At 69.6% G+C, this 54,938-nt stretch carries 54 protein-coding genes and 1 pseudogene (2 of these 55 only partly in view); 25 read left to right on the top strand and 30 right to left on the bottom strand.

The features are described from left to right. The 3 genes in view from AC3RCE_RS01805 to gstA are tightly spaced (at most 36 nt apart) and all read right to left on the bottom strand, a layout consistent with a single transcriptional unit that may run on beyond the window. A protein-coding gene (locus tag AC3RCE_RS01805) for a nuclear transport factor 2 family protein (RefSeq protein WP_492254393.1) crosses the window boundary here: on the bottom strand, window positions 1–305 show its 5' portion. It extends 73 nt beyond the left edge of the window; only the first 305 of its 378 coding nucleotides appear in the window; the start codon lies at window positions 303–305; its stop codon lies off the left edge, out of view. Next, window positions 302–529, bottom strand: a complete 228-nt coding sequence (locus AC3RCE_RS01800; RefSeq protein WP_218339123.1) for a tautomerase family protein — start codon at window positions 527–529, stop codon at window positions 302–304. The genes AC3RCE_RS01805 and AC3RCE_RS01800 overlap by 4 nt, the downstream gene beginning before the upstream one ends. Before the next feature lie 36 nt (window positions 530–565). Beyond that, the gene (gstA, locus tag AC3RCE_RS01795; protein WP_492254392.1) at window positions 566–1,174 is read right to left on the bottom strand and encodes a glutathione transferase GstA; all 609 of its coding nucleotides are present in this window, start codon (window positions 1,172–1,174) and stop codon (window positions 566–568) included. A 111-nt stretch (window positions 1,175–1,285) separates the two neighbouring features. Here gstA and AC3RCE_RS01790 point away from each other — a divergent pair, with 111 nt between their 5' ends. Continuing rightward, window positions 1,286–2,203, top strand: coding sequence for a LysR family transcriptional regulator (locus AC3RCE_RS01790; protein ID WP_492254391.1), 918 nt, complete (start codon window positions 1,286–1,288; stop codon window positions 2,201–2,203). Window positions 2,204–2,263: 60 nt separating this feature from the next. Then, window positions 2,264–2,902: an MBL fold metallo-hydrolase gene (locus AC3RCE_RS01785; RefSeq protein ID WP_492254390.1), complete on the top strand. Its 639-nt coding sequence runs from the start codon at window positions 2,264–2,266 to the stop codon at window positions 2,900–2,902. 161 nt (window positions 2,903–3,063) lie between these two features. Here AC3RCE_RS01785 and AC3RCE_RS01780 read toward each other — a convergent pair whose 3' ends face one another. Then, the gene (locus AC3RCE_RS01780) at window positions 3,064–5,757 is read right to left on the bottom strand and encodes an IPTL-CTERM sorting domain-containing protein (RefSeq protein WP_492254389.1); all 2,694 of its coding nucleotides are present in this window, start codon (window positions 5,755–5,757) and stop codon (window positions 3,064–3,066) included. A gap of 535 nt (window positions 5,758–6,292) precedes the next feature. Between AC3RCE_RS01780 and AC3RCE_RS01775 the strand changes: the two are divergent. Next, a pseudogene (locus tag AC3RCE_RS01775) lies at window positions 6,293–6,391 on the top strand (MBL fold metallo-hydrolase); the annotation flags it as partial. A 238-nt stretch (window positions 6,392–6,629) separates the two neighbouring features. Here AC3RCE_RS01775 and AC3RCE_RS01770 read toward each other — a convergent pair. Together AC3RCE_RS01770 and AC3RCE_RS01765 are read right to left on the bottom strand one after the other, a co-directional pair. Beyond that, window positions 6,630–8,759 carry a TonB-dependent receptor gene (locus tag AC3RCE_RS01770; protein ID WP_492254388.1) on the bottom strand — a complete coding sequence of 710 codons (2,130 nt, stop codon included), beginning with the start codon at window positions 8,757–8,759 and terminating at the stop codon, window positions 6,630–6,632. A gap of 353 nt (window positions 8,760–9,112) precedes the next feature. Further along, window positions 9,113–10,108, bottom strand: coding sequence for a helix-turn-helix transcriptional regulator (locus AC3RCE_RS01765; RefSeq protein ID WP_255590919.1), 996 nt, complete (start codon window positions 10,106–10,108; stop codon window positions 9,113–9,115). 229 nt (window positions 10,109–10,337) lie between these two features. Between AC3RCE_RS01765 and AC3RCE_RS01760 the strand changes: the two genes are divergently transcribed. The 6 genes from AC3RCE_RS01760 (at window position 10,338) to AC3RCE_RS01735 (ending at window position 16,112) form a co-directional block, all read left to right on the top strand. Continuing rightward, the gene (locus tag AC3RCE_RS01760) at window positions 10,338–11,492 is read left to right on the top strand and encodes an ABC transporter substrate-binding protein (RefSeq protein WP_218296656.1); all 1,155 of its coding nucleotides are present in this window, start codon (window positions 10,338–10,340) and stop codon (window positions 11,490–11,492) included. Next, on the top strand, window positions 11,492–12,436 hold the full coding sequence (locus AC3RCE_RS01755; protein WP_492254387.1) for an alpha/beta hydrolase: 945 nt from the start codon (window positions 11,492–11,494) through the stop codon (window positions 12,434–12,436). Before AC3RCE_RS01760 ends, AC3RCE_RS01755 begins: the two co-directional genes overlap by 1 nt. Window positions 12,437–12,501: 65 nt before the next feature. Further along, window positions 12,502–13,590: a FecCD family ABC transporter permease gene (locus AC3RCE_RS01750; protein WP_492254386.1), complete on the top strand. Its 1,089-nt coding sequence runs from the start codon at window positions 12,502–12,504 to the stop codon at window positions 13,588–13,590. Between the two features lie 165 nt (window positions 13,591–13,755). Next, entirely contained in the window at window positions 13,756–14,577 is an 822-nt protein-coding gene (locus AC3RCE_RS01745) for an ABC transporter ATP-binding protein (RefSeq protein ID WP_492254385.1), read from the top strand. Next, complete coding sequence (locus AC3RCE_RS01740) at window positions 14,574–14,903, top strand: DUF2218 domain-containing protein (RefSeq protein WP_218296653.1); 330 nt, start codon at window positions 14,574–14,576, stop codon at window positions 14,901–14,903. The genes AC3RCE_RS01745 and AC3RCE_RS01740 overlap by 4 nt, the downstream gene beginning before the upstream one ends. A 123-nt stretch (window positions 14,904–15,026) precedes the next feature. Then, complete coding sequence (locus AC3RCE_RS01735) at window positions 15,027–16,112, top strand: GGDEF domain-containing protein (RefSeq protein WP_492254384.1); 1,086 nt, start codon at window positions 15,027–15,029, stop codon at window positions 16,110–16,112. Between the two features lie 127 nt (window positions 16,113–16,239). Here the strand turns inward: AC3RCE_RS01735 and AC3RCE_RS01730 are convergent, their stop codons facing one another. After that, a complete protein-coding gene (locus AC3RCE_RS01730; protein ID WP_218339131.1) occupies window positions 16,240–17,091 on the bottom strand; it encodes a M48 family metallopeptidase in 852 nt (283 codons plus the stop codon). 126 nt (window positions 17,092–17,217) lie between these two features. On the opposite strand from AC3RCE_RS01730, the gene AC3RCE_RS01725 reads away from it, so the two are divergent. The 3 genes from AC3RCE_RS01725 to AC3RCE_RS01715 all read left to right on the top strand — a co-directional run bounded on the left by AC3RCE_RS01725 (window position 17,218) and on the right by AC3RCE_RS01715 (window position 20,777). After that, a complete protein-coding gene (locus AC3RCE_RS01725; protein WP_369641121.1) occupies window positions 17,218–18,600 on the top strand; it encodes an AmpG family muropeptide MFS transporter in 1,383 nt (460 codons plus the stop codon). 149 nt (window positions 18,601–18,749) lie between these two features. Next, entirely contained in the window at window positions 18,750–19,472 is a 723-nt protein-coding gene (locus tag AC3RCE_RS01720) for a response regulator (RefSeq protein ID WP_218296649.1), read from the top strand. A gap of 45 nt (window positions 19,473–19,517) precedes the next feature. Further along, complete coding sequence (locus tag AC3RCE_RS01715; protein ID WP_218296648.1) at window positions 19,518–20,777, top strand: HAMP domain-containing sensor histidine kinase; 1,260 nt, start codon at window positions 19,518–19,520, stop codon at window positions 20,775–20,777. Here the strand turns inward: AC3RCE_RS01715 and AC3RCE_RS01710 are convergent. Further along, window positions 20,746–22,035, bottom strand: coding sequence for a YbfB/YjiJ family MFS transporter (locus AC3RCE_RS01710; protein ID WP_492254383.1), 1,290 nt, complete (start codon window positions 22,033–22,035; stop codon window positions 20,746–20,748). The two genes, AC3RCE_RS01715 and AC3RCE_RS01710, sit on opposite strands and share 32 nt — an antisense overlap. Before the next feature lie 47 nt (window positions 22,036–22,082). Here AC3RCE_RS01710 and AC3RCE_RS01705 point away from each other — a divergent pair, with 47 nt between their 5' ends. Continuing rightward, window positions 22,083–22,952 carry a LysR substrate-binding domain-containing protein gene (locus AC3RCE_RS01705; RefSeq protein WP_492254382.1) on the top strand — a complete coding sequence of 290 codons (870 nt, stop codon included), beginning with the start codon at window positions 22,083–22,085 and terminating at the stop codon, window positions 22,950–22,952. Window positions 22,953–23,019: 67 nt separating this feature from the next. After that, window positions 23,020–24,180: an NAD(P)H-dependent flavin oxidoreductase gene (locus AC3RCE_RS01700; RefSeq protein ID WP_492244737.1), complete on the top strand. Its 1,161-nt coding sequence runs from the start codon at window positions 23,020–23,022 to the stop codon at window positions 24,178–24,180. A gap of 274 nt (window positions 24,181–24,454) precedes the next feature. On the opposite strand, the gene AC3RCE_RS01695 is transcribed toward AC3RCE_RS01700, so the two are convergent. The 6 genes from AC3RCE_RS01695 to AC3RCE_RS01670 all read right to left on the bottom strand — a co-directional run bounded on the left by AC3RCE_RS01695 (window position 24,455) and on the right by AC3RCE_RS01670 (window position 29,313). Beyond that, window positions 24,455–25,429, bottom strand: coding sequence for a glycosyltransferase (locus tag AC3RCE_RS01695; protein WP_218296644.1), 975 nt, complete (start codon window positions 25,427–25,429; stop codon window positions 24,455–24,457). 187 nt (window positions 25,430–25,616) lie between these two features. After that, the gene (locus AC3RCE_RS01690; RefSeq protein ID WP_218296643.1) at window positions 25,617–26,870 is read right to left on the bottom strand and encodes an O-antigen ligase family protein; all 1,254 of its coding nucleotides are present in this window, start codon (window positions 26,868–26,870) and stop codon (window positions 25,617–25,619) included. After that, window positions 26,867–27,685 (bottom strand): glycosyltransferase family 2 protein, encoded by an 819-nt coding sequence (locus AC3RCE_RS01685; RefSeq protein ID WP_218296642.1) that lies wholly within the window; start codon window positions 27,683–27,685, stop codon window positions 26,867–26,869. The genes AC3RCE_RS01690 and AC3RCE_RS01685 overlap by 4 nt, the downstream gene beginning before the upstream one ends. 3 nt (window positions 27,686–27,688) lie before the next feature. Then, entirely contained in the window at window positions 27,689–27,895 is a 207-nt protein-coding gene (locus tag AC3RCE_RS01680; RefSeq protein ID WP_218339138.1) for a zinc-finger domain-containing protein, read from the bottom strand. A 5-nt stretch (window positions 27,896–27,900) separates the two neighbouring features. Beyond that, window positions 27,901–28,839, bottom strand: coding sequence for a branched-chain amino acid transaminase (locus AC3RCE_RS01675; protein ID WP_218296640.1), 939 nt, complete (start codon window positions 28,837–28,839; stop codon window positions 27,901–27,903). Between the two features lie 39 nt (window positions 28,840–28,878). Beyond that, window positions 28,879–29,313: a glycerate kinase gene (locus tag AC3RCE_RS01670; RefSeq protein ID WP_218296639.1), complete on the bottom strand. Its 435-nt coding sequence runs from the start codon at window positions 29,311–29,313 to the stop codon at window positions 28,879–28,881. A gap of 227 nt (window positions 29,314–29,540) precedes the next feature. Here AC3RCE_RS01670 and AC3RCE_RS01665 point away from each other — a divergent pair, with 227 nt between their 5' ends. Then, window positions 29,541–31,298: a methyl-accepting chemotaxis protein gene (locus AC3RCE_RS01665; protein WP_218296638.1), complete on the top strand. Its 1,758-nt coding sequence runs from the start codon at window positions 29,541–29,543 to the stop codon at window positions 31,296–31,298. 77 nt (window positions 31,299–31,375) lie between these two features. Further along, window positions 31,376–32,062 carry a hypothetical protein gene (locus AC3RCE_RS01660; RefSeq protein WP_492254381.1) on the top strand — a complete coding sequence of 229 codons (687 nt, stop codon included), beginning with the start codon at window positions 31,376–31,378 and terminating at the stop codon, window positions 32,060–32,062. On the opposite strand, the gene radA is transcribed toward AC3RCE_RS01660, so the two are convergent. Then, the gene (gene radA, locus AC3RCE_RS01655; protein WP_218339140.1) at window positions 32,059–33,438 is read right to left on the bottom strand and encodes a DNA repair protein RadA; all 1,380 of its coding nucleotides are present in this window, start codon (window positions 33,436–33,438) and stop codon (window positions 32,059–32,061) included. The genes AC3RCE_RS01660 and radA overlap by 4 nt on opposite strands. Window positions 33,439–33,555: 117 nt before the next feature. On the opposite strand from radA, the gene hpaI reads away from it, so the two are divergent. The 3 genes from hpaI to AC3RCE_RS01640 all read left to right on the top strand — a co-directional run bounded on the left by hpaI (window position 33,556) and on the right by AC3RCE_RS01640 (window position 36,139). Further along, a complete protein-coding gene (gene hpaI / locus AC3RCE_RS01650; protein WP_492254380.1) occupies window positions 33,556–34,386 on the top strand; it encodes a 4-hydroxy-2-oxoheptanedioate aldolase in 831 nt (276 codons plus the stop codon). Between the two features lie 76 nt (window positions 34,387–34,462). Further along, window positions 34,463–35,440, top strand: coding sequence for a 2-dehydropantoate 2-reductase (locus tag AC3RCE_RS01645; RefSeq protein ID WP_492254379.1), 978 nt, complete (start codon window positions 34,463–34,465; stop codon window positions 35,438–35,440). Between the two features lie 75 nt (window positions 35,441–35,515). After that, complete coding sequence (locus AC3RCE_RS01640; protein WP_218296633.1) at window positions 35,516–36,139, top strand: glutathione S-transferase family protein; 624 nt, start codon at window positions 35,516–35,518, stop codon at window positions 36,137–36,139. A gap of 76 nt (window positions 36,140–36,215) precedes the next feature. Here the strand turns inward: AC3RCE_RS01640 and AC3RCE_RS01635 are convergent, their stop codons facing one another. Continuing rightward, window positions 36,216–37,796: an ABC transporter substrate-binding protein gene (locus AC3RCE_RS01635; protein ID WP_492254378.1), complete on the bottom strand. Its 1,581-nt coding sequence runs from the start codon at window positions 37,794–37,796 to the stop codon at window positions 36,216–36,218. A gap of 75 nt (window positions 37,797–37,871) precedes the next feature. Further along, entirely contained in the window at window positions 37,872–38,480 is a 609-nt protein-coding gene (locus AC3RCE_RS01630) for a LysE/ArgO family amino acid transporter (RefSeq protein ID WP_218296631.1), read from the bottom strand. Between the two features lie 77 nt (window positions 38,481–38,557). On the opposite strand from AC3RCE_RS01630, the gene AC3RCE_RS01625 reads away from it, so the two are divergent. Next, window positions 38,558–39,445, top strand: coding sequence for a LysR family transcriptional regulator ArgP (locus AC3RCE_RS01625; RefSeq protein ID WP_492254377.1), 888 nt, complete (start codon window positions 38,558–38,560; stop codon window positions 39,443–39,445). Here AC3RCE_RS01625 and AC3RCE_RS01620 read toward each other — a convergent pair. Then, the gene (locus AC3RCE_RS01620) at window positions 39,429–40,250 is read right to left on the bottom strand and encodes a siderophore-interacting protein (protein ID WP_218296629.1); all 822 of its coding nucleotides are present in this window, start codon (window positions 40,248–40,250) and stop codon (window positions 39,429–39,431) included. The genes AC3RCE_RS01625 and AC3RCE_RS01620 overlap by 17 nt on opposite strands. A gap of 68 nt (window positions 40,251–40,318) precedes the next feature. Between AC3RCE_RS01620 and AC3RCE_RS01615 the strand changes: the two genes are divergently transcribed. Continuing rightward, on the top strand, window positions 40,319–40,792 hold the full coding sequence (locus tag AC3RCE_RS01615) for a MarR family winged helix-turn-helix transcriptional regulator (protein ID WP_369641113.1): 474 nt from the start codon (window positions 40,319–40,321) through the stop codon (window positions 40,790–40,792). A gap of 130 nt (window positions 40,793–40,922) precedes the next feature. Here the strand turns inward: AC3RCE_RS01615 and AC3RCE_RS01610 are convergent, their stop codons facing one another. Then, window positions 40,923–41,798, bottom strand: a complete 876-nt coding sequence (locus tag AC3RCE_RS01610) for a hypothetical protein (protein ID WP_492244742.1) — start codon at window positions 41,796–41,798, stop codon at window positions 40,923–40,925. A gap of 133 nt (window positions 41,799–41,931) precedes the next feature. Further along, complete coding sequence (alr, locus tag AC3RCE_RS01605; RefSeq protein ID WP_492254376.1) at window positions 41,932–43,047, bottom strand: alanine racemase; 1,116 nt, start codon at window positions 43,045–43,047, stop codon at window positions 41,932–41,934. A gap of 155 nt (window positions 43,048–43,202) precedes the next feature. Here alr and lplT point away from each other — a divergent pair, with 155 nt between their 5' ends. After that, window positions 43,203–44,507 (top strand): lysophospholipid transporter LplT, encoded by a 1,305-nt coding sequence (lplT, locus tag AC3RCE_RS01600; protein WP_218296625.1) that lies wholly within the window; start codon window positions 43,203–43,205, stop codon window positions 44,505–44,507. Between the two features lie 63 nt (window positions 44,508–44,570). Here the strand turns inward: lplT and AC3RCE_RS01595 are convergent, their stop codons facing one another. After that, window positions 44,571–45,845, bottom strand: coding sequence for an ankyrin repeat domain-containing protein (locus AC3RCE_RS01595; RefSeq protein WP_492254375.1), 1,275 nt, complete (start codon window positions 45,843–45,845; stop codon window positions 44,571–44,573). Between the two features lie 383 nt (window positions 45,846–46,228). Between AC3RCE_RS01595 and AC3RCE_RS01590 the strand changes: the two genes are divergently transcribed. Continuing rightward, window positions 46,229–47,125 (top strand): DMT family transporter, encoded by an 897-nt coding sequence (locus tag AC3RCE_RS01590; RefSeq protein ID WP_492254374.1) that lies wholly within the window; start codon window positions 46,229–46,231, stop codon window positions 47,123–47,125. A gap of 74 nt (window positions 47,126–47,199) precedes the next feature. Beyond that, window positions 47,200–47,688, top strand: coding sequence for a glutathione peroxidase (locus tag AC3RCE_RS01585; protein WP_218296623.1), 489 nt, complete (start codon window positions 47,200–47,202; stop codon window positions 47,686–47,688). Between the two features lie 8 nt (window positions 47,689–47,696). Here AC3RCE_RS01585 and AC3RCE_RS01580 read toward each other — a convergent pair whose 3' ends face one another. Further along, window positions 47,697–48,194 (bottom strand): GNAT family N-acetyltransferase, encoded by a 498-nt coding sequence (locus AC3RCE_RS01580; protein WP_218296728.1) that lies wholly within the window; start codon window positions 48,192–48,194, stop codon window positions 47,697–47,699. Then, on the bottom strand, window positions 48,155–48,448 hold the full coding sequence (locus tag AC3RCE_RS01575; protein WP_492254373.1) for a hypothetical protein: 294 nt from the start codon (window positions 48,446–48,448) through the stop codon (window positions 48,155–48,157). The genes AC3RCE_RS01580 and AC3RCE_RS01575 overlap by 40 nt, the downstream gene beginning before the upstream one ends. Window positions 48,449–48,852: 404 nt before the next feature. Here AC3RCE_RS01575 and AC3RCE_RS01570 point away from each other — a divergent pair, with 404 nt between their 5' ends. Beyond that, a complete protein-coding gene (locus tag AC3RCE_RS01570; RefSeq protein ID WP_218296622.1) occupies window positions 48,853–49,332 on the top strand; it encodes a VOC family protein in 480 nt (159 codons plus the stop codon). Between the two features lie 38 nt (window positions 49,333–49,370). Here AC3RCE_RS01570 and AC3RCE_RS01565 read toward each other — a convergent pair whose 3' ends face one another. The 7 genes from AC3RCE_RS01565 to AC3RCE_RS01535 form a co-directional block, all read right to left on the bottom strand. Then, window positions 49,371–50,105 carry a helix-turn-helix transcriptional regulator gene (locus tag AC3RCE_RS01565; protein WP_218296621.1) on the bottom strand — a complete coding sequence of 245 codons (735 nt, stop codon included), beginning with the start codon at window positions 50,103–50,105 and terminating at the stop codon, window positions 49,371–49,373. 152 nt (window positions 50,106–50,257) lie between these two features. Next, complete coding sequence (locus AC3RCE_RS01560) at window positions 50,258–50,737, bottom strand: GyrI-like domain-containing protein (RefSeq protein WP_218296620.1); 480 nt, start codon at window positions 50,735–50,737, stop codon at window positions 50,258–50,260. A gap of 179 nt (window positions 50,738–50,916) precedes the next feature. Continuing rightward, window positions 50,917–51,207, bottom strand: a complete 291-nt coding sequence (locus AC3RCE_RS01555) for a DUF2798 domain-containing protein (protein WP_218339154.1) — start codon at window positions 51,205–51,207, stop codon at window positions 50,917–50,919. A gap of 171 nt (window positions 51,208–51,378) precedes the next feature. Beyond that, a complete protein-coding gene (locus tag AC3RCE_RS01550; protein WP_492254372.1) occupies window positions 51,379–52,050 on the bottom strand; it encodes an alpha/beta fold hydrolase in 672 nt (223 codons plus the stop codon). A gap of 16 nt (window positions 52,051–52,066) precedes the next feature. Further along, a complete protein-coding gene (locus AC3RCE_RS01545) occupies window positions 52,067–52,978 on the bottom strand; it encodes a ProQ/FINO family protein (RefSeq protein ID WP_492254371.1) in 912 nt (303 codons plus the stop codon). Window positions 52,979–53,066: 88 nt separating this feature from the next. Next, complete coding sequence (gene glcF, locus AC3RCE_RS01540; RefSeq protein ID WP_492254370.1) at window positions 53,067–54,317, bottom strand: glycolate oxidase subunit GlcF; 1,251 nt, start codon at window positions 54,315–54,317, stop codon at window positions 53,067–53,069. Between the two features lie 44 nt (window positions 54,318–54,361). Then, on the bottom strand, window positions 54,362–54,938 hold the 3' portion of the coding sequence (locus AC3RCE_RS01535; RefSeq protein WP_492254369.1) for a YoaK family protein. 221 nt of this gene lie beyond the right edge of the window; 577 of the gene's 798 nt are visible here — the last part of the coding sequence; the start codon falls outside the window, past its right edge; its stop codon occupies window positions 54,362–54,364.

Below are 54,938 nucleotides of genomic sequence, written 5' to 3'. Positions count from 1 at the left end.
AGGTCGGTGAAGTGCTTGGGCAGGATGGCGCATTCGACCTTGGCCAGGGCCGTCACCGGCCCGGCAAATTCAATCGACAGGATGCGCTCCTGCACCGTCTCGCCCCGGCTGGCGGGCGAGGGGCGCTGGTCCACGATGGGGAAATACGCCTCCATGCGCAGGATCACCGCAGGCTCGGTCGTGGCGCAGGCATAGACCGCCTGCGGGTGGAACACGCGGCGCAGGCGCTGTGTATCGCTGTGGCACAGGCCGTCGAAATATTCCTGCAGCACGGCGGCGACTGCGTCGAAGCGCGGGTCACTCATGGCGCATTCCCTGCGGCGGCCACCCGGGCACGCTGGCGCCGCACGGTCACCGTCTCACCGGCCACACCCCAGTTGTCGGTCTCGACCTCGTCGATCACGACAAAGGTGGTGGCGGGCTCCTTGTTCAGAACGCGCACCAGCAAATCGGTCGCACCCTGGATCAGTGCGGCCTTTTGCGCACTGCTGACCCCTTCGCGCGTCACTTTGATGTTGATGTAAGGCATGGCGTGTTCCTTGTGGATGGATGAATGAACGGCGTCTCAGCCCAGCAACCCTTCGGCCCGCATCGCGGCCTGCACGGCGGGGCGCGCGGCCACGCGGCGCATGAACGCCTGCAGATGGGCCAGGTCGCTGATGTCCAGCTTCACGAACTTGGTCCAGCCCAGCACCACAAAAAGATAAGCGTCGGCCGCCGTGAAGTGCTCGCCCGTCAGGTAGTTGCCGTCCTGCAGTTGCGCGTCCAGCCACTCCATCTTCTTGCGCAGCAGGGCGGCCAGCGCGGCCTTGGCGTTGTCGTCCAGCCCGGCGTGGAACAGGGGCGTGAAGGACTTGTGCAGCTCGGTGCTGACGTAGTTCTGCCACTCCATCACCCGGTAGCGCGCCCGCGTGCCGGCGGCCGGCATCAGTTGCGTGGCCTGGGCCTGGTCGGCGATGTATTGCGCAATGACCGGGCCTTCGGTGAGGCGGGAGCCGTCGTCCAGCTCCAGCACGGGCACCTGGCCTTTGGGGTTGATCCCATGGAAATCCTGTCCGTCGGCCGTCTGGTGGCGCGCGGTATCGACCTTCTCCAGCGCAAACGGCAAGCCACATTCCAGCAGCAGGATGTGGGGCGACAAGGAGCAGGCGGCGGGGGAAAAGTACAGCTTCATGGGGAGGCCTTGGGGGCGTGGTGGAAAGGTGAAGCGATGGTATTGGCGATGTAAACAGCAATAAACTAGGCACCAGTAATTTCACTGATTACATGAAGTAATAAACAAGACATGGCGCGCCAATTCGACGACCTGAAGCTGGGCAGCATCGAGCTGTTCTGCCTGACCGCGCAGTGGCAAAGCTTCACGGCCGCCGCCCAGGCGGCCGGGCTGACGGCGGCGGCGGTGAGCCGATCCGTGGCACGCATGGAGGCGCGCCTGGGCGTGCGCCTGTTCCAGCGCACGACACGCCAGGTGCGGCTGACCGACGCTGGCAAGCGCTACTACGAGCAATGCCGCCAGGCGCTGGGGCAGCTGGCCGAGGCGGAGCGCGAACTGTCAGGCCAGCAGCAAAGCCCGGCAGGCCTGGTCCGCTTCAGCCTGCCCACGTCCTACGGGCACTGCCGCATCCTGCCGCTGCTGCCCGCATTTGCGCAGGCCTACCCCGACGTGGAGCTGGAGCTGCAGTTGAGCAACCGCAACGTGGACTTCACCGAGGAAGGCTTTGACCTGGCCGTGCGCGGTCGCGCGCCCATCGAGTCGGGGCTGGTGGCGCGCAAGCTGGAGGACGCCGCCCTGGTGGTGGTCGCCGCCCCGGCGTATCTGTCGCGTCGCGGCACGCCGCACGAAACGGCCGACCTGGCGGCGCACGAGTGCATCCAGTTCGTGCTGCCCAGCAGCGGCCAGGCGGTGCCATGGATACTGCGCGACGCGGCCGGGCGCAATGTGGAGGTGCCCACCCAAGGCCGCCTGCGCTGCGCCGACGACATCCTGGGCCCCGTGACCCTGGCGCGTGCCGGCGCGGGGCTGCTGCAGACCTACCGGTTCATTGTGGAGGCCGATCTGCACAGCGGCGCCTTGCGGGAGGTGCTGCCCGCACATGCCGGTGCCTCCCGCCCGTTTTCGCTGCTGTACCCCGCCAACCGGCACATGCCGCTGCGCGCGCGGGTGCTGGTGGATTTCCTTGTCGATCGGCTGGCGCGGGCTTGAGCCTCTCCCGACTGCCGTGCGCCACGGCCTGCAAAAATACCCACCACCACCTCACCCACCATGCTCCACTACCTCACCATCCCCGTCACCGCGTTCCAGCAAAACTGCTCCCTCGTCTGGTGCGACGCCACCCACAAAGCCGCCGTGATCGACCCCGGCGGCGACCTGGAGGTGCTGCTCGCTGAAATAAAACGTCTTAACCTCACGCTCGAACAGATCTGGCTCACCCACGCCCACATCGACCACGCCGGCGGCACGGGCGAGCTGGCCCAGCGGCTTTCGCTGCCCATCGTGGGCCCCCACCCGGGCGACCAGTTCTGGATCGACGGCCTGCCGCAGCAGAGCGCGATGTTTGGTTTTCCGCCCGCGCAGCACTTCACACCCACGCGCTGGCTGCACGATGGCGACCAGGTGCAGATCGGCAACGAGACGCTGAACGTGCGCCACTGCCCGGGGCACACGCCGGGGCATGTGGTGTTCCACGCGCCGCAGATCGACCGCGCGTTTGTGGGCGACGTGCTGTTCGCAGGCAGCATCGGCCGCACGGACTTCCCGCAGGGCAACCACCAGCAGCTCATCGACAGCATCACGCAGCGCCTGTGGCCGATGGGAGATCAGACGGTGTTCATTCCCGGCCACGGCCCCGAGAGCACGTTCGGGCGGGAGCGCCAGAGCAATCCGTACGTGGGCAATACCTGACCTGGGCCGTTTCGCTGCCAGCGGACTTCGCCCAGGATGCAGTGGCGCAACGGCTACTACCTGGTGACGCCTGCCATGGCGGCGCCGGCGCGCAGCGAGCATGTCGACAAGGACGTGAAGTTCTCGGGACGTGCCCCGCCACGCAGGTCTACGATTTCGCCCTATGCCCCCCGCCCACAGGCACGGGACCGGAAGGCGCTGCTACGGCGCATCTGGTGCATGCCCAGGCCAGCCGCCATCAGCGACAACAGGATCAGCCCCCACTCGCTCAGGGTGGGAATGGAAGCTGGGCCTGACGTGCCGGGGATCGCAGCCAGCAACACCGGTGCGAACGGGTCTTCAATCACCCCCGCATCGGCTGTATTGCCATCGCCCATGCCGTTGTCGGTGATCGCGTACGCCACAGTCAACCGGTCTGCACTCAGCGTTGCACCGGTCATTGGATACCAGCTGCTGGCGGCCCCCGCGCTGGCAGGCCCATACTTCATCAGCTGCACCCCGGCAGGAAGTGCGTGGGGGTAGGTGATTCGCACCGTCAGCGTGTTGCCCGCGCAGCCTGTGGAGCGGAAGCGAAACATCCCGGCGGGCGTGCTGGCGTTGGCTGGCAGGCCTGAAGGCACCGCGCTGCTGAACCCCGTGGCGGTGGTATCGAGCGCGCAGCCTGGCGCGCCGCCACTGATCGCTACCGACCCCACACCCGTGCCCACGCTCCCCCCTCCGCCCGGCCCGCCACCCACCAGAACGGACACCATGGCGCTGTATGTCTGCACTGCAGGGGCAGAAGTTGCATAAAGCTCGACGCTGGCGTCAGAGCTGCCGCTGCCCCCTGTAGCCAGGACCCTGCCGTCAGCGAGCAGGGTGGCTCGGTGGTTGACGCGCCCGGTGTTCAGGCTGCCCGTGGCGCTCCAAGTGGCGGTGGCCGGGTCGTAGAGCTCAGAGCTGGCGAAATCGCCGCTGCTTCCGCCCGCGAGGAGGACCTTGCCACTGGGCAGCAGGGCGGCCGTGTGACCTGTGCGGGTGCGTACCAGACTGCCCGCGGCGCTCCAGGTATTTGCGCCAGGGTCGTAGAGTTCTGCATCGGCCGGCATGCCACTGACGCCCCGCCCCCCCGCGACGATGACCTTGCCGTCGGGCAGCAGGGTGGCCGTGTGGGAATAGCGCCAGGTGGCCATGCCGCCCGCGGGGCTCCAGGCGTTGGATGCGGGGTCGTAGAGTTCAGTGCTTGAGAGCATGCCGACGCTGGTGTATCCACCTGCGACAAGCACTTTGCCATTGGGCAGAAGGGAGGCCGTGTGATAAATGTGCTCATCGGCCATGTTGCCTGTGACACTCCACTGGTTCGTCTCGGGATCGTAGAGCTCGCCTTTGGTGAAGACGCTGCCAGCGCCCTCACCTCCCACGACAAGCACCTTGCCATTGGCCAGCAGAGTGGCCGTGCGGTTGTAGCGAGCGACGGCGAGGGTGCCGGCAGCACTCCATGTGCCAGCGACGGGATCGTAAAGTTCTGCGCTGGCAAGCGCACCGCCGTTCGCGACCCCTGAAGTGACCAGTACCTTGCCGCTGGGCAGCACGGTGGCGGTGTGAAAAGTGCGCCCGGTGATCATGCTGCCCGTGGGGCTCCAGCTATCTGTGGCGGGGTTGTACCGTTCAGCGCTTGCAAGAAAACCCCCGCCACCGCCGAACCCGCCGGTGACGAGCACCTCACCACTGCGCAGCAAAGTGGAGGTGTGGACACTGCGCCCGCCAATCATGCTGCCGGTAGCCCTCCAGGCGCCAGGGCCTACTTCGTATCGCTCGGCACTTGCGAGGTAGCCGCCAGTATTCCACCCGCCTACAACGAGCACTCTACCGTTGGACAGCAGGGAGGCCGTGTGGCTGACCCGGCCGGTGGCCAGGCTGCTGGTAGTGTCCCAGGTGCCGGTAGCGGGGTCGTAGAGCTCAGCGCTAGCGAGGTAAGTGCTGCCATCTCCTCCGGCAACAAGCACTTTGCCGCTGTGCAGCAACGTGGCGGTTTGAGAACTGCGCTTGTTGGCCAGGTTGCCAGTGGTGCTCCACGTGCCTGTGGCCGGGTCGTACAGCTCGGCACTGGAGCGCGCGCCGTTGCCTCCCCCACCAGCCACCAGCACTTTGCCACTGGGCAGCAGGGTGGCGGTGTGACTGATACGCGGTGTGGTCATAGTGCCTGTGGCGCTCCATGTGCCAGTGACCGGGTCGTAAAGTTCAGCGGTGGCAAGGTAGCCAACGTCCGCGTTGTTCCCCCCCGCGACGAGTACCTTGCCGTTGGGCAACAACGTGGCAGTGTGGGCGTCGCGCGTGGTGACCATGGTGCCCGTGGTGCTCCACTGGCCGGTGGCCGGGTCGTAGACCTCTGCGCCATTCCCCGCGACAAGCACTTTGCCATTGGCCAGCAGGGTGGCGGTGTGGAACAAACGTGCGCCGGACATGCTGCCCGTGGCGCTCCAACTGCCTGTGCCAAGGTCGTAGAGTTCGGCGCCGGCAAGCGCGCCGCGGCTCCCTGCTCCACCGGAAACCAGCACCTTGCCATTGGGCAGCAGGGTGGCGGTGTGGTACGCGCGCCCAGCATTTAGATTTCCTTTGGCGCTCCAGGTGCCTGCGACCGGGTCATACAACTCGGTGCTGGCAAGGTTGCTGCTGCTGTAGGCCCAGCCCCCCGCAATCAGCACGGTGCCATCGGGCAGGACCGTTGCGGTATGGGCTTTGCGTGCGGTAGCCAGGCTGCCGCTGCCAGCCCAGGTGTTGGTCTGCGCCTGCACAACACCTGACAGCAGCACCATGGCCAACGCGACGGTGCAGCGCAAAAGCGCCCCCGGGACGGAGCGGCGGATCATCGCCATGGCCCCGCAACGGGAGCCAGGCGTCTGGTAAATCCGGGACAGCGAACGCCGGATCTGATGAATGCGAAATAAGACCGCTGTGCACTGGGCTTGCAATGGCTTCACTGGAACCGTCTTCCCTGAATGAGTCTTTGGGGGGAGAAGGCGCCGAATGAAAGCCAGTACCTCCTGGCTGGAGTGAGCGCGAGACGAACATCGCTGACCAGCTATCGCATCCTAGGAGGGTCAACCACATCCAGATTGACTGGGAGTTTCAGACAAATTGACTGTGCGTATCAAAATCTGCGTGCGGGCATGCCCGACGTGGCACAACATCCTCCGGCGGCTTGCCTGGGCACGGGCCCATGCGACGCCCCCAAGCATCCACGGCATCCTGATGGTGCTCCAGCGCGGCCCCGCGAGATCGTCAATCCCTGTTTGCAACTGCCTATCTCTGTCAGCAACACCCCACCAGGTCGTCATGATGGACCCCGTGAGCAACCTGGACCTGCTGTTCACGGAGGTTCGGAGCCTGGGCCTCACGTTGTCACAACAGTGGCCGATGGGAGATCAGACGGTGTTCATTCCCGGCCACGGGCCCGGGAGCACGTTCGGGCGGGAGCGCCAGAGCAATCCCTACGTGGGCGGGACCTGAGCCCCGCTGGACAGCCCCGCGGCGGCGCGCGGCCCGTGGCCCGGCTTGCATGCCGTGCCGTGCCGACGGAAGTCTTGGTGTTTTGGATGTTTTTGGCCGCCAGCGCCTATCCATCAAGCGCCAATAGCTACTATATTAATAGCATAACCAGCCCCACCACAGGCGCCTGGCGTGCCCACCAGGACACACGCCAGACCCCGTGGCGGGGTTGCTTCGCTCGCGCCGTGCTTCGCCGGGATCAGAAGTCGAACGAGGCCGACAGGCGCACGGCGCGCGGCGCGCCCACGTTCACCCGGCCCGCGCCCCAGATGCTCTCGAAATACGCGCGGTTGGCGAGGTTGGTCACCGTGGCGCGCAGCACCACCGGTTGCGCGCCAAGACGCGTGGCGTAGCGGGCGCCCACGTCCAGGGTGGTCCAGGACGGCAGCTTCACGCTGTTGTCGCCCGTGAGCCATTGCGAACCGGTGTGGTTCACGCGGCCGTTCACCGACAGGCCCTGCACGCCGGGAACCGCCCAGTCGGCACCCAGGTTCAGGGTGAGCCGGGGCACGCCGAACTGCGCGCGGCCCTGGTTCACGCCCTTGTTCGTCCGGGTCTGGTCGGCCTCGGTGTAGGCCACGCCGCCCAGCAGGGAAAGCGCCGGAGCCCACTGCCCGAACACGTTCCACTCCACGCCCCGGTTGCGCTGCTCGCCGTCGAGCACCTGGCGGTTGTCTTGCTCGATCAGGGCGGGCTTGCTGATCTGGAACAGGCTCACGGTCTGCGTCAGGCTGCCGCTCACCCACTTCACGCCGACCTCCACCTGCTTGCTCTTGTACGGCGCGAAGGTCTGGCCTTCGTTGGCATAGGGCGCCTTCACGGTCGTGCCCGCGCTCAGGCCTTCCACGTAGTTGCCGTACAGCGCAACGGTCTCGCCCCAGGGCTTGGCCACCACACCCACCAGCGGCGTCACGGCGCTCTCCTTGTACTTGTTGAGCTTTTGGTGCACCCGCTGCGCGCGCAGGCCCAGGGTGAGCTGCACCTGGTCGTCGGCGAACGACAGCGTGTCGACCGCGCTCAGCGCCGTCATCGCGTCATCGTTCATCTTGCCGTAGGTCGATGCCGCCGCCCCGGCCGGCATGGTGATGGGCGTGGGGTGGTAGATGTTGCTGTTGATGGGCGCCGTGCCGTTGCCGCGGCTGCCGCCTTCGTAATTCATCACGTTGGCGGCCAGGGTCAGCCTGTGCGCCACGGCGCCGGTGCCGAACTGGCCGCGCAGGCCCAGCTCGGCCGTGGTGGTGCCGTACTCGCCCCAGGAGTTGTAGGCCGTGCCCGTGGCGTTGCCCGAGGCCGCGTTCGCCGCCGTCCACACCGGGCGGGTGCCGAAGATGAAGCCGTCGTAGGAATGCTCGGCCTTGCCCGCCGAGGCAAACGCCGTCCAGCCCGCGTTGATCTTCGCCTGGCCGCGCACGATGAGGCCCTGGGTCTGCGTGTTGCTGTACACGCCCTCGCCGTAGAAGAAGTTGGTGGAGCCGTCGGGCGCCTTGGGCACCGTGGTCCAGCCCGCGATGATGGGCTGCATGGGCGAGCCCTTGCGCACCTTGTTCCTGAGCGAATAGGCATCGGCCTCCACGTTCCAGCCCTCACCCTGGTAGTCCAGCGCCAGGTGGCCGATCTCGCGCGCCTTGGTCTGGTGGTCGAGCCAGGTCTCGCCGCCCGACAGCACGCCATTGACGCGCACGCCCAGGCGCTGTTCCCCGCCGAAGCGGCGCGACACGTCGGCGTGCACGCCCACGTTGGATTGGGACGAATAGGTGGTGGTCACGCGCGTGAGCGGCTCCTTGCCCGCGCGCTTGGGCACGAGGTTGATCGCGCCGCCCACGTCGCCCGCGGGGGGCAGGCCCATCATCATGGCGCCGGGGCCCTTGAGCACCTCCACGCGCTCGAACATCTCGGTGGGCGTGTTCTGCTCGGGCGCCAGGCCATAGGCACCGTTGATGGCCAGCGAGCCGGCGCCCACGCCGAAGCCCCGGATGATGAAGTTCTCGACGATGTGGCCTTCGTTGGTGGTGGTGCGCACCGAAGGGTCGTTCTTGAGCACCGCGCCCACGGTCTGCGCCTGCTGGTCGGCGATGCCTTCGGCGGTGTAGCCCGTCATGTTGAACGGCGTGTCCATGACCCCCACGTTGCCGAGCACGCCCAGCCGCGTGCCCCTGGCGACCTGGCCGCCCGGGGCCGCGGCTGGCAGGCTGTCGGGAGTCTCGGCGGCCGCATTCACCGTGACTTCCCGCAGCAGCGTGGCGGACGGGGCGGGCGCGTTCTGCTGCGCCAGGGCCGCGCCGGCACCCGCCAGCAAGGTCCACGCGCAGGCCTGGGCGACCTGGCGCAAGGCAAAAGGATGTGCCCGGGGGACACCCGGGGATGGGCGGCGAGTCTGCATAGAAGTCCTGAATCAAAAACGAAGGAGAAGGGAGTCCGCCTCGCCAACGGATTGCAAACAGAAATGAATGCGATTTCACTCAGGGCGCGCAGTGGCTCCGCGAGGAAGCCATCCAGGCGCGGTGCCCGGAACGTGTTGCAAGGCGTGCCGGCTGGTTCCACCCGGCATGGGAGCGATGATTTCACGCAGCCCGCCGCCCTGTGTTTGCACGCCCAACAAAGACGTTTGCCGCGGCCCCGCCAGGGCCGCCGTGGAACGGGCCTTGCCAGGACCGGGGGAGCCGCGAGGCGGCCCGGCGGGCTTCAGACCCTCACTCGCGCCAGCTTGGGCGGCATGCCAAAGCGCTTGCGGTAGGCCGTGGCGAAGTTGGCGGCGCTGTTGTAGCCCGCCACCAGCGCCGCCTGGCCCACGGTCAGGCCCTCCTGCTCCAGGGCCTTGCGGGCGCGCTGCAGGCGGCTTTCGCGCACGAAGTCGAACACCGTCGTGCCGTACACCGCCCGAAAGTGCCGCTGCAGCGTGTTCGCGTTGGTGCCGGCCTGGCGCGCCAGGGCATCGAGCGACAGGTCCATGGCCCCTTCGGTCTGCAGGAAGGCATGCAGCGCCCGCATGCGCCGGTGCTCGTGGGGCAGCAGCCGCAGCCCGGTGGGCGCGGGAGCAGGTGCCGGCGCGGGCCCGGGGGCGTGCTGCGCCAGGCTGCCCAGCGCCTCGCCCACCAGCTCCAGCGCGCGGCTCTCCAGGTACAGGTGCAGCAGCAGGGGGCTCAGGTCCGGCGCATGGGTGATCTGCTCGGCCAGGGCGGCGATGCGCGCCGAGGGCTGCCAGTGGTGCATGGCCAGGTGCTGGCGGCGGAAGGCCTCGATGGCGCCGGAGGCCGACGGGCCGGCCACCTGCTCCAGCCATTCGCCGCCCAGGCCCACGCTCACCCGGCGCGCATACGCGCCCTTGCGGGCGCGGCGCTCGAAGCGCTCCGGCTCCGCCACCGACACCAGCAGGGCGCGCGGCAGGCTGGCCAGGCCTGCATCGTGGGACTGGCGGGCGTGGTCCGCCGCGCTCGACAGCGCCACGCGGCGCGGCCCATAGCTCACGTCCACCGAGCCCTCCAGCAGCACCACGATGCGCAGGCCCGTCTCCATCTCGCCGCTGGCCGTGAAATCCTGCGCATCGGCCGCATCGTCCGCGTGCAGGTGCAGGCCCGGACGCAGCACGCGCAGGCGCTGCAGATGGCGCTGCAGCGACGCCTGCATGCCGTCCGACGCGGGCGCGGCGGACAGCACACTCAAGGGGCTGACGACAGACATGGGCAGGCAGGTGTGACGGCGAAAAAGCGGCAGGGGCAGCGGACGGCAATGCACCACGGCGCGTGGAACCCGGGGCCTGGCGTTTGCGCAAAGGTTTTTCTCCGCTTGGCAAACACGGCGGGCACCGCGGCATGGGATGCTAGCAAGTCGGCATAATAAATGCAAATGATTCTCAATATTGGCCATTGAACCGGCCGCCGCCGATGGCCGCCCGCACACCGTCCCTCCCATGCCCCTGATCCGTTTTTGCCCTTGGGCGCCACTGGCGGCCCTGCTCTGCGCCCTGGTCCTGGGTGCCTCGCCCACGCGCGCGCAGGGGGGCACGCAGACCGTGACCGACCTGGCGGGCCGCGCCGTCACCCTGCCGGCCAAGGTGGAGCGCATCCTGCTGGGCGAAGGCCGGCTGCTGCCCGCGCTGGGCGTGTTCGAGCGCGACGACGTGGCCCGCCGCCTGGTGGGCATGATGGGCGACTACGAGACGCTGGATGCCGCCGGCTATGCGCAGTGGCGCGGCCGTTTCCCGCAGATCGACAAGGTGCCGCGCGTGGGCCGCAACAGCAGCGGCAGCTTCAGCGACGAACAGGCCATCGCGCTGCGTCCGCAGGTCGCCATCCTGGGGCTGGCAGGTGGCCACGGCCCGAGCAAGAACGACCGCGAAACGCTGGCCCGCCTGGAGGCGGCCGGCGTGGCCGTGGTGTTCGTCGACTTCCGCCACGACCCGCTCCGCAACACGGCGCGCAGCATGGAGCTGCTGGGCGCCGTGCTGGGCAAGCGCCAGGAGGCCCAGGCGTTCAACACCTATTGGCGGGCCCAGCTCGACCGCGTGGAAGCCCGCCTGCGCACCCTGCCGGCCGGCACGCGGCACCCCGGCGTGTTCCTGGAGAACCGCGTGGGCCTGGCCGATGAATGCTGCGCCACCATGGTCGGCCTGGTGGGCGTGCTGCTGGATGCCGCCGGGGCTCAGAATGTGGCGCGCGGTCGCATTCCGGGCGAGCACGGCACGCTCAACCCCGAATTCCTGATCGCCACGCAGCCCCAGCTGTACATCGGCACCGGCATCGGCAGCATGGCCACGGCCGAGAAATCCCCCCTGCGCATCGTGCTGGGCGCCGACGCCACGCCCGAGGCCGCCCGCGCCTCGCTGGCGCGCGCCACGCAGCGCCGGGGCATCGCCCAGCTGCAGGCCGTGCAGCAGCCCGGCCGCGCGCATGCCATCTGGCACCACTACTACAACTCGCCCTTCAACGTCGTGGCGGTGCAGGTGTTCGCCAAATGGCTGCACCCCGAGCTGTTTGCAGACCTGGACCCGCGCGACACCCTGCAGACGATGTTCACCCGCTTCCAGCCCATCCCGCTGACGGGCGTGTACTGGACCAGCCTCTGATGCGCTCCATGCCCATGCCCAGCGACACCCGCCGCCGCGCGCTGCTGGCCTCTGGTGCCAGCCTGTGGCTGGCGGGCTGCGCCAGCGGCGCGCCAGAGGCGTCCCTGCTGCAGGCGGGCCCCGCGCGGCTGCCGGACACGCGCCAGCTGGACCTGCGCGACCCGGCGAGCGGCCGCGTCTGGCGCATCTGGGTGCAGCAGCCCGCCGGCCCCGCGCCCGCCACCGGACACCCCGTGCTGTATGTGCTCGACGGCAATGCCGCCTTTGCGCTCGCGGCCCAGCTGGCCCGCAATGAGGCCGCGCGCCCCGCGCAGATGCGCGCGGACAGCGCCATCGTCGTGGGCATCGGCCACCCCGGCGATGCCGTGGTCCACCCCGCGCAACGCCAGCGCGACTACACGCCGCCCGCGCCCGGCCGCTCGGCCACGCCCGAGGCCGGCGGCGCGGACATCCTGCTCGACTTCATCGCGCGCGAGCTGCAGCCGCGCGTGGCGCGGGCGTTTGCCATCGACCCGCAGCGCCAGGCGTTGAGCGGGCACTCGTTCGGCGGCCTGCTGGTGCTGCACGCGCTGTTCACGCGCCCCGCGTTGTTCACCCGGTATGCGGCCACCAGCCCGTCGGTGTGGTGGAACGGCGCGCAGGTGCTGCAGACGGCATCGCAGTTCATGCAGGCGCACGCGACGGCGCCGCGCCCCTTCCGGGCCCGGCTGCAGCTGCGCGTGGGCAGCCTGGAGCAGCCCCGGGCCGCTCCCACCGCGGCGCGCGCCGCCGTGCAGCACGAACGCCGCATGATCGAACGCACGCAGGCGCTGGCGGACCAGCTGGAGGCCTTGCACTGGCCCGAACTGCGCGTCCACATGGGCATATTGCCCGGCGTGGACCATGGCGGCGCCATGGCGCCGGGGCTCATCGACGCCCTGGCATGGGCCCAGCAGCCCCGCTGAAAACCGCCGCCCCGCGCCATGGAACCCTCTCGCACCCCACACGCCCAGCCCCGGAACTGCCTTCGTTGAACCCCGCCGCCCCGTCTCCCTTGCCGCAGCCCCTGGACGCGGCCCGCGCTGGTTCGCTGGCGCGGCGCTACCAGCACTTCGTGCGCCTGCGCCTGCTGCTGCTGGCCGCCCTGCTCGCCGTGCTGTGCGCCAGCGTGGTGGCCGACATCGCGCTCGGCCCCTCCACCTTCGCGTTCGCCGACGTGCTGCGGGGCCTGTTCGCCCCCGCCAGCCTGCCGCAGGCGCAGCAGGTCATCCTGTGGGAAGTGCGCCTGCCCTACGCGGTGATGGCCGTGCTGGTGGGCGCCAGCCTGGGCCTGGCGGGGGCCGAGATGCAGACCGCGCTCAACAACCCGCTGGCCAGCCCGTTCACGCTCGGGGTGTCGGCGGCGGCGGCCGTGGGCGCTTCGGCCGCCGTGGTCACGGGCTTCACGCTCGTGGCCTGGGGCGAGAACCTGGCCGTGCCGCTGTGCGCCTTCGCGGGCGCGGCCAGCGCCACGGCGCTGATCCAGTTGCTGGCCTGGCGCCAGGGCGCCACGGTGGACACCGTGGTGCTGTTCGGCATCGCGCTGCTGTTCAGCTTCGAGGCCCTGCTGTGGCTGCTGCAGTTCATCGCCGACAGCAACGCGCTGCAGCAGATCGTGTTCTGGACCATGGGCAGCCTGGGCCGCGCCACCTGGACCAAGATCGGCATCGTGGGCACCGTGCTCGCGCTGTGCATGCTCTGGTCGGCGCGCCAGGCCTGGGCCCTCACGGCGCTGCGCGCGGGCGAGGACCAGGCGCGCAGCTTCGGCATCGGGGTGGAGCGGCTGCGCCTGGTCACGCTGCTGCGCGTGAGCCTGCTGGCGGCCACCGCCCTGTCGTTCGTGGGCACCATCGGCTTCGTGGGCCTGGTGGGGCCGCACATCGCGCGCATGCTGCTGGGCGAGGACCACCGCTACTACCTGCCCGGCAGCGCGCTGGCCGGGGCGCTGATGCTGTCGCTGGCCTCCATCCTCAGCAAGGCGCTGGTGCCCGGCGTGGTGCTGCCCATCGGCATCATCACCGCGCTGGTGGGCGTGCCGCTGTTCATGGTGCTGGTGCTGCGCCAGAGAAGGGCCACATGAAGCACCCCCTGAGCCGCTGCGCGTCTTCCCCCTCTCCCACATTGCTGCGCGACGCGGGAGGAGGACGCCCCCAGCGCGGCGGGGCGGCCCTTGCGCGGGGGCGCTGGCCCGGGCCGCGTCAGTTTCATTGGCTGCCGAGGGTGCGTAGCGCCATGGAGGCTTGATATGACAACCGGCCTGACCCTCGAACAACTCACCGCCGGCTACCCCGGCCGGCCCGTGCTGCAGGGCGTGGACCTGCCTGCCGTGCCCGCCGGCACGCTGGTGGCCGTGGTGGGGCCCAACGCGGTGGGCAAGTCCACGCTGCTCAAGGCCGTGGCCGGGCTGCGGCCGGCGCAGGGCCGCGTGTGGCTCGAGGGCACGGACCTGGCCACCCTGCTGCCCCGCGAGCGCCTGCGCCGCGTGGGCTACCTGCCGCAGGCGCTGCCCCAGAGCACCTCGCTCGTGGCCTACGAGACCTGGCACAGCGCCCTGCGCGCCGGGCGCAGCGACTGGAGCGCCGCCCGGCGCGAGGCGGCCATCGAATCCGTCGTGGCATCGCTGGGGCTGCAGGCGCTGGCGCTGCGCCGGCTCGATGAACTCTCGGGCGGGCAGCGCCAGATGGTGGGACTGGCGCAGGCCATCGTGCGCGCGCCGCGCCTGCTGCTGCTGGACGAGCCCACCAGCGCGCTCGACCTGCGCTGGCAGCTGCAGGTGCTGCAGGCCGTGCGCGACCTGGTGCAGCAGCAGGGCACCGTGGGCCTGGTGGCCGTGCACGACCTGAACCTGGCGCTGCGCTTTTGCCAGCAGGTGCTGGTGCTGGGCGGCGGCGGCGTGCTGGCCGCCGGCGCGCCGGCCCCGCTGCTGACCCCCGCGCTGCTGCGGCGCGCCTATGGCGTCCAGGCCCGCGTGGAGCGCTGCTCGCAAGGCAACCTGCTGGTGCTGGCCGACGCCGCGCTGCCGCTGGATGCCGCTTCTTCCATGACCACAACCAGCCCCTTCCCATGATGCGACGCCAGGGCCATGTGCCCACGCCCGACGCCAGCCGCTACCTGCAGCGCCTGTGCTACCACTTCACGCGCAAGATCACCGTGACGTATGACGAGCACCAGGGCCAGGCCCACTTTCCCTGGGGCCTGTGCCTGCTGCGGGCCGATGGCGCGGCGCTGCACTTCGACTGCAGCGCCGACGACCAGGCCAGCCTGGACCGGGTGCAGTTCGCGATCGACTCGCACGTGGAGCTGTTCTCGCGCAAGAGCCCCATGGCCGTGGACTGGCAGCCCGTGCAAACCGTCAGCGCGCCGGCGGCTGGCACGGCGCCCCCCGCCCCTTAAGCCCCAATTGCGGCCCGCCTGCCGCCCACATCGGACGATGGGCAGCGCAGGCGCTTCCTAGAATGTGACATTTTGTTATCGCGCCGCACCGGTGCCCGAACACCGGCGAGGCCCCTGCCCGCCATGGCACATTCCGCATCCGCCCGCCCCGAGCCCCGCCCGCCCCGCCCGTTCGCCATCCCGCAGCGCGGCTCCAGCCTGGCGGGCAAGGCCTACTGGGCCATGGTGCAGCGCGTGGCGCTCACGGCGGCGGCCATCGACGGCGGCTACATCGTGCTGTTCCTGTGGCTGGGGTCGCTGCCGCTGGCGGCCGTCAACCTGGTGAGCATCGCGATGTACCTGGGAGCCTACCGGCTCATCCAGTCGCGCTACAACGCGGCCGCGCTGGCGCTGATCTGGCTGGAGGTGGTGGGCCACGCGGCACTGGGCTCGCTGCTCATCGGCTGGAACAGCGGCTTTCACTACTACCTGCTGCTGTTCATTCCGGCCATCGTGATCGCCAACACGCGCGGCTTCGCGGCGCCCATGGTGATCGCGCTGCTGGCGTACTACCTGGGCCTGCAGGTGCTGTGCGACCACCTGGGGCCGCTGGCCCCCCTGCCGCCCCTGAGCGTGAAGATCGTCAACTGGATCCACATCTGCCTGGTGTTCGCGATGTCGGCGGCGCTGGCGGCGTTCTACCGCCGCACCATCCTCATCGCCGAGGGCCGGCTGCGCAAGCAGGCCACGCTGGACCCGCTGACCGGCCTGAACAACCGCAGCCACTTCGAGGCGCTGGCCGCCCACGCGCTGGCCCGCGGCCAGCGCGACGGCACGCCCATCGCCCTGCTGCTGTGCGACGTGGACCACTTCAAGCGCGTGAACGACCAGTACGGCCATGCCGTGGGCGACGAGGTGCTGGTGGCCATGGCCCGCACGCTCAGCCAGAGCCTGCGCGAAGGCGACGTGCTCGCCCGCTGGGGCGGCGAGGAGTTCCTGGCGCTGATGCCCGCCAGCCCGCTCGACGCCGCCTGCGCCACGGCCGAACGCATCCGCGCCGCGGTGCAAGCAACGCCGATGGAGGTCGGCCCCGCGCCCCTGTCGCTCACCATGTCGTTTGGCGTGGCGCAGGTGCATGGCGCGGACGACCTGCAGGCCGCCATCGTGCGCGCCGACAAGGCGCTCTACGAAGCCAAGCACGCGGGCCGCAACCGCGTGAGCGTGGCCTGAGGCCGACGTCCATGCCGAGCGGGGCAGGGCACAAAAAAGGCAGCTGGCGCTTGATGGACAAGCGCAATAAGCTACCATTTTAATAGCAAAACAACACCAGCACCCGGCCCCGGGGCCGCCCGGCGCCTCAGCCGTTGCGCCGCGCCGCCTCGTACAGGCCCTGCACCTTGGGCACGTTCAGCTCCAGCTCATGGATGCGCGCGGGGCCCGAGGGGTGGGTGGACAGGAACGCCAGCCCGCCCTGCTTGCTGCCGCTGGCATTGCCCATCTTCTTCCACAGGCTCACGGCGGCCGAGGGCTGGTAGCCCGCGCGGGCGGCCAGCTCCAGGCCCACCAGGTCGGCCTCGCTCTCGTCCGAGCGGCTGAACTGCAGCGTGAGCAGCTGCCCGCCCAGGCCGGCGGCCGCCTGGCCCAGGTCGCCCAGGCCCAGCAGCTGCGAGCCCAGCCGCAGCGCGAGGTTGGTGCCCTGCGTCTTGGCGATGCGCTCGCGCGCATGTTCGCGCAGCGCATGGGCCATTTCGTGGCCCATGATCATCGCGGCCTCGTCGTCGGTGAGCTTGAGCTGGTCCAGGATGCCGGTGTAGAACGCGATCTTGCCGCCGGGCATGCAGAACGCGTTGATCTGCTGGCTGCCGATGAGATTGACCTCCCAGCGCCACTGCCTGGCGCGGTCGTTCCACGGCGCGGCGTGCGGGATCAGCCGCTTGGCGATGGCGTGCAGGCGCTGCAGCTGCGGGTGCCCCTCGGGCGCCAGCGCGCGCTTGGCCTTGGCCTGCTGCAGCATCTGCTGGTACTGCTGGGCGGCCGAGTTTTCCAGCGTCTCGGCGGGCACCAGCTTGCGCAGGCTGGACGCCGTGCCCACGTCCACCTGCGCGAGCACCGGCGCGGCGGCAGTGGCGCCGGCCGCCAGCAGGAATGCACGGCGCGCCGACCACGGGGACGACGGTGCAACGGAGGGAGCGGGGCAGAAAAGGCACATACAGGCAATCCCTGAAGGAATAATAAGCAGCGCTGGCGCACCACACACCAGGGCTTGTCGCCAGATGGAGGCTGGCAGGCCGGGCTGCAAGGGTGTCGGCGATGATAGACAAAACCTCCGCCCCCCATGTCAGACACATCCACTTCATCCCCCCCCGGCCTCAGCCCCGAAAAGTCCGCGCGCACGCCCTGGCTGCAGACCCTGCGCGTGTACCTGGAGCCCGCCAGCCTGCGCATGCTCACGCTCGGGTTCTCCGCCGGGCTGCCGCTGCTGCTGGTGCTGGGCACGCTGAGCTTTCGCCTGCGCGAGGCGGGCATCGACCGCAGCACCATCGGGTACCTGAGCTGGGTGGGCCTGGCCTACGGTTTCAAGTGGGTGTGGGCGCCGCTGGTGGACCGCATGCCGATCCCGCTGCTCACCCGGGCCTTGGGACGGCGGCGCAGCTGGCTGCTGCTGTCGCAGGCGCTCATCGTGGGCGGACTCATCGGCATGGCGCTGGCCGACCCGCGCCAGACGCTCGGACCCATCGTGTGGTGCGCGCTGGCGGTGGCGTTCGGCTCGGCCACGCAGGACATCGCGCTCGATGCGTTCCGCATCGAATCGGCCGACGCCAATCACCAGGCCGCGCTGGCGGCCTCGTACCAGACAGGCTACCGCCTGGCCATGATCTGGGCCGGTGCGGGCGTGTTGTGGATTGCGGCGCGCTCCGAAGTGGCCCCTGCGGTGGGGCAGGTGGTGGCGCAAGGCGCGGCCGCGTACCAGAACGGCGCCTGGCAGGCAGCCTACCTGGCCATGGCGGCGTCGATGGCGGTGGGCGTGGTCACCGTGCTGTTCTCGCGCGAGCCCGCGCCCGTGCAACTGCCCCCGGCCAGAAACGCGGCCGAGTGGATCCAGGGCGCCATGGTGGAGCCCTTCGCCGACTTCCTGCGCCGCTACGGCTGGCACGCGGCGCTGATCCTGGCGCTCATCGCCGTCTACCGCATCAGCGACGTGGTGATGGGCATCATGGCCAACCCGTTCTACGTGGACATGGGCTTCACCAAGGACGAGGTGGCCGCCGTGACCAAGGTGTACGGCGTGATCATGACGCTGGCGGGCGCCTTCGTGGGCGGCGTGCTGTCGATGCGGTTTGGCGTGATGCGCATCCTGATGCTGGGCGCCATCCTGAGCGCCGCGAGCAACCTGCTGTTCGCCTGGCTGGCGGGCCACGGGCACGACGTGACGGCGCTCATCGCCGTGGTGTCGGCCGACAACCTGGCCAGCGGCATCGCGTCGGCGGCGTTCATCGCCTACCTGTCGAGCCTGACCAACGTGAGCTACTCGGCCACGCAGTACGCGCTGTTCAGCTCCATGATGCTGCTTGCCCCGAAGTTCGTGGCGGGGTTCTCGGGCGACTACGTGAATGCCTTCGGCTACGCGCACTTCTTCACGGCCACCGCGATGCTGGGGTTGCCGGTGCTGGTGCTGGTGTGGCTGGCATCCCGGGTGAAAACAGCCTCTGGCGCTTGATGGCAAGGCGCGAATAGCTATCCAATTTATAGCAATCGCCTGCTTTTCACCCCCGGCGGTTTACCGCAACTTTACGGAGGCTTCAACACGGGGAGACGCCCGCGCGCGAGCATGGGGCCTCTGTCCAGGCCTCCCACTACACTGCCCCCATGAGCTCCCAACTGCTGATGATCGAAGACGACGCCCGCCTCGCGCAGATGGTGGGCGAGTACCTGGGCCAGTCGGGCCTGCAGGTCACGCACCGCGCGGACGGCAAGAGCGGCCTGGCGCAGCTGCAGGGGCCGGACGCCGGGCCGTTGCCCGACCTCGTGATCCTGGACCTCATGCTGCCCGACATGGACGGGCTGGAGGTGTGCCGCCGCATCCGCTCGCTGCAGGGCAGCGCGGCGCAGGTGCCGGTGCTCATGCTCACCGCCAAGGGCGACCCCATGGACCGGATCATCGGCCTGGAGCTGGGCGCCGACGACTACCTGCCCAAGCCTTTCGAGCCTCGCGAGTTGCTGGCGCGCATCCGCGCCATCCTGCGGCGCCGCACCGATGGCGGCGGTGCCTCGGCGGCCACGCAGGTGCTGCGGTTCGGCACGCTGGAGATCGACCGCGACGCGCGCACCGTGACCGTGTCCGGCGAGCTGGCCGACCTCACCTCCTACCAGTTCGATTTGCTGGTGGCCCTGGCCGAGCGCGCGGGCCGCGTGCTCACGCGCGACCAGATCATGGAGGCCGTGCGCGGCCGCGAGCTGGAGGCGTTCGACCGCTCCATCGACGTGCACATGGGCCGCATCCGTGCCGCCATCGAGGCCGACGCCAAGAACCCGCGCCGCATCCTCACGGTGCGCGGCGTGGGCTATGTATTCGCGAAACAACAAGACTGACCGGTGGAGCGCGGCCCTGCCACGGCGCGCACCCCGCTTTGCTGAATGTCCCTCTCCACCCCCTTCTCCCGCCGCCTGTATCTGCGCATCTGGCTGGCCGTGGTCGGCGGCATCGCGGTGCTGACGCTGACCGTGGGCTGGGCCTGGCGCATGGCCGAAGAGCAGAAGGCGCAGAACGCGCAGCCTTTTGTGCCGCCGTCGCGCGAGATGGTGCTGCGCGACCCCGCCGGCAACCTGGTGCTGCGCGGCCTGGCCACGCGCCAGCCCAGCGAACCCGGCGAAGGGGCCGAGTTCCATATCGAGTCGGGCACCGGCCAGCCGTTCGTGCTGCAGATGGCGCCCCGCCAGCCGCGCGGCGAACGCGGCGGCCGGCCCGGCGGCCCCAATCAGGGCGACGCGGCTTTCTGGACCCGGCCGCCGTTCGGCTTCCTGTGGCTGCTGGGCATCGTGAGCCTGGCGGTGGCCGTGGGCGTGTACCCCATCATCCGGCGCCTGACCCTGCGGCTGGAGGCGCTGCAGCGCAGCGTGCAGAAGTTCGGCGAGGGCGACCTGTCGGTACGCGTGCCCGAGCAGGGACAGGACGAGGTGGCCGACCTCGCGCGCCAGTTCAACGCCGCCGCCGCGCGCGTGGAAACGCTGGTCAAGTCGCACAAATCCCTGCTGGCCAACGCCTCGCACGAACTGCGCTCGCCGCTCACCCGCATCCGCATGGGCATGGAGCTGATGGGCGGGCAGCAGCCCTCGCCCGCGTTCCGCGAGGAAATCCTGCGCAACATCGCCGAGCTGGACCAACTGGTGGACGAGATCCTGCTGGCCAGCCGCCTCGATGCGCGCGAGGCCGACGTGGGCACCGTGGAGCTGGTGGACCTCATCGGCCTGGCCGCCGAGGAGTGCGCGCGCGTGGATGCCGACCTGGATGTGAGCTCCAGCGCCGACTCCGTGGACGTGCGCGGCGTCTCCAAGCTGCTGCGCCGCGCCATCCGCAACCTGCTGGAAAACGCCCGGCGCTACAGCACGGGCGAGATCACGGTGGTGGTGCACCGCCGCCAGGGCCACGCCGAGGTGCGCGTGTGCGACCGGGGACCAGGCGTGCCAGCCAGCCAGCGCGAACGCATCTTCGAGCCCTTCTACCGCCTGCCGGGCGCCAGCGAGCGCGCGGGGGGCGTGGGCCTGGGGCTGGCCCTGGTGCGCTCCATCGCAGGGCGCCACAACGGCACCGTGCACTGCGAGGACCGCGAGGGCGGCGGCGCCTGCTTCGTGCTGCGCCTGCCGGTCAGCACGGCGGGCGCCAGCGCCATGCCATGACGCCGTAGAGCACGGCCCCCAGCACCAGCACCGAGCCCGCCACGCCCAGCGCCCAGTCAAAACCCTGCGCCTGCGAACCCGCGCGTGCCAGCAGCGCCGCCGCCATGGGCGGCCCCACGATCTGGCCGATGCCATAGAGCGCGGTCATCAGGCCGGTGAAGCCCGCGCCCGCCTGGGGCCACTGGTGGCGCGCCTCCTGCAAGGCAAAAAACGTGATGGCGGTGAACGGCAGCCCCAGCAACAGGCTGCCCAGCGCGAACCCCGCGCGCCCCGGCCAGAGCAGGCCCAGCCCGATGGCCGCCGCCTGCAGCAGGTAGGCCCAGGCCAGCAGCATGCGCCGGTCGCGGGTGGGTGCGATCCGTGTGGAGAGCAGCGCGCCCAGCGCCACGCCCGCGCCGAAGAGCGGCCAGAACAGGTCGGGCCAGACCGATCCGGCGGGCAGCGCCGCGCGTGCGATGACGGGCAGGAAGGTGGCCGTGACGATGTACCCCAGGCCCGCGAGGCCGTAGGCCACGGCCAGGAGGGTCCGCTCGGCCACGGGGCGCGCGGGCGCAGAGGCGCCGCCTGCGGCCCCCGCCGCCCCCGCGGCCGGGGCGTCCACCCCCTGGAACACCGCCCACGCCCCCGCGCACAGCACGGCCGCCAGTGCGCTGAAGGCCGCCCAGCCCGCCGCGGCGCTCCAGCCCGCAGCCACCATGGCGCTGGTGGGCAGGCCGGTGATGACGATGCCCAACCCCGGCCCGCAGAAAATCAGCCCCCCCAGGGCCGGGCGCCCCAGGTGCGCCAGCCGCCCCATGCACCAGTTGGCCGTGCCCAGGAACACCAGCGCGCTGGCCACGCCCGCGAGCAGGCGCAGCAGGGGCCAAAAGGCCGGCCACGGCACGGCCAGCAGCCCCGTGAGCAGCACCGTGGCCACGAGCCCGCCGCGCACGAGCGCCGCGTTGCCGGGCACGCCGCCCAGGCGCCGGCCCAGCCAGGGCAAGGCCATGTAGAGCAGCGCCCCCGCGAGGTAGCCGGCGTAGTTGGCCGTGGCCAGCCAGCTGCCCGTGGCGATGTCCACCACGCCGTCGTGCAGCATCATGGGCAAGAGCGGGGTGAAGGCAAAACGGCCGATGCCCATGGCCGCCGCCAGCGCGGCCATGCCGGCCAGGGCGACCTGCAGGGCCGTGGCGCCGTCAGCGTGCCGGGAGGTGGAAGGGGAAAGAGACGCCGGGTTCACGTTGGGGACATGGGGTTGCCACGGGGAATGCTGTTGCATATCATCTTAGCAAGAGATTGAATTTTTGTAATTCATACTTTTTCATGATGGACAAAGGGCCACCCCCGCTCGACCTCGCCGCTCTCGACATCTTCCGCACCGTGGCGGCGGAGGGCAGCGTCACGCGCGCGGCCGAGCGTTTGCAGCGCGTGCAGTCCAACGTGACCACGCGGGTGCGCCAGCTGGAGTCCGACCTGGGCACCCCGCTGTTCCTGCGCGAGGGCAAGCGCATGGCGCTCACGCCCGAGGGCGAGGTACTGCTGGGCTATGCCGACCGGCTGCTCGCGCTGGCCGAGGAAGCCCGCCAGGCGCTGCACCCGGGGCCGCCCGCCGGCCGCCTGCGCCTGGGGTCGATGGAAAGCACCGCGGCGAGCCGCCTGCCCGCGCCGCTCGCGCGCCTGCACCGCCAGTGGCCCGGCGTGGCGCTGGAGCTCACGACCGCCGCGACCCGCGTGCTCGTGGAACGCCTGCGCGCGCATGCGCTCGATGCGGTGCTGGTGGCCTGGCCGCCGGGCCAGCCCGCCGACCCGGCCCTGGAAACCCGGCCGGTGTTCACCGAAGAGCTGCTGCTGGTCCTGCCCGCCGGCCACCCGCATGCCGCCGGGCCCGACCAGGTGCAGCCCGGTACGCTGGCGGTGTTCGAGCCCGGCTGCACCTACCGCCGCATCGCGCAGGACTGGTTCGCGCCACGGCGCGAGCCCATGCAGCTGCTGGAACTGGGCTCGTACCACGCCATCCTGGCCAGTGTGGCGGGCGGCGGCTGCGCGGGCATCGTGCCGCGCTCGGTGCTCAGCATCTCGCCGAACGCGGCCCTGCTGAGCCAGCAGCCGATCACCACCATCACCACCTTGCTGGCCTGGCGCCAGGGCTACCGCTCGGCCGCGCTCGATGCGCTGCAGCAGGTGCTGGTCGAGTGACCGCCTTCAGCTCGTTTCCCCCTTTGTTTCCCACTTCATTTCCTTCTTTCTTTCACGGAACGTCACCATGCCCGACCGCAGCCTGCGCACCGCCCTCTCCCTTCGCCTGCCCATCGTGCAGGGGCCCATGACCGGTGCCGACACGCCGGCCCTGGCGGCCGCAGTGTCCGCCGCGGGCGGGCTGGGCACGCTGGGCTGCGGCATGCGCTCGCCGGCGGCCATGGCCGAGGCCGCCGCCGAGGTGCGCCGCCGCACCGACCGGCCCTTCGGGCTCAACCTGTTCGTGCAAGACACACCCGCGCCCGATGCCGCCACCGTCGAGCAGGCGCTGGCCCGCGTGGCCCCGCTGTACGCCGAGTTCGGCCTGCAGGCCGCCGTGCCCGCGCGCTGGTGCGAGGACTTCCCTGCGCAATTCGAGGCCCTGGTCGAGGCCCGGCCCGCCGTGGCGAGCTTCACCTTCGGCATCCTCACTGCCGCGCAGGTCGAGCGCCTGCACCACGCGGGCTGCTACGTGATCGGCACCGCCACCACGGTGGCCGAGGCCCTGGCCTGGGCCGACGTGGGGACCGATGCGGTCTGCGCGTCGGGGATGGAGGCCGGGGGCCACCGCGGCACCTTTTTGCCCACGGGCCGGCCGCAGGCCGAAGGGCTTGCCCCCGCGGACGCCACCGTGCGCGCGGGCGTGCCATCGCAGGCCGACTTTGCCGCCGCGATGGTGGGCGCGCTCGCGCTGGTGCCACAGTGCGTGGATGCGCTGCGCCCACGCGGCGTGGCCGTGATCGCGGCGGGCGGCATCATGGATGGGCGCGGCATCGCCGCCGCGCAGGCGCTGGGGGCCGAGGCGGTACAGATGGGCACGGCCTTCCTCGCCTGCGACGAATCGGGCATCGGCCGCGCCTACCGCGACGCCATGGCCCAGGCCATCGCCACCGACACGCGCACCACCCGCGTGTTCTCGGGCCGCCCCGCGCGCGGCATCGTCAACCCCATGCTGCAGCGCCTGCATGCGCACGAGACGGAGGTGCCGGCCTACCCGGTGCAGAACGCCCTCACCGGCGCCCTGCGCCGGGCCAGCGCCGAAGCCGGCCGCGCAGACTACCTGTCCCTGTGGGCCGGCCAGGGCGTCGCCGCGGTGCGCCCCATGCCCGCCGCCGCGCTGGTGGCCGCGCTGGAAGCGGAATGGCGGACGGCGCTGGCCGCGCAGGCAGCGTTGCTGCAAGCGCAGTGACGCTATCCATTCGATAGCTGCTAGCGCTTACTGGACAAGCGCTAGCGGCAATTCAACCAGGATTCTCTGGAGAGTGATCGGGCTTTGCAACACCGTGTACGCCCTGGCTTCGACAGGCTCAGCCCGAACGGGTGGGAGTGATGGAGGCAGTGCGGACGGCCAATCCCGGTCTCTGCAAAGCGCGCGGCCCCGCCAGTGCACCCGTGGAACCGGCTTTGCCGAGCCACCGGGTGCGTCCCCCTCGGGGGATGGCGCGCAGCGCCTCAGGGGGGCTTCACTGCCTCCAGGGCAGTTCGCGCGCAGGCCCCTGGATCACCGGCGGCTGGGCATTGATCTTCTCGCCTGCGAGCACACGTTCGTACATCCGCAGGTAATTGCGCGCCATGCGCTCGGCGCTGAAATGGTCGACCACGTGCTGGTGGCAGGCGCGCGCATCGAAACGGTTGCCACGCACCGCCTCGGCCAGCACGTTCGCCTCGGCCGACAGCACGCCGCAGTGCAGCGGCACCAGCTCGGGCAGCGCGCCATAGGGCGTGGAAAACACCGGGCAGCCGAAGTACAGGCTCTCGATCACCGCCAGCCCGAAGGGTTCGTGCCAGCGCACCGGAAAGATCAGCCCGCGCGATGCGTTGAGCAAGCCCGTCTTCTGCGTGCCGCCCACCATGCCGTGGAAATGGATCTTGCGCGACAGTGTCCAGCGAAAGCCGCGCTTGAAATTGATGCGCGTGCCGCCCAGCACATCCAGCTCCACACCCGCGCGCAGTGCCACCTTGATGGCGCCGCGCACGTTCTTCACGCCCCACGCCGCCTTGCCCAGGAAGTGGTAGCGCGGGCGCGGCGATTGGAAGTCCACCGGGCCGTAGCCGCTCCAGTCCAGGCCGTTGTAGACGAACTCGGTGGAGCCATACCGCGCGGCGTGGTCGCGCGACAGGAACACCGTGTTGAGTGGCAGCGGCTTGGGCTTGCGCGCGTTGCCGTGCTCGGTCACCAGGTACGGCTTGGCCAGCTCGGTACGGGGGTTGAACTGGAAGTGCGTGATGTCCACGCCCTTCGGGATCTGCCCCTCCCACGGCTCGTCCGGGCGGATGGGCAGCACGTCGCCGAAGTCGCAGGTCGAACCCTCGGGCACCAGGTAGCTCACGCGGTGGCCCTGCTGGACGAGTGTCTTGCCCAGGTCCCAGATCACGCGCTCGGTTCCCCCGTAGCCGTAGACGGGGATGGGGGAGTTGTTGACCAGCAGGATGTGCATGAAGAATGCCTCTGTCTCAGTTGTCTATGGCTCTGTGCGAGGCCCGCAACGGTTGAAACCGGCACGGCCCAGTCCCGGGCAGCCGAGCAAGGGCCGCCCCGCAGCGAGGGCTGCGTCCCCCTGCCCGCATTGCACAGCAATGCGAGAGCGGGGGGATGCGGCGAAGCCGCTCAGGGGGGTGTCGCATCTAGAACGGCCGGCCGCAGCCGATGCGGGCACGCCGCTCGTGCAGGGCGGCCAGCAGCAGCGGGCACATGAAAAGATAGAACATGTTGCCGCTGTTGTGGGCCAGGAAGACCTGGGTGAGGCCGAAGCCGATGTACGACAGGGGCACCATCACTCCCACCAAGCACAGGGAAAGCGATTCCTTGTCCATCTTTCCCGCCCCATCGCGGATGCGCCGGGCCGTGGGCCAGAACATCGCCAGCGGAATGCCATAGAACGCCAGCAACAGCAGCACGCCGGGCAGCCCCCGCTTGGCGAAAAGATCCAGGATTTCGTTGTGCGCGTGGCCGAATTCGAGCACCACCGGGTGTGCCAGCCCGGCCGCCACGCGCCGCGCCTTCTCCTCGGCATAGCCCGCGCGGCCCCAGCCGGTCAAAGGCCGGTCCCAGCCCATCTCCCACGCCAGGCCCCAGTGCGCCAGCCGCTGCCCGACCGAGCTGCGGCCATCGCCGTGGTCCTTGTAGGTCTGCACTTCCTGGCGCGCCTCGTCCACCCGCTGCTCCACCGCGGGCACCTGCGACAACGCGGCCGCCGCCAGCGCCAGCGCGCACAGGCCCCAGTACATCCGGCGCTGCCCCGTGGTGCGCACCAGCAGCCACGCACTGACCGGCAGCAGCAGCACCAGCGCCAGCCATCCGCCCCGCGACTGCGACAGCACCGACCCCGCCGCGCCCAGCACGATGGCCGCCGCCAGCAGCACCCGCTGCCACAGCACCCAGCGCTTCCACTGCACCACCAGCAACAGGCCGCTCATCACGGCCAGCAGCATGCTCAGGTTGCCGTACTGGATGGCGTTGGTGAAGCCATTGGCGCGGGGCAGCGCCTGCACGCAGATCTGGTAGATGGCCACCAGGCCGCTGCCCACCGCGCCCACCGCCACCCCCATCCACAGCCACGATGCGCGCGGCTCGAAGGTCATCAGGTAGAAGATGCAGGGCAGCGCCAGCAGGTACTTGACGGGGCGGTCCATGCTGCCCCAGCCCCAGGTGGCCCCCACGTCCAGCAGCCACAGCGCCGCCATGCAGGAAAACGCCGCCGTCAGCCACCAGGCCGCGCGCGGCGCGGGCCGGTTCCACCACACCGGCGCGCTGGCGAGCGCGGCCAGCAGCAGCACGACCGCCCCATAGGAATAGCCCGAGGGCAGCCACAGGGCCAGGCCCGGAACCATGAACGCGCCGAGGCTGGCGCAGCGCCCGAACCAGCGGTAGGCCTTCATCCGCGGATCACCCGGCCCGTGAGGCGGTCACGGTCGTACCGCAGCGCCGCATAGCGGAAGAACCCCTCCAGCGCCACGAAGAAGCAGTACAGGAAGCCCGCGCCCCCGCACAGGAAGCCCAGGCGGAACACGTACAGGCGCACGAACATGGAAGTGCCCGAGGCCAGCCCCCGCAGCACCCCCCCCCGCTGCCCGTTCTCGGCGCGCTTCGCGGCGCCGAGCATCACGTACTGCGTGAGCTTCTCCAGGCTGCCGCGCACCGTGGTGCGCGAGTAGTGCAGCAGGCGCGCCTTGATCAGGCGGCGCGGCACCTCGCCGCCACCGGGCAGCGCATGCAGCTGCGCCTGCTCGTGCACCACGCCCGTGTACTCCCGGACCATGCCGCGCACGAACAGCCGCTCGATCTGGGACTGCGAGCGAAAGTGCGTGAGCTCCTGCCCGAACGCCACCATGCGCCAGCGGATCTTCCACACGGCCTGCTCGCCCGAGCGCACGATGGCCTGCAGCTCCCGCGCGAAGGCCGGTGTCATCACTTCGTCAGCGTCGAGGAAGAAGATGTAGTCGCCGCGCGCATGGGCGAGCAGGCGGTTGCGCTGCACGGCAAAGCCCTGCCAGTCCGGGTGGACATGGACTTCGGCGCCCAGGCCCCGCGCGATGGCCACGGTGTCGTCCGTGCTTCCACTGTCCACCACCAGCAGCTGGTCTGCAAAGGCGGCGCTCTTCAGGCAGGCTTCAATGCGGTGCGCCTCGTTGTGGGTCAGCACCGCCACGGTCAACGTGGGCGGCGGCGATGCGCCGCCGGCTGCAACTGGCATCAATCAATGACCGGCGTGCACGCGCTCGCCCGCCCTGAGGCGGTACACCGTTCCGCAGTAGGGGCACTTGGCCTCGCCCGTGCGGGCCACGTCCAGGTACACCTTGGGGTGGCTGTTCCAGATTTTCATGTCGGCCTTGGGGCTGGGGCAGAAAACCCCGCCCTGTGCGTTCAGGTCCTTGGCCAGGAGTTCAACGGTTGCTTGCGACATGTTCATCAGACCTTGGTGAGCCAGTGGGCGTAGTTGGAATTGCGGCCGTTGACGATGTCGAAGAAGGCACTCTGGATTTTTTCGGTGATCGGGCCCCGCGACCCCGCGCCGATCTCGATGCGGTCGAGTTCGCGGATGGGCGTCACCTCGGCGGCCGTACCGGTGAAGAAGGCTTCGTCGGCGATGTAGACCTCGTCGCGCGTGATGCGTTTTTGCACGATCTCCAGGCCCAGGTCCTTGGCGATGTGGAACACGGTGTTGCGGGTGATGCCGTTCAGGGCGCCGGCCGACAGGTCGGGCGTGTAGATCACGCCGTTCTTGATCACGAAGATGTTCTCACCCGCGCCCTCGGACACGAAGCCGGAGCTGTCGAGCAGCAGCGCCTCGTCGTAGCCATCGTCCAGCGCTTCCATGTTGGCCAGGATGGAGTTGGTGTAGTTGCTCACCGCCTTGGCCTGCGTCATGGTGATGTTGACGTGGTGGCGCGTGTAGCTGCTGGTCTTCACGCGAATGCCGCGCTTCATGCCCTCTTCGCCCAGGTAGGCGCCCCAGGCCCAGGCGGCCACCATCAGGTGGATCTGGTTGCCCTTGGGGGAGACGCCCAGCTTCTGCGAGCCGATCCAGGTCAGCGGGCGCAGGTAGCAGGATTCAAGCTTGTTCTCGCGCACCACGGCCTTCTGGGCCTCGTTCACTTCTTCCTTGCTGAAGGGAATCTTCATGCGCAGGATCTTGGCGCTGTTGAACAGGCGGTCGGTGTGCTCTTCCAGGCGGAAGATGGCCGTGCCGTTGGCGGTGTTGTAGGCGCGCACGCCTTCAAAGGCGCCGCAGCCGTAGTGCAGGGTGTGGGTCAGCACATGGATCTTGGCGTCGCGCCAATCGACCATCTGGCCGTCCATCCAGATCTTGCCGTCACGGTCGGCCATCGAGGGAACTACGGGGCTCATGGGTGTCCTTTTGTTGCTGTGGGTCGCAAACCGGGGATTTTACGGGGCGGCCGGGGGCTGGCCCGCCGGGGCGGCGGAACCGTCGCCTTCGGGCCGCCACAGCGTCCACTTCGCCAATTTGCCGTGGCGGAACTCGCACGTCACGTGCGACTGGGTGCCATCCGTCCAGCGGTACACCTCCGGCTCGGCCTGTGCCGGCGACAGCTGCTCGCCCAGGGACTGCGTCATGGCCACCACATGCATCAGGTTGACCCCCTCGCCGAGGCGGGCGTTGAGCATGACCGCGCTGCCCACATACCCGATGGGGCGGTTGGCGGCCTTCTTCATCACATTCATGAGCCGCGTGAAATGCAGCAGCGCCCACATGACCAGCCCGCCCATGACGGCGGCCACACCGGGCCATCCGTAGGCCATGAAACCAAAAACAACCAGCCCCACCACGCCCAGGGGCACCAGGATTTTGCGCAAATTCATGGGCGGTATTGTCATATGAGCGCCCGGGCCGCCGGCAAAGATCCCGAGGCCGGGGCGCCAACCGGCCGGCAAGGCACCTCCAGACGCTGGCCGAGAAATTGTTTCGTTGTGTAAGCACTACATTAATGAAAGAACATCGCACGCGAAGGCGGGCCGGGCCCCCGCAAGTGTTTACGGCCGTGGCGGAAGCACGAAAAATGCGGACTCGTCCTTTCTGGAGATGGTCAATGAAATTGGATAACGTGCGCCTGTCGCCCAAGCTGTGGGGTTCTATCGTGGGGCTGCTGGGTGCCATGCTGCTGGTGTCGGTATGGGCGCAGCACCAGGTGGCCCAGGTGATGGACCGGTCCATGGAGTCGATGGCATCGTTCGAGAACCGCATCACGCTCGCCGCGCAATGGAAGGGCGCCACCGAAACCACCGGCGAGCGGGTGCTGGCCAGCAATTCCACGCCCGATGCGGACCTGACGGCCCTGTTCGACGGCCGCGTGAAGGCCGGCGTGGCCGGCATCTCGGCCATCCAGGCCAAGGTGGTGGAACTGGCGACCAGCCCGGCGGACAAGGCCGCCCTCGAGCGCGTGGCCGCCGAGCGCACCCATGTGCTGGCCCTCAACAAGCAGGCGCGCGAAATCAAGCAGGGTGGCGACGGGGCCGCCTTCAAGTCGTTCATCGAATCCAAGTACCTGCCGTCCATCGGCCGCTATGTGGACAGCCTCGAGACCTTCGTGCAGCTGCAGCAGAGCCAGCGCGACGCGGCCCGGCAGGAGGCCCAGGCCGCCCGCAGCCGCGCCAACCTGCTGGCCTGGATCACCCAGGGGGCCGTGTTCGCGCTGGGCCTGGTGCTGTCGTTCCTGCTGGTGCGCTCCATCACGCGCCCGCTGAACCGGGCGGTGGATCTGTCCGATGCCATCGCCAGCGGCAACCTCACCGTGTCCGCGCAGGATGATCGCCAGGATGAGTTCGGCCACCTGCTGCGCTCGGTATCGCAGATGGCGGCCCGCCTGCGCGGCCTGGTTTCCGAGGTGCGCAGCGGCGTGGACTCCATGTCCAATGCCTCGGTGGAGATCGCCACGGGCAACCAGGACCTGTCGTCGCGCACCGAGCAGACGGCCGCCAACCTGGAAGAGACCGCCGCCAGCATGGAAGAGCTGACCGCCACCGTCACCCAGTCGGCGGACACCGCGCGCCAGGCCAACCAGCTGGCCACCACGGCCGCGCAGGCGGCCACGCGGGGCGGCGAGGTCGTGGCGCAGGTGGTCGAGAGCATGCAGCACATCACCAGCAGCTCGCGCAAGATCGCCGACATCATCGGCGTGATCGACGGCATCGCCTTCCAGACCAACATCCTCGCCCTCAACGCCGCCGTGGAAGCCGCCCGCGCGGGCGAACAGGGCCGGGGCTTCGCCGTGGTGGCCAGCGAGGTGCGGGGCCTGGCCCAGCGCTCCGCCTCCGCGGCCAAGGAGATCAAGGAGCTGATCAGCGCCTCGGTCGACACCGTGGAGACCGGCTCGGGCCAGGTCGCGCAGGCGGGCCAGTCGATGGACGAGATCGTGGCCAGCGTGCGCCGGGTGTCCGACCTCATCGGCGAGATCACCGCATCCTCCAGCGAACAGCGCGACGGCATCGGCCAGGTCAACCAGGCCGTGAGCAACCTGGACCAGATGACGCAGCAGAACGCCGCCCTGGTGGAGGAATCGGCGGCCGCCGCGGCCTCGCTGCGCGACCAGGCGCAGCGCCTGGCCGAGGTCGTGTCCGTCTTCAACGTGGGCCACCAGCCCGCCAGCACCACGCCCAGCCCTGCCCGCGCGCCGGCCCCGGCGCCCAGGCCTCGGGCGGCGGGCAGCGCGCTCAAAGCCGCCCCCGCCAAGGCCGCCCCGCCCCTTGCCAGGCCGCTGCAGGCCCCCGCGGCGCGCCCAGCACCGCCTCCCGCACCCGCGGCCCCGGCGGGCCAGAAGGCGTCGGATGACGACTGGGAGTCTTTCTGACGTGCTGGTGCGGCACGGGCCGCCACCATCGGCTGCTCTAATTGCGCACTTCTGCATCCAGCCCCCCACCGCTTTCCATGCGCAACCCTCCCCTTTTGCTGGCGGCCCTCGCCGCCATGCTGGCCGCCTCCACGGCCAGCGGCCAGAACCTGTTCAAGTGCACGGACGACAAGGGGCACACCACCTTCTCCGACCGGGCCTGCGCCCAGGCGCCACGCCCGGCCGCGCCGCCCAGCCCACGGCCGTCTCCCGCCACGGCACCCGTGGCCAAGGTCAAGGCCAGCGCGCCCTCCGCGCCACCGGCCGCGCCCGCCGCCAGCAGCCCCAAGGCCGAGAACATCACCAAGCTGACCCCGGCCGTGGTGGAGGGTGTGCTGCGGCGAGCCGTGGAGCTCGGCGACCGGTCGGACTACCGTGCCCAGTGCGCGCTGGCCGCGCCCGACCTGAGTTTCAAGCTCACAGACCACAGCAGCAGCCCCGCGAGCGTGTACTCCGGCGGGCGCGCGGAGATCTGTGCGCTGCAGCAGCAGTCCGCGCAGGCCATGCAGGCCAGCGGTCTGCGCTCCGCAAGCCGGCTGGGCAAGCTGGACATCCGCGTCAATGCCGATGGCACCCAGGCCACGGCGCGGTCTGAATCGGCGGCGGCCATTTCCGCCCAGGGCCAGCATGTGCTGACCATGCAATGCACGCGCGAGGAGGTGCTGGGCCTGTACAGCGGCAACGTGCTGTACCAGCGCGTCACCGCCGTCTGCAGGCCCTCCTAGCCCATCTCCCGCACCACGTTCATCGCCTCCTCCACGCGCTCCACGGCGTGGATGGTCAGGCCCTCGATGGGCTTCTTGGGCGCGTTGGCCTTGGGCACCACGGCCACGCTGAAACCCAGCTTGGCAGCCTCCTTGAGGCGCTCCTGGCCGCGCGGCGCGGGCCGCACCTCGCCCGCCAGGCCCACTTCGCCAAAGGCCAGGAAGCCGCGCGGCAGCGCCTTGCCGCGCAGGCTGGAGGTGATGGCCAGCATCACCGCCAGGTCGGCCGCCGGCTCGCTGATGCGCACGCCGCCCACCGCGTTCACGAACACGTCCTGGTCCATGCAGGCCACGCCCGCGTGGCGGTGCAGCACGGCCAGCAGCATGGCCAGGCGGTCCTTGTCCAGGCCCACGGACAGGCGCCGGGGGCTGGGGCCACCGCTGTCCACCAGCGCCTGAATCTCCACCAGCAGCGGGCGCGTGCCTTCGAGCGTGACCATCACGCAGCTGCCCGGCACGGGCTCGCTGTGCTGGCTCAAAAAGATGGCGCTCGGGTTGCTCACGCCCTTGAGGCCTTTTTCCGTCATGGCGAACACGCCGATCTCGTTGACCGCGCCAAAGCGGTTCTTGATGGCGCGCACCAGGCGAAACTGGCTGTGCGTGTCGCCCTCGAAGTACAGCACCGTGTCCACCATGTGCTCCAGCACGCGCGGCCCGGCCAGGGCGCCTTCCTTCGTCACATGCCCCACCAGCACGATGGCCACGCCGGTGGACTTGGCACAGCGCGTGAGGTGGGCCGCGCATTCGCGCACCTGGGCCACGGAGCCGGGCGCGGACGTGAGCTGGTCGGAATACACCGTCTGGATGGAATCGATCACGGCCACCGCGGGCTGCATGGACTCGATGGTCGCCAGAATCTTCTCGAGCTGGATCTCGGCCAGCACGTTCACCTGGCTGTGGTCCAGCCCCAGGCGGCGCGAGCGCAGCGCCACCTGGGCGCCGCTTTCCTCGCCCGTCACATACAAGGTGGGCAGGCCCACGCGCTGCAGGGCATCGAGCGCCTGCAGCAGCAGGGTGGACTTGCCGATGCCCGGGTCGCCGCCGATGAGCACCACGCCGCCTTCGACAATGCCGCCGCCCAGCACCCGGTCCAGCTCGTCGATGCCGCTCGGTGTGCGCTCCACATCGCTGGCCTCGATGGCCGACAAGGGCATCACCGCCTGCGCCTGGGCCAGGCCTGCAAACTGCGACCCGCTGTAGCGGTTCTTGCCCGGCCCCGCGTCCGCCACCTGCTCGATCAGCGTGTTCCAGGCACCGCAGGCCGGGCATTTGCCCAGCCAGCGCGGGCTGGTGCCGCCGCATTCGGTGCAGGTGAACGTGGTTTTTTCTTTGGCCATGGCGATGTAGAGGGAAAGCCCCCGGGGTGGGGCAGCCGACTATAGCGGCCATGCCCCCACGTGCTGGCAACAGCCCGTACGATGGAGGGCTTGGCACCCCGCCGCAGGAAGCTCACATTGCAGACACCCGTCAACCCCTTCAAACAGGCCATGGCCCAGGGCCAGTCGCAGATCGGCCTGTGGCTTGCGCTGGCCGACGCCTACAGCGCGGAAATCATCGCCGGCACTGGCTACGACTGGCTGCTGGTCGATGGCGAACATGCGCCCAACGACGTGCGCTCCATCCTGCACCAGCTGCAGGCCATCGCCAGCGCCAGCAGCGCCCTCGCCCCCGGCGCGCGGGCGCCCCACCCCATTGCGCGGGTTCCCGTGGGCGACACCGCGCTCATCAAGCAGTACTTGGACATCGGCGTACAAACCCTGCTGGTGCCCATGGTGGACACCGCCGAGCAGGCACGGCAGCTGGTGCGCGCCACGCGCTATGCGCCCGAGGGTGTGCGCGGCATGGGCAGCGCGCTGGCCCGTTCGTCGCGCTGGCAGGCCTACCCCCGGTATGTGCACGAGGCCAACCAGCAGGTGTGCCTGCTGGTGCAGGCCGAAACGGTGGAAGCCATGGCCAACCTGGATGCGATCGCCGCCACGCCCGGCGTGGACGGCGTGTTCATCGGCCCGGCCGACCTGTCGGCTTCCATGGGGCACCCCGGCAACCCGGGACATCCTGACGTACAGGCCGCCATCCACGATGGCATCACCCGCATCCTGCGCGCGGGCAAGGCGCCGGGCATTCTGGCCACCACCGAGTCGCAGGCGCGCCAGTGGCTGGCGGCGGGCGCCCTGTTCGTGGCCGTGGGCGTGGACACCATGCTGCTGGCCAGCGCCGCGCAGGATCTGCTGGCCCGCTTTCGCACCGATGCCGTGGGCACCCCCCAGCGCCCGGCGGGCTACTGAGGCCCCGCAGCAGTCGCGCGCCCCGAATCCCTCACCACCACAAACAACAACCCTGGAAGACAAAGGCTCTACAACCATGAAAGCATGTATCTACGGCGCGGGCGCCATCGGCGGCTGGCTGGGCGTGGCCCTCGCGCAGGCGGGCCACCCGGTCAGCATGGTGGCGCGCGGCGACACGCTGCGCGCCCTGCAGGCCGAGGGGCTGCGCATGCGGCGCGCCGACGGCACGCTGGCGCAGGTGGCCGTCACCGCGCACGACGACCCGGCGGCACTGGGCGTGCAGGACCTGGTGGTGATCGCAGTCAAGGCGCCGGGCCTGCCCGAGGTGGCGCGCGCCATGGCCCCGCTGATCGGGCCCGAAACCACCGTGCTCACGGCCATGAACGGCGTGCCGTGGTGGTTCCTCGACGGTTTTGGCGGCGCGGCGCAGGGCCATGCCCTGCAGTCGGTGGATGCAGGCGGCGTGATTGCCAAAGCCATCCCGGCGCGCAGCGTGGTGGGCAGCGTGGTGCACACCAGCTGCTCGCTGGAATCGCCCGGTTTTGTGCGCCAGCACTTTGGCAACCGCCTCATCGTGGGCGAGCCCGACGGCCGCCGCAGCGAGCGGCTGCAGGCGCTGGCCGACACGCTGCAGCGCGGCGGCATCGATGTGGAGGTGACCGGCTGCATCCAGAAGGACATCTGGTTCAAGCTCTGGGGCAACCTCACCATGAACCCGATCAGCGCGCTGACCGGCGCCACCACCGACCGCATCCTGGACGACGACCTGGTGCGCGGTTTTGTCAGCGCCGTGATGCTGGAGGCCAAGGCCATTGGCGAGAAACTGGGCCTGCCCATCGACCAGCAGCCCGAGGACCGCCACGCCGTCACGCGCAAGCTGGGCGCGTTCAAGACCTCGATGCTGCAGGACGTGGAGGCCGGCAAGCCCATGGAGATCGACGCCCTGGTGGGCGCGGTGCGTGAACTGGGGCAGATCACCCACACACCCACGCCCCACACCGATGCGCTGCTGGGCCTGACCCGCCTGATGGCACGCACACGAGGCCTGTACTGAAATATTTCAAGAAAATTGGCCGTCAGCGCTTACCTATCAAGCGCCAATAGCTATCTATTTTATAGCACATCAACCATGACCACTCTCACGCTCTACTACACCCCCGGCACCTGCGCGCAGGCCGTTCGCATCGCTTTGGAAGAGGCTGGCGCCCAGCACCAACTGGTGCGCGTGGACTTCGCCGCGGGCCAGCAGCGCACGCCCGAGTACCTTGCCGTGAACCCCAAGGGCCGCGTGCCCGCGCTGGCCACGCCACACGGTACCCTGACCGAAACACCCGCCCTGCTGGCGTATGTGGCGCAGAGTTTCCCCGAGGCGCGCCTGGCCCCCACCGATGCCCACGGCTTTGCGCGTCTGCAGGAATTCCACAGCTACCTCGCGTCCACGGTGCACATCGCCCATGCGCACCGCCCCCGCGCCAGCCGCTGGGCCGACGAGCCCGAAGCGATTGCCGCCATGCAGCGCAAGGTGCCGCAGAACATGACCGACTGCTTCAACCTGATTGAAACCCACTACCTGCCCTCTGCGGAACACGGCCCCTGGGTGATGGGCGCGCAGTACACCGTGGCCGATGGTTATCTCTTCACCATCGCCAGCTGGCTGGCCAGCGATGGCGTGGACATTGCGCTCTTTCCCAAGGTGCACGCCCACACCCAGCGCATGCTGCAACGCCCCGCCGTGCAGCGCGCCCTGGCCTGAAGCCCGCGGCGAGTAGCGGCAGGAAAAAAGCCCCGGGCTCTGGCAGCACCGGGGCTTTTTTTGCGGGCGCAGGTGATCAATTCACCTTGAGGTAGCGCCAGTCGATCCGGTTGTCGGCACGGTGGATGATGTCCACCTTCTTCGTCGCCGCCCACGGGATCACCTGGTTGTACAGCGGGATGTGCGACACCAGCTCATGCTCCTTGATCAGCGCCTGCTCGATCAGGCCGTTGCGCGTGGTGGCATCGGACTCCTTCTTCACGCGCTCCACCAGGGCATCGAGCTGCGGGTCGGAGAAGCGGCCCAGGTTGAAGTTGCCGTCGCCGCCCGCGCCAGGCGAGCGCACCAGCGACTGCAGGCTGTAGAACGCGTCGAACGTGGGTACGCCCCAGCCCAGCAGATAGATGCTGGCCTCGTTGCGCTGGATCATCGGGAAATACGTGGCAAACGGCAGCGAACGCAGCTTGGCTTTCACCCCCACCTTGGCCCAATGTGACGTGATGGCCTGGCACAACTGCTCGTCGTTGATGTAGCGGCCCGCGCTGCAGGCAAAGTCCACCTCGAAGCCGTTGGGGTAGCCCGCGTCGGCCAGCAGCTTCTGCGCGGCCTTGGGGTCGTAGGGCCAGCGCACGTCGGCCTTCCTGGTCCAGCCATTGACCTGGTTGGCGATCAGCGTGCCCGTGGGCTGGGCCAGGCCGCGCAGCACCACGCGCTGGATGGACTGGATGTCGATCGCCTGGTACAGCGCCTTGCGCACGCGCAGGTCCTTGAGCGGGTTCTTGCCCTTCACGTCCGAGCCGGGCAGCTCGTCGCGGAACTGGTCCAGACCCAGGAAGATGGTGCGGTACTCCGGCCCTTCGAGCACCTGCAGGGTGGGCGTCTGCTTGATGCGCGCCAGGTCCTGCAGGCTGGGGTCGATCACGAAATCAATCTCGCCCGACAGCAGCGCGGCCGTGCGCGTGGCGTCGGCCTTGATGGGGGTGTAGACGATCTCGGTCAGGTTGGTGGGGTACTTGCCCTTGCCCCACCAGTGCGGGTTGGGCTCCAGCACCACGCGCTGGTCGGGCGTCCACTGCCTGAGCTGGTAGGGGCCGGTACCCAGCGCATTGCGGTGGGCGTACGTCTCGTCCTTGGTCTTGATGTCCTTGGGCTCGACCGACTTGTTCTTTTCGGCCCAGGCCTTGCTCAGAATGCGCAGCTCGGTGAGCTGGTTCACCAGCACCGGGTTGGGCAGGTCGGAGTGGATGTCGATGGTGTACGCATCGACCTTTTCCACGCGGTCGATGCCCTGGGTGTACACCGCGAAGTTGGAGCTCTTGGCCTTGGCGCGCTCCAGCGAGAACTTGGCGTCGTCGGCCGTGAACTCGCTGCCGTCGCTGAACTTCACGCCCTTGCGCAAGGTCAGGCGCAACTGGGTGGGCTTGATGAGCTTCCACTCGGTGGCCAGCGAAGGCTCGGGCTTGAAGGTCTTGCTGTTGTATTCGACCAGCGTGTCGTACACCGCGCCGTGCATGGTGTTGTTCACGCCCACGTTCTGGGCGTGGATGTCCCAGGTGGAAATGTCCACCGACCGGGACCAGCGGAAGGTCTTGGCCTGTGCCGCCATCGGCAGGGCGGTGGCCAGGGCGGCCGCGAGCAAAAGGGTCTTGAAACGCATGGGGAAAACACTCCAGATCAGTCAATAGACCGACTATGGAGCAAGCCCGCGTTTTACCCAACGAACTTATCTTTCTTAGCTTAGACCCATCGCCACCGCCAGAACCATCATGGTGGCCGCCGTCACCCCGTCCAGCACCCGCCAGGCCCCGGGCGAAGCGAACACGGGCGCCAGCCAGCGCGAACCGAAGCCCAGGCTCAGGAACCACAGGGCGCTGGCCAGCGAGCCCCCGGCCGCAAACGTGGCGCGGCCCCACACCGGGTAGGGGCTGGCCATGGTGCCCAGCAGCACCACGGTGTCCAGGTACACATGCGGGTTCAGCCAGGTCAGCGCCACCACGGTGAGCAGCGTGGCGCGCAGGCTCGCACCCGGCCCGTTGGCCGACACCAGCAGATGGGCCGGCTTGAAGGCCCGGCTGGCGGCCTGCACCGCGTACGCGGCCAGAAAAATCGCCCCCGCCCAGCGCATGAACTGCGCCCACTCCGGCCGGGCCAGGAGCACGCCGCCCATGCCCCACACCCCCGCCTGCAGCAGCGCCGCGTCGGACAGGGCGCACACCAGCACCACCGGCAGCACATGCTCGCGCCGCAGGCCCTGGCGCAGCACGAAGGCGTTTTGCGCGCCGATGGCCATGATCAGGATGGCCGTCGACGTGAATCCGTGAAGAAAGGCAGTGGTGCTCATGGGCGCGGATTGTGGGCCGCGTGCCATGGTCACGCCAGCTATACTTTTTAACGATCCGTCAGAATGGCTAACCATCCATGCGCCTCGACTCCGCCCAGCTCAACGCCTTTGCCACCGTGATCGACGAGGGCAGCTTCGAGCGCGCCGCCGCTGTGCTGCATGTCACCCGCTCGGCGGTGTCGCAGCGCGTCAAGCTGCTGGAGGAACGCGTGGGCCAGGTGCTGGTGCGCCGCGCCACACCCTGCGCGCCCACCGAGGCCGGTCAGGCCCTGTACCGGCACGCCCGCGAAGTGGCGCTGAGCGAGGCCGACGCGCTGGCCACGCTCGGCGGCGGGCAGCACGCGTCCACGCGCCTGGCCATCGGCGTCAATGCCGACTCGCTGGCCACCTGGTTTCCCCATGCCATGGCGCAGGCCGCGGAGGGCCAGGCCGTCACCTTCGACATCCATGTCGAAGACCAGGACCATTCGGCCAACCTGCTGCGCGAAGGCCGCGTGATGGCCGCCGTGACGGCCGACCCCCAACCCGTGCAGGGCTGCAAGGTGCTGCCGCTGGGCACGCTGCGGTACCGCGCGCTGGCCAGCCCCGCCTTCCTGCAGCGCCACTTTGCCCAGGGGGTGAACGCCGCCACCCTGGCACAGGCGCCCATGCTGGTGTTCAACCGCAAGGATGCGCTGCAGGCGCGTTTCGTGGGGCGCATCACGCGCCGCAAACTCACGCCGCCCGTGCACTGGCTGCCCGAGGCGAACGCGTTTGTCATGGCCTCCCGGGCTGGCCTGGGTTGGGGCATGACGCCGGACCCGATGGTGCAGCACGACCTGAAGGCCGGGACGCTGGTCGAGCTGATTCCGGGCAAGCCCGTCGATGTTCCGTTGTACTGGCAGTACTGGCGCCTGAACGTGCAGGCGCTGCACCGCATGACCGAAGCGGTGCAGCAGGCTGCGGCGCTTACGCTGCTGCGCTGACCAGGTCTTCGTGGTGGTCTGCAGCGCCGCGCTTCCAGTAGGCGGAGATGCGCATGCGCCTGGCGTCCACGCCCGGCTTGGCCAGCACGGCACGGCGCACGGCGGCCATGTCGCCGTGTTCGCCGGCGGCCCACACAAACCCCGCGCCGGTGGGCAGCGCCAGATCTTCCACCGCCGCAGGCAGCGCGTCTACCCATTGCAGATCGAGCCGCGCCGCGCTGGCCAGGACCCGCTGGTCGGCAGGATTGCTCACCTGGATGCGCACGGTGGCCTGGGTGTGCGCGGGCAGCTCGGCCAGGCGGCGGGCGATGGCGGGCAAGGCGGTTTCGTCGCCCAGCAGCCAATGCCAGTCAAAACCGGTCGGAACCACCATGCTGCCGCGCGGCCCGGCAATGCCCACCCACTGGCCCACGGCGGCGCTCGCGGCCCAGTCGGTGGCGGGGCCTGCGTCGTGCAGGGCCACCTCGATGTCCAGCTCGCCCGCAGCGGCGTCATGGCGCGCGGGGGTGTAGTCGCGCAGCACGGGGCGTGGGTCGGGGAAGACGGGGCGGCCGTCCTGCATCGACGGCAGCGACGGGCGCTCCTGGCCTGGCTGGGGCAGGATGAGCTTGAGGTGGTCGTCAAACCCCGCGCTCACAAACCCGGCCAGCTCGGGCCCGGCCAGGGTGAGCCGCACGAAACCGGGGCTGACGGCGGTGCGCCGCACCACCTGGAGGTGGCGGGCTTGCAAGGGGTGGCGGACGCGTTCGATGGCAAGGTGCGCAGCGTCGGCGCGGGGTGTGGCGGTAGGCAGGGGTGCGTTCATGACTTAAAATGTTGATTTAATCAACCAATGATCTGCGCATTGGTTGATTTTGTCAACCACAAACCCCCATGACCACCCACGCGCCCGCCGATGTCTTTGAAGCCATGCACGACCTGCTGCATGTCTACCGGGCCCACATGGTGCGCGCCATGGCCGCCATCCACCCCGACCTGACGCACAACGAAGTGCGGGCGCTGATGTTCGTGGGCCGCCACCCCGGCACCACGCAGCGCGAACTGGTGGCCCACAGCGGCGCCGACAAGGCACAGGTGGCCCGCATGGTGGGGATGCTGCAGGACAAGGGCTGGCTGGAGAGCGCACCGAATGCCGAGGACAAACGCAGCCGCTGCCTGCGCCTGAGCGCCCAGGGTGCGGCCCTGCACCAGGCGCTGCGCGACGCCCGCCGGGGGCTGGCTGCGTCCCTGCTCAAAGGGTGCGACGACGCCACGCAGGCCCAGCTGCTCGCCCTGCTGGCGCAGGTGCGCAGCAACCTGGACGCCATCGAGACCGGCTGCGAAGGTGGCCGGGACTGCCGCCGCTGAGGCCGGGAGAGGGAACGCGGGGCCAGCCTGACCCAGGCCGGGAGGCGCCAGGACATGAAAAGAACCGGCCCCTACCGCTTGATACTCCTATATTTCAAGCTACTAATTTAGTAGCATTCTGCCTTTTGCATCACTGTCCCTGGATCACGCGCACGGCCTGGGGCAACGACTGCACGCCGGGCAGGAAATGGTCGATGGTGGCACCCAGCACCACGGCGCAGACCAGCGCTCCCAGCAGCGGCTTCCAGGTCAGGCGCACGGCGGCCGTGAGCCAGCCCTCGCGCTCCACGCCCACGGCGGCCCGCGCAGTGGCCACCGAGAAGGCGATCTCCACCGCCACGGTCAGCAGCACATCCCAGCCAAAGAACAGCATGGCCAGCGAGCCCGCGCCAAAAATGATCGCCGCGCCGATGAGGAAGATCGCCACCACGGGCACGACCACCACGGCGCCTTCGTCGGCGCTGCCCAAGGCGTCGGCGGCGCCACTGGCCAGGTCGCCCAGCGCACTGGAATCGCTGCCGGAGCCCCCGCTGGACAGGCCCTGCGTCCATGCGCCACCAAAATCGCCCGACGCGCCGCCACCGCCAAAATCACCGCCGCCCGTGCGCGGCAGCGGTACCTGGCCACCGCCACCGCCCGACGGCCCGTTGCCGGGCCAGGACACGTCGGGCACATCCAGGCCGCTGCCATCGCCACCCGTGTCGCGGTCCTGCCGCACCAGCCGCGCCGCCCAGGCCCGCAGCACCAGCAGGTACCCCAGGTAGCCGACCGAGAGGGTGACGAAATACCGCAGCGCCAGCGACTCCACGCCCACCAGCATCTGCACGTGGGAGGTGCACCACATCAGCAGCAGCGTGAAGCTGCCGATCAGCAGGCCATGCCAGCGCAGGCTGTAGCGCTGCTGCAGGGTGCGTGCCACCGTGCCGTGGTGGGGCATGCGCACGGAGCGCCAGGTGGAGGTTTTCTTCTTGCTGTTGCTGTGGCGGTCGCTGCGGGAAGTGGCCATGGAGGAAACACCTGCGGTGGAAAGAGGGGGGCGGCCGGCGGTGTTGCGTGCCAGCGCCGCGCCATTTCACACCACTTTGGCCCGGCGGTGCAGCCCCGCGCCCCGCCGTGCGTGAACTTGTCGACGGTTCGGATCAGCCGATGCCATCCACCGACACGGGCACGCGCTGGGCCAGTGCCGTCAGCAGCTCCCAGCTGACGGTGCCCGCGGCGGCGGCCACCTCGTCCACGCACAGCACCGTGCCGTTGCCAGCCTGGCCCCACAGCGTGACCTCGGAGCCGAACCCCGCGGCCACGCCCGCCTGCTGCAGCGGCGTGAGGTCCACCGTCACCATGTCCATGCTCACCCGCCCCACCAGCCGCGTGCGCACGCCGTTGACCAGCACCGGGGTGCCGGTATCGCAGTGGCGCGGGTAGCCGTCGGCATAGCCGCAGGCCGCCACGCCGATCAAGAGCGGCCCCTCGGCCGTGAAGCGCGAGCCATAGCCCACGGTGTCGCCCGCCTGCAGCTGCTGCGTGGCGATCAGGCGGGTGGCGAGGGTCATCGTGGGGCGCATGCCCCAGTGGCTGGCGTCATGCTCGGGGTAGTCGGGCGCGCTGCCATACAGCGCGATGCCGGCGCGCACCCAGTCGGCGCGCACGCACGCGTCCGCCGCGTGGCGCAGGGTGGCGGCACTGTTGCTCAGCGTGCGCTCGCCCGGCAGGTCCTGGGCGGCGGTGTTGAACACGGCCAGCTGGTGCGCCACCCCCCGGGGGCCGTCCGCATCGCTGAAGTGGGTCATGAACGAGATCTCGTCCACCTGCGGCAGCGCGTTGAGCCGCGCCCAGGCCGCGCGAAAGCGCTGCGGCGCGAAGCCCAGCCGGTTCATGCCCGAGTTCATCTTGAGGAACACGCGGTGCGGCACCTGCGTCTTGTGGGCGGCCAGCATGTCGATCTGCTCGTCGCAATGCACTGCGTGCCACAGGCCCAGGCGCGAGCACAGCTCCAGATCGCGCGGCTCGAACACGCCTTCGAGCAGCAGGATGGGCCCGCGCCAGCCCAGATGCCGCACGCGTTCGGCCTCGGCCAGGTCCAGCAGCGCGAAGCCGTCGGCGCCACGCAGGCCTTCGTACGCGCGTTCGATGCCGTGCCCGTAGGCATTGGCCTTGACCACGGCCCAGACCTTGGCATCGGGCGCCGCCTGTCGGACACGCTCCAGGTTGTGGTGCAGGGCTGCGGTGTGGATGGTGGCGGCGATGGGACGGGGCATGGAAAGGACCAGGTGGGGCAAGGGATTTACCGGGGAATACGCGCAGGATTCTGGCACCGTGGCCGTTTATCCGCGTGATATAACCGTCCGTCACTTGCCAGGGTCCCCACATTTAACAGGGCATCAGCCGAACTGATGCAGCCACCAGCCATTCGATGAAGCGCGGTTTCTACACCATCATGTCGGCGCAGTTTTTCAGCTCGCTGGCCGACAATGCACTTTTCGTGGCCGCCGTGGAGCTTTTGCGCACAGAAGGCGCTCCCGAGTGGCAGCGCGCCGCCCTGGTGCCCATGTTCGCGCTGTTCTATGTGGTGCTGGCGCCCTTCGTCGGCGCCTTTGCCGACGCCCTGCCCAAGGGCAAGGTCATGTTCGTCAGCAACGCCATCAAGGTGGTGGGCTGCCTGATGATGCTGTTCGGTTCGCACCCGCTTATCGCCTATGCGGTGGTGGGTCTGGGCGCCGCGGCCTACTCGCCCGCCAAATACGGCATCCTCACGGAACTCCTTCCCGCCTCGCAATTGGTCAAGGCCAATGGCTGGATCGAGGGACTCACCATCGCGTCCATCATCCTGGGCGTGCTGTTCGGCGGGCAGCTCGTGGGGCAGCACCTGTCGGGCATGCTGCTGGGCTTCGACCTGCCGATGATCGACACGGGTGTGGACACCCCCGCCGAGTCCGCCATCGCCGCGCTGATCGCGGTGTATGCGCTGGCGGCCTGGTTCAACACCCGCATCCCGCACACCGGCGTGGAAATGCGCCCCCTGCGCGCCGACCCCGCGCGCAGCGTGTTCTCCAACGCGCTGGCCCTGCTGCCGGACTTCTGGGCCTGCAACGGCCGCCTGTGGCGCGACAAGCTCGGCCAGATCTCGCTGGCCACCACCACCCTGTTCTGGGGCGCGGGCGGCAACCTCAAGTTCATCGTGCTGGCCTGGGCCGCCGTGGCGCTGGGCTACAACACCACGCAGGCCTCGGCACTCACCGGGGTGGTGGCCATCGGCACCGCCGTGGGCGCGGTGGTGGCCTCGATGCGCATGCGCCTGGACATGGCCACCCGGGTGATCCCGCTGGGCATCGCCATGGGGCTGCTGCTGATCCTGATGGTGTTCATCAGCAACATCTGGCTCGCGATCCCTTTCCTCATCCTGCTGGGCGGCCTGGGCGGCTACCTGGTGGTGCCCATGAACGCGCTGCTGCAGCACCGGGGCCACAACCTCATGGGCGCGGGCCGCTCGATCGCCGTGCAGAACTTCAACGAGCAGGCCTGCATCCTGGGCCTGGGCGCGTTCTACAGCCTGTCGCTCAAGCTGGGCCTGTCGGTGTTTGGCGCGATCATCACCTTCGGCCTCGTGGTGGCGGCCATCATGTGGATCATCCGCCGCTGGCACCAGCGCAACTGCATCAACCACCGCGACGAAGTGAACCACCTGCTGCACATTGCGCGGCACGATACGCACCACTGAGTTGCCCCCTGTGCGCGCGCCCGGCGACTTGGTATTCATGCCGCCCCGTGCGTCTCGGCCCCGCTAGTTGAGAGCCAAATCGGCCGGGGTCCGGCCCGCAGCATTCCTGGCCTGGGCATCTGCTCCATGCTGGCGCAATATCTCGATCACCTGGGGGTTTTCATCACGGGCGAACCAGCATTGCATTCCGTTCCCCCCCAGCCACGTCTGCCCGCTGCAATAATGCAGTGCCGTGTTGTGATAGCTGTCCAGGGCATGTACATAGGCGCCCGCTTGGAGCAGGTACCGCGCCACAGCGATATCGTCCGTGAGCGCGGCGGCCATCAAGGGCGTGCCCTCGCGGCCCACGCGCCCCTCCATCACCCAGATGGGCTCCGACGCCCTGGTGTTCACGTCGCAGCCGAAGGCCTCTACAAGATGGCGGACCATGCCCATTTTGGCGGGCTCGTAGCTCGCTGCGGCGCAAGCGCGGACCAGCAAGTCTCCAGCCGCCCAAGGTGCATTGTTCTCGGCGATTCTTTTGAAAACCGCCAGGGACAGGCTTTCCACCGCTCCTTCGAAGGCTCCGGAGTTGACCCGGGCACCGCGCGACAAAAGTTGGTCGACGAATTCAACGTTCCCGGACTGGGTGGCGAACCCAAGTGCGTCGCAGCCATTCTTGTCGCAAGCGGCCAGGTCGGGATTGCGGCGCAAGACGGTTTCAAGGTTGTGCGCATGGATGTCGCACTCTTCTGCGGCTTCAGCGCCCGCATCCTCGTCGTCGTCGGCCGTTGCGTCGGCATAGCGGTGCAATGCCCAACGGTAGCTCTCAGATGCCGCCAGCAAAGGGGTATTGCGGCTCTCGTCGGTAAATTCGAGGCCTCCCTCCAGATCGACGATGGCATCGAGTTCGGAATCGGTGATCTTGCGCCGCCTCATTTCGTCAAAGAAGCCCTCCGCCGCTTCGCTCACGTTGCTGGGCGTGTCTCCACCATATTCGCCATCGCCGGCTCCGCCCCATCGCACGATCTCCACCTCACCGGTTTCCCATTGCGTGGAAATCTCTGAGCCTGATTCCACGAACTTCTCGAGGAAGGGCCAGATATCGTGAGACATGTCGTTCTTGCCGCCCGCAAATCCGATGCGCACAACGTCCCACCCGTCCATTTCGCACTCCATGTGCAGCAGCTCCAGCGCTCTGGCAAGGAAAGGGGTCTGGCCGAACTCCTGCGCATCCACGATGTAGCCCGACACCGCCGGGTGCGAAATACACCCGCTCTGCAAGCTCTTCAACGCGGCAGCCTGATTGCCCTCATTGATCCTTACGGTCGTGGCCATGACCGAAGAGTTCATTCCCATGGGTGTTCGTCCTGAATATCGTTATTGTCAAAGCTCAAGCGGAAACCGCCTCAACCCCGCTGGTCCGGCACGGTGCACCAGAGACGGCCGTTGTCACGCAATGGTGATGATAGATAGCTTTCGCAGCGTGCTATGGACAAGTTGTCAGGCCGCTCGCTGCGCAACGCGACCCCGCGCAATGTCCTCGAATCCCTTCGGCGCCCCCGCGGCCCTCGGCGCGACGGTGGCCCGCCACGCTGGGCCGCTGCGCTGACGTTCTCCACGGAGGCCTAAATCTGCCCTGCACCATGACGGCGCCTGCCGCTGGAGGTGCTCCGAGGGCTGCGGACCGCTTGGCTTAGACTGCTGACTCGCGAAATTCCTCCTCCCGTCACAGGGTGTCAATGCAATCTCCCCTGCCCTTTGCCGCCCTGCTGTTCAACGCCTTCGTCTGGGGCTTGGCGTGGTGGCCGTTCCAGCACATGCACCAGGCGGGGCTGCATCCGCTGTGGGCCACGGCCTGCATGTACGCCGTGGTGCTGCTCGCGCTCATGGCCTGGCGCCCGGGCATCCTGCGGCAGGTGCGCGAACATCCGCAGTTGTGGCTGCTGGCGCTGGCCTCGGGGCTGAACAACGTGGCCTTCAACTGGGCCGTGACCATCGGCGACGTGGTGCGCGTGATCCTGCTGTTCTATCTCATGCCTGCCTGGGCCGTGCTGCTGGCCTGGCGGATCCTGGGCGAACGCCCCACGCCCGCCGCGCTGCTGCGCCTGGCCCTGGCCTTCGCCGGCGTGGTGCTGGTGCTGCTGCCCGAGGGCGCGCCCGCCGCCCGGCTGCTGCAGAACCTCAGCCTGGCCGACGCGCTGGCCCTGCTGGGCGGTTTCATGTTCGCGCTCACCAACGTCACCCTGCGCCGCCTGCACGCCGTGCCCGGGCCGGCGCGCATGGCCACCATGTTCGGCGGCTGCATGCTCATGGCGCTGGCCGTGGCTGGCCTCGGGCTGCAGGTGGGCGTGGTCGAGCCCTTCCCCGCCCCCAACAGCACCTGGGTCGTCACCGGCCTGCTGCTGGCCGGCGTGCTGATGCTGGGCAACTGGGCGCTGCAGTTCGGCGCCGCGCGCCTGGCGGCCGGCACCACGGCGCTGGTGATGCTGTCGGAGGTGATGTTCGCCAGCGTGTCTTCCGCGCTGCTGGGCGCCTCGGCCTTGAACACGCGCACCGTGCTGGGCGGGGCGATGATCCTGCTGGCGTCCCTGCTCGCCGCGCTGCAGTTCCGCAGGGCAGGCCCCAGCACCCCCTGAACCGCCAGGGCGAAAAGCAGAAAAGGGGCGCAACCCCTACCATGCACAGTCTTCCACCTTCAGGAGCATGCGCCATGCCCGACAGCATCTACGACTTTGAAGCACAGCAGATGAACGGCCAGACCGTGCCCTTGTCGCAATACAAGGACAAAGTGCTGCTCATCGTGAACACCGCCAGCGCCTGCGGCTTCACGCCCCAGTTCGGGGGCCTGGAAGAGCTGCACAAGCAGTACGGCGGCCAGGGCCTGGTGGTGCTGGGCTTTCCCTGCAACCAGTTCGGCAGCCAGGACCCGGGCAGCAACGACGAGATCGCGAGCTTCTGCCAGCTCAACTACGGCGTGAGCTTTCCGATGATGGCCAAGATCGATGTGAACGGTGCCAACGCGTCGCCCCTGTACCAGTGGCTCGCCGCTGAAGCGCCCGGCCTGCTGGGCAGCAAGGCGATCAAATGGAATTTCACCAAGTTCCTGGTTGGCAAGGACGGCCGCGTGATCCGCCGCTATGCGCCGCAGGACGCGCCCAAGAAGCTGGCGGGCGACATCGAGGCGGCCCTCGCGGCCTGAGGCCGCGCTCAGCCTGCTGCCGCTGCCGCCGCAGGCGCCCAGCGGCACAGCACCCGCTCGCGGCCCGTGGCCGGATGGGTATCGACCGGCCCCTCCACCAGGCCATGGCGCGCATAGAAGCGGCGCGCGCCGTGGTTGCCCGTGGCCACGTGCAGGGTCCAGCCGCCCGGGCACAGGCGGATCACCTGCTGCAGCATTTCGGCCCCCACGCCCCGGCCCTGGCATGCGGGGTCCACGAACAGCTGGTGCAGATGCGCGCCGCCCACGTCCAGCACCAGGAACGCCGTGACCTCCGGCCCCACCGCACGCACCAGCACCGCACACGGCGGACCGAATTCCGCGCGCACCCGCGCCTCCCAGTGGCCGGGCGGAGCCACGGGCCTCACCGAGGGGTTGGCGGAACGCCAGGCCCTGCGCCACACGCGGGCCAGGCCGGCGTGGCTGTCGGCATCGGTCGCCGGCCGGATCACGGGCTGGACGCCAGGGGCATGGGAGCGGGGCTGCATGCTGGCATTGTCTTCGGAACGCGCCCGCGCCCGCCCGGCAACCCGAACAGCGGCCGCAGCCACGCCACACGCCGCACCACCGTCCCGGCCACCAGGACCCGCGGCTCCACCACCGGCCCCAGTCGCGCGGGCGCCAGCGCCCCGCAGCCTCCTTCATGCACCACGGCGTGCCCGGGTGCCACGAGGGCGGCGCCCAGGTACCGCGCATTGCCGGCCTGGTCGGCCGCCAGGGAGGCCGTGGCGCCGGTGGGCACGACGGGTTCGCGGCCGCCATGCGCCCCAGGCGCGGCAGCGGATCTTGCGCGACGGCGACGGCGCCGGCCCGGATTATCCTGGGGGCCCGGAATCCTTGATCGAGCGTCCCGAAACCGCATGCAAATCCCGGTGCGTAGCAATTCGTTGCACTATGGTGCCAGGACCGCCGCACCCCAGGCCCGCGGCCCTGGCGCCCCATGCGAGGGCCGTCTTCCAGGCCGGGCATCTGTAGCTCAAAGTCCCATCAGCGCTTATCGAATCTGCGCAAATAGCTATTTTTTTAATAGCATCAAGAAGCCGCCGCACCACCAATGCCCCGCCACCCAAGGCCCCTCGCGCGCATTGCAGCCTGCCGCCAGATGTGAGAGGCTACTGCGCTGTCCCGCCCCCAAGGAGCACCAAGATGGTCAGCAAGAACACGGTATGTCTGTGGTACGACGGCACCGCGCTGGATGCCGCGAAGTTCTACGCCGAGACGTTTCCGGACAGCGCCGTGGGCGCGGTCCACCGGGCGCCCGGGGACTTTCCCTCGGGCCGGCAGGGCGACGTCCTGACGGTCGAGTTCACGGTGATGGGCATCCCCTGCCTGGGCCTGAACGGAGGCCCCGCCTTCCGGCACAGCGAGGCTTTCTCGTTCCAGGTGGCGACCGACGACCAGGCCGAAACCGATCGTCTGTGGAATGCGATTGTCGGAAATGGCGGCCAGGAAAGCGCCTGCGGCTGGTGCAAGGACCGCTGGGGCCTGTCGTGGCAGATCACGCCCCGGGCCCTGACGGCCGCGGTCACCGGTCCCGACAAGGCGGCGGCCGCGCGCGCGTTCGAAGCCATGATGGGGATGAAAAAAATCGACATCGCCACGATCGAGGCGGCCCGGCGCGGCTGATGCCTGGCGGGCCGGCGCGGCCCAGGGCCCAAAGGCCCTCAGGCCGTCAGCCCGGGCGTCGGCGCGGGCGGCCATTCGGGCGGCCGCGAGGCCATCTCCGCCTCCACCTTGCGCAGCATGTCGGCCAGCGTCTTGCCGGGCTCCTGGCGAAACTGCTCCTCCAGCACCACGAGGTCCACGATGCGGTCGATGCGAAAGCCTCGGAAATCGTTGCGCAGCTCGCACCAGGCCGACAGCGTCCAGACCTTGCCCCAGTAGAAGCACCCCAGCGGCCGCAGGCGGCGCAGGCTGGGGCGGCCGTGCACGTCGGCGTAGTCGATCTGCACCACGTGGCGGCTGTGCACCGCCTCGCGCAGGGCCTGCAGGGTGGCCTGCGCCCGGGGGTCCAGCCCCACGGACGGCGCATACAGCGCCTGCGCCTCGGCCGCCGCGCGCGCGGCCGGCGGCAGCACCGACAGGATCTTGCCCAGGGCCCCTTCCACCTCGCGCGCGAGCCCCGCGTCCAGCCAGGCCTGCGCCAGCCGCGCGGCCGCCACCAGCGCGTTGGCCTCGCCCTGGCTGAACATCAGCGGCGGCAGCTCGAAGCCGGCGCCCAGCCGGTAGCCCACGCCGGCCTCGCCCTCAATGGGCACGCCCTGGTGCTGCAGGTCCGCCACGTCGCGGTAGATGGTGCGCGGAGACACCTCGAGCCGCTCGGCCAGGAACGCCGCCGTGGACAGGCGCCGCCCCCGGATGAGCTGGACGATCTGGAAAAGGCGGTCAGCGCGGCGCATGGATGAAAGGGGACATCTTGTGGGTATTCCTGGCTTGCACCGCTCATGCCATCAGCGCGGGAAGCTATTGAACATATAGCATCATGCACCAACGCCAAGGCGCTGCGCGTGGCGGCTGGGCGGGGTGCGCCGCCATCGGCAGGCCGGCGGCGCTACGGCTTCACGCCGACGTGGATGGCCACGCTGTCCGGGCCCTCGTAGGCCTCGAAATCGGTGCCGAAACGGCGCTGCACCTGCGGGTTCTCGGCGAAGTAGCGCCAGATGCGGACCCAGGTGTCGATCACCATCTGGGGCATGTCGCCGTGGCCGGTGAAGACGAGGTAGTCGCCCGCCTGGATGTCCACGCGGGCGGCTCCGGGCACCGCCTGGGCCAGTTCCGGGTCGGCCGTGGCCACGCCGGCGGTCACGTCGAAGGCGCCGTGTTCGTTGGATTCGTAGCCGCTGTAGACGCCGAAGATGCGGCCATCGCTGTCGCGGCCAGGCAACTTGCGCTCCCAGCTCTGGCTGAAGAAGCGGTCCCACAGGCCCCCGAGGCGCGCGATGGCGGGGTTCATCTCGTCGCTGTTGCGCGTGCGGACGGCAATGCCGGCCACGCTGAAGGCGGGAATCTGGACGGTGGTGGGTGTGGTCATGGGCAGGTCCTCTCTTGTCTGTGAAGGGGATCGATGGATCGATCGGTGGTGTGCAGCTGCGAGGACCGATGGTGCGGACCCGCTGCTGACAGCCTGATGTCAGTAGCGTGCGCAACGCGCTGGGGGCCGGGCGGCAGGCTGCTGACACACCGTGTCAGCAGCCTGTGCCCCGGGGGGCCTCAGCCCTGCGGCTCCACGATGGCGGCCGTCACCCGGCGCACCACGGGCAGCACCAGCAGCAGCGTGGGGAAGGCGACGAGCCAGGACAGTGCCCAGGAGCTCATCCACAGGCGGGGAAGATCCAGCGAGAAGCCCACCACGCGCACGGTGCTGATCAGGGACACGATGAAGGTCATGAGCAGCGACAGCAGCAGGGGCATGACCCAGGCCGCGGACCGCGCGGGCAGCTTGCGCAGGCCCCAGGAGGTCCTGGGGGAAGGCGGTGGGGTGGGCGACGAAGAGTGGTTCATTGCAGTTCCAGAAAGCAGCCGGTCAGACAAGGTGCCGCCCCCGCCCGCCCACGCGGCGCGGGCCGCGCCGGGACAGGAAAGGGGCCACCACCCCGGCAAGGCCGGCGTTGGTTGGCACGTTGATTGACGTAAACGCTTACGGCAACCCATGAACCGGGCCGCAGCGGGATTCTAGGCGTTCTGCGAAGCGCCCTGTCCGGCATCCCCTGAGGCGCCGCCCCGCAGATGGCGGTGGATGTGCCCGGCCACGGCCCCGGCGTGCGTGCGGGCCAGGTCGTGGGCACCGCCTGGCAGCACGTGCATGCGCGCGCCCGGCAGCAGGCCGCACAGGCGCCGCCCCACGGCCACGGGGCTGATGGGGTCCCTGTCGCCCCACAGCAAAAGGGCGGGCGCGCGCACCGACGCCAGCCGGGCCGACAGGTCCCACCGCGCCTGGGCCATCCACGGCGGAAACGCGGGGTTGGCGCGCAGGAAATCGGGCCGCCAGTCGTGGGGATGCAGGTCGTCCATGGGCACGCCGCCCGACGTGGCCACGAGCACCAGGTGGGTCAGGTGGTCGGGCCGCTCGAGGGCGGCGAGCAGGGCCACCACGCCGCCCAGGGACTGCGCGACCAGCGCGCAGGGCCGGTCCATGTGCGGCGTGACCGCATCGACCAGATCCTGCATGCCACCGGCCGCGTCCGGCGCCAGCCCCGCGCCGGCTCCGGCTCCTGCATCGCGCCAGGGCCAGCCCAGCAGCACGCGCGCGGCGGGCAGCGGCATGGCCGACGAGACCGGTTGCCAGAACGCGGGGTCGCCCCCCACGCCGGGCAGGAAGATCAGCCTGGAAGGTGCCGCCGGCACGGGCGAGCCTCTCGCGTCAGGCGTCTTGCGGGGCCGGTGCGATGGCGGCCACGGCCGCGGCCGCCGCGGCCTGCACCCGCGCGGCGGCGAGGCGGCGAGCGCGCTCGAGCTGCTGGCCCACGGTGCGGGGCACCAGGCCGTACATGTCGGCAAAGGCCTCCAGTGTCTGGCCGCTGGCCTCGAACGCGCGCAGCAGGGCCTCGTCCTTGGCGTTGCGCGCCGACCATTCGGCAAAGGCCTCTTCGAGGATGGCGTTGGCGGCTTCGTCGCGGCCCTGCACCAGCTCGGTGTAGGCCTCGCGCGTGAGCCCCGAGGCCTCGAACGCGGCCATCATGCGGTTGCGCAGCTTGGGCAGCAGGTCCTCGGTGGCACGGGCCTTCTTGCGGCGGTAGACCTCCAGCAGCGCATGGTGCACGTGCTCGGGGGCCATGCCCTCCACGGGCTGGCCCGAGAGGTCATGGCGCCGGTCGCCCGCCGCCACGCTTTGCAGGTAGCGCGTGGAGCGGGTGTGGATGCCCAGCGCCACCTTGAGCGCCTCGCGCTCGAACACCTCGGGGTGCGCGGCCAGCAGGTCCTGGAAGATGCCGCGCTTGAGCGGGCGGAACACCGCGCCGAACAGGTGCGGGTAGAGCCCCGCCAGCTGCTCCAGCGCGGGGTGCACACGCTGCGGCGCGCGCGCGCCCGCAGGTGCGGGGGCAGAGGCCTCGGCGCCGCCCTCTGGCGCCGGGCGCCCTTCGGGCTTGCGGCGGTTGCGGCCGCCACGGCGTGATCCGCCCGCGCGCTGCTGGGGTGCCCCGGCAGCGTCGGCGGCGGCGGACGCCCCGGGAGCGGCGGCAGCCGCCTCGGCCGGTGCGGCCGAAACAGGCGCCGCCAGCGGTGTGGCAGGGGCTGCGCTCGGTTGTTCTTGTGCGGGCACGGAGTCGGTCATGGCGGTGCGAATGGGTGAGGGAGAGGGCAACAAAACCCTCAATCATGCCAGCGTTGGAGAAAAGCCCGCCAGCGGCGGCATCCCCTTGTCAGGCCAGGGCTTCGTCCAGCACCTCGATCCAGTGGCGCACCGGCGTGCCGGTGCCGCTTTGCAAATGGGTGATGCAGCCGATGTTGGCCGACAGGATCACGTCCGGGGGCTGGTCGCCGAACGCCTCGCCGAGCACGCCGAGCTTGCGGTCGCGCAGCTGGTACGCCAGGTCCGGGTTGAGCACCGAATACGTGCCCGCCGAGCCGCAGCACAGGTGGGCCTCGTTGCGCGCCGCGCGCAGCCGGAACCCCAGGCGCGCAAGCTGCGTTTCCACCCCGCCGCGCAGCTTCTGGCCGTGCTGCAGCGTGCACGGCGGATGGTAGGCGTACAGCACGTCGGCGGCGGGCTGGGCGCGGCCCGCCAGCTTGTCGGCCAGCTCGGGCAGCAGGGCCGGCAGCAGCTCCGACAGGTCGCGCGTGAGCGCGCTGATGCGTTCGGCCCTGGCGGCGTACTGCGCGTCGTCCTTGAGGATGTGGCCGTATTCCTTGACGGTGACGCCGCAGCCCGAGGCGTTCATGACGATGGCTTCCACCCCGCCCTGCTCCACCAGCGGCCACCAGGCGTCGATGTTGGCGCGCATCTCTGCCTTGCCGCCGTCCTGGTCGTTGAGGTGGAACTTGACGCCGCCGCAGCAGCCCGCCTTGGGCGCGACCACGGTCTGGATGCCCACCGCGTCGAGCACGCGGGCGGTGGCGGTGTTGATGTTGGGCATCATGGCCGGCTGCACGCAGCCCGCCAGCAAAAGCACCTTGCGCGCGTGTTCGCGCACGGGCCATGCGCCGGCATTTTGGGGCGCAGGCACCTTGGCCTTGAGGGATGCGGGCAGCAGGCCGCGCACCAGTTGCCCTGCCTTCATGGCGGGGGCGAACAGGGGCGAAGGCAGGCCCTCCTTCAGCGCCCAGCGCAAGGCCTTCTCGCCCACCGGGCGGGCGACTTTCTCATCGACGATCTTGCGGCCGATATCGACCAGATGACCATATTGCACGCCGCTCGGGCAGGTGCTTTCGCAGTTGCGGCAGGTCAGGCACCGGTCCAGGTGCATCTGGGTCTTGCGCGTGGGCTCGGCGCCCTCGAGCACCTGCTTGATGAGGTAGATGCGGCCGCGCGGGCCGTCGAGCTCGTCGCCCAGCAGCTGGTAGGTGGGGCAGGTGGCGGTGCAGAAGCCGCAGTGCACGCATTTGCGCAGGATGGCCTCGGCCTCCAGGCCATCGGCGCGGGCGCGGTATTCAGGGGCGAGTTGGGTTTGCATGGAGCATGCCTGGACAGGGGAAGGTAAAACAGGGCCGGAAACGCTCAGAGCGCGGGCGGCGGAGTGAGCGGCGGCTCCAGGGGCAGCGCCTTGCGCGAGGGGTGGCGCAGGCGCGCGCGGTCGGCCCACAAGGGGGGCAGCGACAGCCCCAGCAGCACCAGCGCCAGCGGCACCACGAACACGAAGCCCACGTGCTTGAAGCCCGCGGCCCCGGCAACGCCTCCCACGAGGAACATCGCCACGAGCCCCGCGAACAGCCGCAGCCGGGCCTGGTTGGCGCGCACCTGGGATTCCGGCGCGGTGCCGGTGCGGTTCCAGTAGAGCATCTTGCCCAGCTCGATGCCCAGGTCGGTCACCACGCCGGTCATGTGCGTGGTGCGGATCTGGGACGAGGACATCTTGGTCACCGTGGCGTTCTGCAGGCCCATGATGAACGACAGCAGCAGCACCGTGGTGGGCACGGCGAACGGCGTGCGCCAGTTGAGCGTGATGGCGCCCACCAGGCCGAACACCAGCATGAGCACCGCCACCACCAGCAGCGGCAGCGCATAGCTGCTGTGCAGCTTGCGCTGGCGCGCCCAGTTGACCATGACGGCCGTGGTGGCCGCGCCGCTGACGAAG

The sequence above is a fragment of the Acidovorax sp. GW823-FHT05D11 genome (genome assembly GCF_058795695.1).
The sequence above is the reverse complement of the archived record's forward strand: the minus strand, read 5'-3'. Positions and strand labels throughout refer to the sequence as shown.

Coding starts and splice junctions, on each gene's coding strand:
- AC3RCE_RS01800 (WP_218339123.1), bottom strand. CDS start 529: ATGCCTTACATCAACATCAAAGTGACGCGCGAAGGGGTCAGCAGTGCG.
- gstA (WP_492254392.1), bottom strand. CDS start 1,174: ATGAAGCTGTACTTTTCCCCCGCCGCCTGCTCCTTGTCGCCCCACATC.
- AC3RCE_RS01790 (WP_492254391.1), top strand. CDS start 1,286: ATGGCGCGCCAATTCGACGACCTGAAGCTGGGCAGCATCGAGCTGTTC.
- AC3RCE_RS01785 (WP_492254390.1), top strand. CDS start 2,264: ATGCTCCACTACCTCACCATCCCCGTCACCGCGTTCCAGCAAAACTGC.
- AC3RCE_RS01780 (WP_492254389.1), bottom strand. CDS start 5,757: ATGGCGATGATCCGCCGCTCCGTCCCGGGGGCGCTTTTGCGCTGCACC.
- AC3RCE_RS01765 (WP_255590919.1), bottom strand. CDS start 10,108: ATGTCTGTCGTCAGCCCCTTGAGTGTGCTGTCCGCCGCGCCCGCGTCG.
- AC3RCE_RS01760 (WP_218296656.1), top strand. CDS start 10,338: ATGCCCCTGATCCGTTTTTGCCCTTGGGCGCCACTGGCGGCCCTGCTC.
- AC3RCE_RS01755 (WP_492254387.1), top strand. CDS start 11,492: ATGCGCTCCATGCCCATGCCCAGCGACACCCGCCGCCGCGCGCTGCTG.
- AC3RCE_RS01745 (WP_492254385.1), top strand. CDS start 13,756: ATGACAACCGGCCTGACCCTCGAACAACTCACCGCCGGCTACCCCGGC.
- AC3RCE_RS01740 (WP_218296653.1), top strand. CDS start 14,574: ATGATGCGACGCCAGGGCCATGTGCCCACGCCCGACGCCAGCCGCTAC.
- AC3RCE_RS01735 (WP_492254384.1), top strand. CDS start 15,027: ATGGCACATTCCGCATCCGCCCGCCCCGAGCCCCGCCCGCCCCGCCCG.
- AC3RCE_RS01730 (WP_218339131.1), bottom strand. CDS start 17,091: ATGTGCCTTTTCTGCCCCGCTCCCTCCGTTGCACCGTCGTCCCCGTGG.
- AC3RCE_RS01725 (WP_369641121.1), top strand. CDS start 17,218: ATGTCAGACACATCCACTTCATCCCCCCCCGGCCTCAGCCCCGAAAAG.
- AC3RCE_RS01720 (WP_218296649.1), top strand. CDS start 18,750: ATGAGCTCCCAACTGCTGATGATCGAAGACGACGCCCGCCTCGCGCAG.
- AC3RCE_RS01715 (WP_218296648.1), top strand. CDS start 19,518: ATGTCCCTCTCCACCCCCTTCTCCCGCCGCCTGTATCTGCGCATCTGG.
- AC3RCE_RS01710 (WP_492254383.1), bottom strand. CDS start 22,035: ATGCAACAGCATTCCCCGTGGCAACCCCATGTCCCCAACGTGAACCCG.
- AC3RCE_RS01705 (WP_492254382.1), top strand. CDS start 22,083: ATGGACAAAGGGCCACCCCCGCTCGACCTCGCCGCTCTCGACATCTTC.
- AC3RCE_RS01700 (WP_492244737.1), top strand. CDS start 23,020: ATGCCCGACCGCAGCCTGCGCACCGCCCTCTCCCTTCGCCTGCCCATC.
- AC3RCE_RS01695 (WP_218296644.1), bottom strand. CDS start 25,429: ATGCACATCCTGCTGGTCAACAACTCCCCCATCCCCGTCTACGGCTAC.
- AC3RCE_RS01690 (WP_218296643.1), bottom strand. CDS start 26,870: ATGAAGGCCTACCGCTGGTTCGGGCGCTGCGCCAGCCTCGGCGCGTTC.
- AC3RCE_RS01685 (WP_218296642.1), bottom strand. CDS start 27,685: ATGCCAGTTGCAGCCGGCGGCGCATCGCCGCCGCCCACGTTGACCGTG.
- AC3RCE_RS01680 (WP_218339138.1), bottom strand. CDS start 27,895: ATGTCGCAAGCAACCGTTGAACTCCTGGCCAAGGACCTGAACGCACAG.
- AC3RCE_RS01675 (WP_218296640.1), bottom strand. CDS start 28,839: ATGAGCCCCGTAGTTCCCTCGATGGCCGACCGTGACGGCAAGATCTGG.
- AC3RCE_RS01670 (WP_218296639.1), bottom strand. CDS start 29,313: ATGAATTTGCGCAAAATCCTGGTGCCCCTGGGCGTGGTGGGGCTGGTT.
- AC3RCE_RS01665 (WP_218296638.1), top strand. CDS start 29,541: ATGAAATTGGATAACGTGCGCCTGTCGCCCAAGCTGTGGGGTTCTATC.
- AC3RCE_RS01660 (WP_492254381.1), top strand. CDS start 31,376: ATGCGCAACCCTCCCCTTTTGCTGGCGGCCCTCGCCGCCATGCTGGCC.
- radA (WP_218339140.1), bottom strand. CDS start 33,438: ATGGCCAAAGAAAAAACCACGTTCACCTGCACCGAATGCGGCGGCACC.
- AC3RCE_RS01645 (WP_492254379.1), top strand. CDS start 34,463: ATGAAAGCATGTATCTACGGCGCGGGCGCCATCGGCGGCTGGCTGGGC.
- AC3RCE_RS01640 (WP_218296633.1), top strand. CDS start 35,516: ATGACCACTCTCACGCTCTACTACACCCCCGGCACCTGCGCGCAGGCC.
- AC3RCE_RS01635 (WP_492254378.1), bottom strand. CDS start 37,796: ATGCGTTTCAAGACCCTTTTGCTCGCGGCCGCCCTGGCCACCGCCCTG.
- AC3RCE_RS01630 (WP_218296631.1), bottom strand. CDS start 38,480: ATGAGCACCACTGCCTTTCTTCACGGATTCACGTCGACGGCCATCCTG.
- AC3RCE_RS01625 (WP_492254377.1), top strand. CDS start 38,558: ATGCGCCTCGACTCCGCCCAGCTCAACGCCTTTGCCACCGTGATCGAC.
- AC3RCE_RS01620 (WP_218296629.1), bottom strand. CDS start 40,250: ATGAACGCACCCCTGCCTACCGCCACACCCCGCGCCGACGCTGCGCAC.
- AC3RCE_RS01615 (WP_369641113.1), top strand. CDS start 40,319: ATGACCACCCACGCGCCCGCCGATGTCTTTGAAGCCATGCACGACCTG.
- AC3RCE_RS01610 (WP_492244742.1), bottom strand. CDS start 41,798: ATGGCCACTTCCCGCAGCGACCGCCACAGCAACAGCAAGAAGAAAACC.
- alr (WP_492254376.1), bottom strand. CDS start 43,047: ATGCCCCGTCCCATCGCCGCCACCATCCACACCGCAGCCCTGCACCAC.
- lplT (WP_218296625.1), top strand. CDS start 43,203: ATGAAGCGCGGTTTCTACACCATCATGTCGGCGCAGTTTTTCAGCTCG.
- AC3RCE_RS01595 (WP_492254375.1), bottom strand. CDS start 45,845: ATGGGAATGAACTCTTCGGTCATGGCCACGACCGTAAGGATCAATGAG.
- AC3RCE_RS01590 (WP_492254374.1), top strand. CDS start 46,229: ATGCAATCTCCCCTGCCCTTTGCCGCCCTGCTGTTCAACGCCTTCGTC.
- AC3RCE_RS01585 (WP_218296623.1), top strand. CDS start 47,200: ATGCCCGACAGCATCTACGACTTTGAAGCACAGCAGATGAACGGCCAG.
- AC3RCE_RS01580 (WP_218296728.1), bottom strand. CDS start 48,194: ATGCAGCCCCGCTCCCATGCCCCTGGCGTCCAGCCCGTGATCCGGCCG.
- AC3RCE_RS01570 (WP_218296622.1), top strand. CDS start 48,853: ATGGTCAGCAAGAACACGGTATGTCTGTGGTACGACGGCACCGCGCTG.
- AC3RCE_RS01565 (WP_218296621.1), bottom strand. CDS start 50,105: ATGCGCCGCGCTGACCGCCTTTTCCAGATCGTCCAGCTCATCCGGGGG.
- AC3RCE_RS01560 (WP_218296620.1), bottom strand. CDS start 50,737: ATGACCACACCCACCACCGTCCAGATTCCCGCCTTCAGCGTGGCCGGC.
- AC3RCE_RS01555 (WP_218339154.1), bottom strand. CDS start 51,207: ATGAACCACTCTTCGTCGCCCACCCCACCGCCTTCCCCCAGGACCTCC.
- AC3RCE_RS01545 (WP_492254371.1), bottom strand. CDS start 52,978: ATGACCGACTCCGTGCCCGCACAAGAACAACCGAGCGCAGCCCCTGCC.
- glcF (WP_492254370.1), bottom strand. CDS start 54,317: ATGCAAACCCAACTCGCCCCTGAATACCGCGCCCGCGCCGATGGCCTG.